At 38.2% G+C, this 57,671-nt stretch carries 45 protein-coding genes and 1 pseudogene (2 of these 46 running past the window's edge); 39 read left to right on the top strand and 7 right to left on the bottom strand.

The features are described from left to right. Positions 1–891: the 3' portion of a methyl-accepting chemotaxis protein gene (locus BN6559_RS06455; RefSeq protein WP_199883799.1), read on the top strand. The gene continues 1,146 nt to the left of window position 1, outside the view; only the last 891 of its 2,037 coding nucleotides appear in the window; its start codon lies off the left edge, out of view; its stop codon occupies positions 889–891. 582 nt (positions 892–1,473) lie between these two features. Here the strand turns inward: BN6559_RS06455 and BN6559_RS06450 are convergent. After that, complete coding sequence (locus BN6559_RS06450) at positions 1,474–2,337, bottom strand: fumarylacetoacetate hydrolase family protein (protein WP_110953953.1); 864 nt, start codon at positions 2,335–2,337, stop codon at positions 1,474–1,476. 241 nt (positions 2,338–2,578) lie between these two features. Between BN6559_RS06450 and BN6559_RS06445 the strand changes: the two genes are divergently transcribed. Beyond that, complete coding sequence (locus tag BN6559_RS06445) at positions 2,579–3,769, top strand: iron-containing alcohol dehydrogenase (protein ID WP_110953952.1); 1,191 nt, start codon at positions 2,579–2,581, stop codon at positions 3,767–3,769. Positions 3,770–4,227: 458 nt separating this feature from the next. Here the strand turns inward: BN6559_RS06445 and BN6559_RS06435 are convergent, their stop codons facing one another. Together BN6559_RS06435 and ilvD are read right to left on the bottom strand one after the other, a co-directional pair. Further along, positions 4,228–5,085 (bottom strand): MurR/RpiR family transcriptional regulator, encoded by an 858-nt coding sequence (locus BN6559_RS06435; RefSeq protein WP_199883798.1) that lies wholly within the window; start codon positions 5,083–5,085, stop codon positions 4,228–4,230. A gap of 141 nt (positions 5,086–5,226) precedes the next feature. Then, complete coding sequence (gene ilvD / locus BN6559_RS06430) at positions 5,227–6,870, bottom strand: dihydroxy-acid dehydratase (protein ID WP_110953949.1); 1,644 nt, start codon at positions 6,868–6,870, stop codon at positions 5,227–5,229. A 353-nt stretch (positions 6,871–7,223) separates the two neighbouring features. Between ilvD and BN6559_RS06425 the strand changes: the two genes are divergently transcribed. The 30 genes from BN6559_RS06425 to BN6559_RS06285 all read left to right on the top strand — a co-directional run bounded on the left by BN6559_RS06425 (position 7,224) and on the right by BN6559_RS06285 (position 46,584). After that, positions 7,224–8,762 carry a gluconokinase gene (locus BN6559_RS06425; protein WP_110953948.1) on the top strand — a complete coding sequence of 513 codons (1,539 nt, stop codon included), beginning with the start codon at positions 7,224–7,226 and terminating at the stop codon, positions 8,760–8,762. Positions 8,763–8,782: 20 nt separating this feature from the next. Then, on the top strand, positions 8,783–9,736 hold the full coding sequence (locus BN6559_RS06420) for a phosphoglycerate dehydrogenase (protein WP_110953947.1): 954 nt from the start codon (positions 8,783–8,785) through the stop codon (positions 9,734–9,736). Positions 9,737–9,766: 30 nt separating this feature from the next. Next, positions 9,767–10,414, top strand: a complete 648-nt coding sequence (locus tag BN6559_RS06415) for a bifunctional 2-keto-4-hydroxyglutarate aldolase/2-keto-3-deoxy-6-phosphogluconate aldolase (RefSeq protein WP_110953946.1) — start codon at positions 9,767–9,769, stop codon at positions 10,412–10,414. A 171-nt stretch (positions 10,415–10,585) separates the two neighbouring features. After that, the gene (locus tag BN6559_RS06410; RefSeq protein WP_110953945.1) at positions 10,586–11,902 is read left to right on the top strand and encodes a gluconate:H+ symporter; all 1,317 of its coding nucleotides are present in this window, start codon (positions 10,586–10,588) and stop codon (positions 11,900–11,902) included. Positions 11,903–12,030: 128 nt separating this feature from the next. Further along, positions 12,031–13,530 carry an FGGY-family carbohydrate kinase gene (locus BN6559_RS06405; RefSeq protein ID WP_110953944.1) on the top strand — a complete coding sequence of 500 codons (1,500 nt, stop codon included), beginning with the start codon at positions 12,031–12,033 and terminating at the stop codon, positions 13,528–13,530. A 13-nt stretch (positions 13,531–13,543) separates the two neighbouring features. Further along, positions 13,544–13,900, top strand: a complete 357-nt coding sequence (locus tag BN6559_RS06400) for a PTS glucitol/sorbitol transporter subunit IIA (protein WP_110953943.1) — start codon at positions 13,544–13,546, stop codon at positions 13,898–13,900. 45 nt (positions 13,901–13,945) lie between these two features. Next, complete coding sequence (locus BN6559_RS06395) at positions 13,946–15,016, top strand: 2-hydroxyacid dehydrogenase (RefSeq protein ID WP_110953942.1); 1,071 nt, start codon at positions 13,946–13,948, stop codon at positions 15,014–15,016. Between the two features lie 41 nt (positions 15,017–15,057). Continuing rightward, positions 15,058–16,152, top strand: coding sequence for a zinc-dependent dehydrogenase (locus BN6559_RS06390; protein ID WP_110953941.1), 1,095 nt, complete (start codon positions 15,058–15,060; stop codon positions 16,150–16,152). Next, positions 16,152–16,949 carry a Cof-type HAD-IIB family hydrolase gene (locus tag BN6559_RS06385; RefSeq protein WP_199883797.1) on the top strand — a complete coding sequence of 266 codons (798 nt, stop codon included), beginning with the start codon at positions 16,152–16,154 and terminating at the stop codon, positions 16,947–16,949. Before BN6559_RS06390 ends, BN6559_RS06385 begins: the two co-directional genes overlap by 1 nt. A gap of 339 nt (positions 16,950–17,288) precedes the next feature. After that, entirely contained in the window at positions 17,289–17,942 is a 654-nt protein-coding gene (gene fsa / locus BN6559_RS06380; RefSeq protein ID WP_110956295.1) for a fructose-6-phosphate aldolase, read from the top strand. Positions 17,943–17,956: 14 nt separating this feature from the next. After that, complete coding sequence (locus tag BN6559_RS06375; RefSeq protein ID WP_110953939.1) at positions 17,957–18,817, top strand: transketolase; 861 nt, start codon at positions 17,957–17,959, stop codon at positions 18,815–18,817. Then, positions 18,810–19,760, top strand: a complete 951-nt coding sequence (locus BN6559_RS06370) for a transketolase family protein (RefSeq protein ID WP_110953938.1) — start codon at positions 18,810–18,812, stop codon at positions 19,758–19,760. Before BN6559_RS06375 ends, BN6559_RS06370 begins: the two co-directional genes overlap by 8 nt. A gap of 274 nt (positions 19,761–20,034) precedes the next feature. Further along, entirely contained in the window at positions 20,035–20,340 is a 306-nt protein-coding gene (locus tag BN6559_RS06365; protein WP_110953937.1) for a PTS sugar transporter subunit IIB, read from the top strand. A gap of 24 nt (positions 20,341–20,364) precedes the next feature. After that, positions 20,365–21,651 carry a PTS transporter subunit IIC gene (locus BN6559_RS06360; protein WP_110953936.1) on the top strand — a complete coding sequence of 429 codons (1,287 nt, stop codon included), beginning with the start codon at positions 20,365–20,367 and terminating at the stop codon, positions 21,649–21,651. Positions 21,652–21,697: 46 nt separating this feature from the next. Further along, entirely contained in the window at positions 21,698–22,585 is an 888-nt protein-coding gene (locus BN6559_RS06355; protein WP_110953935.1) for a dihydrodipicolinate synthase family protein, read from the top strand. Positions 22,586–22,660: 75 nt separating this feature from the next. After that, entirely contained in the window at positions 22,661–23,599 is a 939-nt protein-coding gene (locus BN6559_RS06350) for a phosphoglycerate dehydrogenase (RefSeq protein ID WP_110953934.1), read from the top strand. A 170-nt stretch (positions 23,600–23,769) separates the two neighbouring features. Next, on the top strand, positions 23,770–24,414 hold the full coding sequence (gene rpe / locus BN6559_RS06345; protein ID WP_110953933.1) for a ribulose-phosphate 3-epimerase: 645 nt from the start codon (positions 23,770–23,772) through the stop codon (positions 24,412–24,414). A gap of 103 nt (positions 24,415–24,517) precedes the next feature. Further along, the gene (locus BN6559_RS06340; protein ID WP_199883796.1) at positions 24,518–24,958 is read left to right on the top strand and encodes a PTS sugar transporter subunit IIA; all 441 of its coding nucleotides are present in this window, start codon (positions 24,518–24,520) and stop codon (positions 24,956–24,958) included. A 201-nt stretch (positions 24,959–25,159) separates the two neighbouring features. Further along, positions 25,160–27,214 (top strand): BglG family transcription antiterminator, encoded by a 2,055-nt coding sequence (locus tag BN6559_RS06335; RefSeq protein WP_110953931.1) that lies wholly within the window; start codon positions 25,160–25,162, stop codon positions 27,212–27,214. A gap of 257 nt (positions 27,215–27,471) precedes the next feature. Next, positions 27,472–29,205, top strand: a complete 1,734-nt coding sequence (locus BN6559_RS06330) for a ShlB/FhaC/HecB family hemolysin secretion/activation protein (RefSeq protein ID WP_199883795.1) — start codon at positions 27,472–27,474, stop codon at positions 29,203–29,205. Positions 29,206–29,255: 50 nt separating this feature from the next. Continuing rightward, positions 29,256–39,701, top strand: a complete 10,446-nt coding sequence (locus BN6559_RS06325; RefSeq protein WP_110953930.1) for a hemagglutinin repeat-containing protein — start codon at positions 29,256–29,258, stop codon at positions 39,699–39,701. Beyond that, the gene (locus tag BN6559_RS06320; RefSeq protein ID WP_110953929.1) at positions 39,685–40,149 is read left to right on the top strand and encodes a hypothetical protein; all 465 of its coding nucleotides are present in this window, start codon (positions 39,685–39,687) and stop codon (positions 40,147–40,149) included. The genes BN6559_RS06325 and BN6559_RS06320 overlap by 17 nt, the downstream gene beginning before the upstream one ends. Before the next feature lie 292 nt (positions 40,150–40,441). Continuing rightward, positions 40,442–41,200 (top strand): transposase, encoded by a 759-nt coding sequence (locus BN6559_RS06315; RefSeq protein ID WP_110953928.1) that lies wholly within the window; start codon positions 40,442–40,444, stop codon positions 41,198–41,200. A gap of 74 nt (positions 41,201–41,274) precedes the next feature. Then, on the top strand, positions 41,275–41,652 hold the full coding sequence (locus tag BN6559_RS19795; RefSeq protein ID WP_199884196.1) for a hemagglutinin repeat-containing protein: 378 nt from the start codon (positions 41,275–41,277) through the stop codon (positions 41,650–41,652). Next, on the top strand, positions 41,615–42,673 hold the full coding sequence (locus tag BN6559_RS06310; RefSeq protein WP_199883794.1) for a VENN motif pre-toxin domain-containing protein: 1,059 nt from the start codon (positions 41,615–41,617) through the stop codon (positions 42,671–42,673). The genes BN6559_RS19795 and BN6559_RS06310 overlap by 38 nt, the downstream gene beginning before the upstream one ends. Before the next feature lie 59 nt (positions 42,674–42,732). Further along, positions 42,733–43,859, top strand: a protein-coding gene (locus tag BN6559_RS06305) for an IS3 family transposase (protein ID WP_110952830.1) whose coding sequence is annotated in 2 segments (ribosomal slippage) — positions 42,733–42,988 and positions 42,988–43,859 — 1,128 coding nt in all. Because the reading frame shifts where the segments join, the coding sequence is not laid out codon by codon here. A gap of 18 nt (positions 43,860–43,877) precedes the next feature. Then, the gene (locus tag BN6559_RS19215; RefSeq protein WP_199883793.1) at positions 43,878–44,447 is read left to right on the top strand and encodes a DUF6883 domain-containing protein; all 570 of its coding nucleotides are present in this window, start codon (positions 43,878–43,880) and stop codon (positions 44,445–44,447) included. An 11-nt stretch (positions 44,448–44,458) separates the two neighbouring features. Next, the gene (locus tag BN6559_RS06295) at positions 44,459–44,659 is read left to right on the top strand and encodes a DUF4926 domain-containing protein (protein WP_110953927.1); all 201 of its coding nucleotides are present in this window, start codon (positions 44,459–44,461) and stop codon (positions 44,657–44,659) included. A 372-nt stretch (positions 44,660–45,031) separates the two neighbouring features. After that, a complete protein-coding gene (locus BN6559_RS06290) occupies positions 45,032–45,790 on the top strand; it encodes a transposase (protein ID WP_110953926.1) in 759 nt (252 codons plus the stop codon). Between the two features lie 251 nt (positions 45,791–46,041). Beyond that, positions 46,042–46,584, top strand: coding sequence for an RDD family protein (locus tag BN6559_RS06285; RefSeq protein WP_110953925.1), 543 nt, complete (start codon positions 46,042–46,044; stop codon positions 46,582–46,584). Positions 46,585–46,651: 67 nt separating this feature from the next. On the opposite strand, the gene BN6559_RS06280 is transcribed toward BN6559_RS06285, so the two are convergent. Continuing rightward, a complete protein-coding gene (locus BN6559_RS06280; protein ID WP_110953924.1) occupies positions 46,652–47,308 on the bottom strand; it encodes a hypothetical protein in 657 nt (218 codons plus the stop codon). A gap of 359 nt (positions 47,309–47,667) precedes the next feature. On the opposite strand from BN6559_RS06280, the pseudogene BN6559_RS19855 reads away from it, so the two are divergent. Then, positions 47,668–47,823: pseudogene (locus tag BN6559_RS19855) on the top strand (Imm74 family immunity protein); the annotation flags it as partial. A gap of 296 nt (positions 47,824–48,119) precedes the next feature. Here BN6559_RS19855 and BN6559_RS06270 read toward each other — a convergent pair. After that, a complete protein-coding gene (locus BN6559_RS06270; RefSeq protein WP_110953922.1) occupies positions 48,120–48,407 on the bottom strand; it encodes a putative quinol monooxygenase in 288 nt (95 codons plus the stop codon). A 214-nt stretch (positions 48,408–48,621) separates the two neighbouring features. Here BN6559_RS06270 and BN6559_RS06265 point away from each other — a divergent pair, with 214 nt between their 5' ends. Further along, entirely contained in the window at positions 48,622–48,921 is a 300-nt protein-coding gene (locus BN6559_RS06265; RefSeq protein WP_199883792.1) for a hypothetical protein, read from the top strand. Positions 48,922–49,116: 195 nt separating this feature from the next. Next, on the top strand, positions 49,117–49,665 hold the full coding sequence (locus tag BN6559_RS06260; protein WP_110953920.1) for a flavodoxin family protein: 549 nt from the start codon (positions 49,117–49,119) through the stop codon (positions 49,663–49,665). A gap of 172 nt (positions 49,666–49,837) precedes the next feature. Here the strand turns inward: BN6559_RS06260 and BN6559_RS06255 are convergent, their stop codons facing one another. Beyond that, the gene (locus BN6559_RS06255) at positions 49,838–50,719 is read right to left on the bottom strand and encodes a MurR/RpiR family transcriptional regulator (RefSeq protein WP_110953919.1); all 882 of its coding nucleotides are present in this window, start codon (positions 50,717–50,719) and stop codon (positions 49,838–49,840) included. A 335-nt stretch (positions 50,720–51,054) separates the two neighbouring features. Between BN6559_RS06255 and BN6559_RS06250 the strand changes: the two genes are divergently transcribed. The 3 genes from BN6559_RS06250 to BN6559_RS06240 all read left to right on the top strand — a co-directional run bounded on the left by BN6559_RS06250 (position 51,055) and on the right by BN6559_RS06240 (position 56,014). Further along, entirely contained in the window at positions 51,055–52,920 is a 1,866-nt protein-coding gene (locus tag BN6559_RS06250; RefSeq protein ID WP_110953918.1) for a glucose PTS transporter subunit IIA, read from the top strand. A gap of 68 nt (positions 52,921–52,988) precedes the next feature. Then, a complete protein-coding gene (gene ascB, locus BN6559_RS06245) occupies positions 52,989–54,398 on the top strand; it encodes a 6-phospho-beta-glucosidase (RefSeq protein WP_199883791.1) in 1,410 nt (469 codons plus the stop codon). A gap of 395 nt (positions 54,399–54,793) precedes the next feature. Next, positions 54,794–56,014, top strand: coding sequence for an IS110 family RNA-guided transposase (locus BN6559_RS06240; protein WP_110953917.1), 1,221 nt, complete (start codon positions 54,794–54,796; stop codon positions 56,012–56,014). Between the two features lie 352 nt (positions 56,015–56,366). On the opposite strand, the gene BN6559_RS06235 is transcribed toward BN6559_RS06240, so the two are convergent. Next, positions 56,367–56,993, bottom strand: coding sequence for a carbonic anhydrase (locus BN6559_RS06235; protein WP_110953916.1), 627 nt, complete (start codon positions 56,991–56,993; stop codon positions 56,367–56,369). A gap of 256 nt (positions 56,994–57,249) precedes the next feature. On the opposite strand from BN6559_RS06235, the gene BN6559_RS19715 reads away from it, so the two are divergent. Beyond that, positions 57,250–57,671 carry the 5' portion of a CatB-related O-acetyltransferase gene (locus tag BN6559_RS19715; protein ID WP_110953915.1) on the top strand. The gene runs 190 nt beyond the window's last position, so only the first 422 of its 612 coding nucleotides appear in the window; the start codon lies at positions 57,250–57,252; its stop codon lies off the right edge, out of view.

Here is a 57,671-nt window from a genome sequence, read left to right as displayed (position 1 = left end):
GCGGCTTCAAGTGAAGAATTAACTGCAAATGCTAGTCAATCGGCAGATTCTTCAAATCGGGTTGCGAGTTCTATCGGCGAAATCGCAAGTGGAATTGATACCCAGTCAACTGCGGCTGAGGATGCAAATATTATTGCGGATCAATTGACGAAAACAGCGGTGGAAATTTCCGAGAAAACGAAGACGATTGCCGGTACAGCGAATCAAGCGAGCAATGAAGTTGAAGTTGGTCGTTCCGCAATTGCAAAAGCTGTGGACCAAATGCAGCAAATCGGCGAAGGTTCAGCTGACATACAAAGAGCGGTTACAGAACTGGCAAAAGGCTCACAGGAAATCAGCGATATTGTCCAATTGATTTCCAATATTGCCGGGCAGACGAATTTACTTGCGCTCAATGCAGCGATTGAAGCGGCTCGTGCCGGTGAGCAAGGACGTGGCTTTGCTGTTGTTGCAGATGAAGTAAGAAAACTTGCCGAAGAATCCAATCAGTCTTCACAACAGATTGCTGAGTTAGTGAAACGTAATCAGATCGACATGGAAAAAGCAGTTGCGGCAAGTAAGGCCGGTACCGAAGGCATTTATGTTGGAATTGAAGCGGTTCATTCAGCAGATGAAACTTTCAAAAATATTGTGCAGGTAATTGGTGATCTATCACAAGAGATTTCAGCAATTTCTGAGTCCATCGAGATGATGGCTTTTGGCAGTGGCGCAATGCTGGATTCTATCGGTCAGATTGAAAAGGCTACAAAAACAAATGCGGCCGAAGCACAGACCGTATCAGCTACCACACAAGAACAATCTGCCGCTATGCAGGAAATCGCTTCCGCAAGTCAGGCACTCGCAGTACTTGCCGGAGAATTGCAGACAGCGATTGCAAAATTTAAAGTGTAATGTAAATAAACTATTGGACAGATAGGCCGCGGGTTGGTGATAAGCACTCATCTGCGTTGTTGCAGAAAGGGGCTGCTCGTCGACGTACACGAGTACGACTCCTTCACAACCTCTTTCTGCGCCTAGCAGCTGAGCACTTATCACCAACCTGCAACCTATCTTCGTACTAGTTTATAAGTGAAACGGATTTCGTTATTTTCTAAGTTATCGACATAAACATGTTTATTTGTCCACAGTCTGAAGGGTGACGCATTAAAATTGCGTCACCCTTCGTCTCTTAGTTCCTGGCCTTTTCCGTAGAAATACGTTCCGAAGGATGAAAAAATACCGACTTGCGTTAAAAAATCTGTTTGTTTGAACGAAGCGAGTTTACAGATTTTAGCAAGTCGGTATTTTTTCAAGTATTTTGGAGGTTTGAGGCTAGTACCTTGGTTAGGTTGAAATTTAAGGTTTAACCTAGTCAAGGTACTCAACTTTTCGTTCTTTTGGGCGATGCCAAAAGGACACTTACGCATTTTGTAGTACATTAGGACTTTTGCAAATAAAATTCTTGTAGTGTATCTTAGATTTATTGAATTATTACTATGCAAATATATTGGTCAAAGACCCAATATTTTGTATCGTAACCGTTACCTCATCACCGGCCTTAAGCCAATTTTGTTCAGCTTCTGGATAGCCTAAGATTACACCGCTTGGTGTTCCGGTAAAGATGATATCACCAGGTTTTAATGTAAAATGTTTTGATATATAGCTGATAATGGTTGCGCAGTCAAAAATTAAATCACTTGTATTTGCTGATTGACGAATTTCACCGTTTACGGTACATTGAATATCTAAATGATCAGGTTTCATCTCATCTGCCGTTACAAGGTAAGGGCCAAGCGGAGCGAAATGATCACAGGTTTTGCCTAGCAGCCATTGCGGTGTACGTTTCTGTAAATCGCGTGCACTTAGGTCGTTGCCAATTGTATAACCGAATACATAAGATAAAGCATCTTCTTTACTTATATTTGAAGCTTCTTTTCCCATGACGATTACCAACTCTGCCTCATAATCAAATTTTTCAGCTGACTTTGGTAATGTAATGCTTTGTTTGTGTGCTGCTAATGCATTGTTAAATTTGCTGAATAGAACTGGCGAGGTAGGAATATCCCGATTACATTCTTCAGTATGGCTTTTATAGTTCAGTCCTACGCAGACAATTTTTTCAGGAGCTAGTACGGCTGGTCCATAGACTAAATCTTTTTCTGACTGTGGTTCCCCCGCATTGTTCATTAATGCTGTGAGCTGCAATAAACTTTTCTTTCCTTTTGCAATGACTTGATCGATTGTTAAAGGGACATCAAGACCATAATGCGTAGCGATTCTATTTACATCAAAAAATCCTCGCTCCGTTTTGATCCCTAAATGGACTTCATTTTCGACTTTAAAATGAAACAATTTCATAACAATTTTCCTCCTTGCATTATGTTAAATTTTTTTGTATAGGTAAGTTTTACTTAAGTATAATTATAACAGGCTAGAAGGATATTACCATAATATAGAGTAATTTAATATAAGAGTTGATTTTTACAGTGGTAGGCAAAGAAAGCCTTTGGTGGTAAAATAATGATAATATAAGTAAAATACGACATGCAAATAAGCAAGGCTGCATTTTGATTAAAAAATCTAGAAAGGAAGTAATTAGATGAATCATTTTGAGTTTTATTCTCCAACTAAAATTATCTTTGGTAAAGATACTGAAACCGGTGTTGGACAAGAAATAAAGAGCTGGGGCGGCAGCAAGGTTTTGCTTCATTACGGCGGACAAAGTGCGAAGCGCTCAGGTCTATTGGATCGCATTGAAAATAGTCTTAAAGAAGCTGGGGTCGCGTATGTAAGTCTAGGAGGTGTTGTTCCAAATCCTAGGGTATCGCTTGTGCGTGAAGGAATTGCACTTTGTAAGAAAGAGAATGTTGATTTTCTTTTAGCCGTTGGCGGCGGCAGCGTCATTGATTCGGCTAAGGCAATCGGTATGGCAATTGCCAATCCATCAATTGACGATGTATGGGATATTTACGATAAAAAAGCTGTACCGAAGGCTTGTCTGCCAGTTGGTGCGGTGTTGACAATTGCGGCTTCCGGTAGTGAAAGCAGTGATTCGAGCGTAATCACCAATGAAGACGGTTGGTTTAAAAAAGGCTTTAATCATGATATGACACGTCCTAAATTTGCAGTGATGAATCCAGAACTTATGTATTCTCTGCCACCATATCAAACGGCCTCCGGGGTTGTTGACATTATGATGCATACGATTGAACGTTATTTCAATGCGAAAAAGGGCAATGAAATGAGTGATCGTATTGCGGAGCAAGTATTGCGCAACACCATTAGGTACGGTAAAATTTGCCTGGAAGATCCAACGAACTATAAAGCGCGTTCCGAAATTATGTGGTCCGGTTGTATATCACATAACAATTTAACGGGGTTAGGCGGAGAAAAAGATTTTTCAGGGCATGCAATAGAGCATGAATTAGGCGGTATGTTTGATGTAACACATGGTGCCGGACTTGCTGCTGTATGGTGCTGGTGGGCAAGATACGTGATGAAGGATGATATAAATCGTTTTGTACAATATGCAATTCAAGTATGGGATTGTGTGCTTGATCCTTCTGATCCGGAAGTTACGGCATTAGAAGGTATCAAAAAAACGGAAGAGTTCTTTACCTCCCTTGGGATGCCAATTAATCTTTCTCAATTGGGCATAGGTAAATTAACAGATGCACAGATTGACGAATTGGCGAATAAATGCGTGTATTTCGGCAAACGTGTTGTGGGTTCGCTAAAACCATTGTATGCAGAAGATATTAAGAAAATTTATCATATGGCGAATGTATAATAGACTACCGCGGACTAAGACAAATAGGTTGCGGATCGGCGATAAGCGCTCATCTGCGTCGTTACAGCAAGGTGCTGCTCGTCGACGTACGAAAGTACGACTCCTTTGCAACCCCTTGCTGTGCCTAGCAGCTAAGCACTTCTTGCCAACCGGCAATCTATCTTCGTACTAATTTATAAGTGGAATGAGGATAGCATATTCTGAGTATTGCTATAAATATGTTATTTGTTTACGCTGACTGCCGCACTATAAGTGCGGCAGTTTTTTTGTTCACTGCTGGTCTTTTCCGGAGAAATACATTCCGAAAAAATGAAAAAAGAGCAACTTACGTTAAAAAATCCGTTTGTTTGAGCGAAACGAGTTTAGGATTTTGTAAGTTGGTCTTTTTTCAAGTATTCGGAGGCCTGAGGCCTAGCCTTTTTGATATTTTCGGGGTAATGCCAAAAGTACAAGTCTCTTTATGAGCGATGCTTTGCAATTTCTCGACGCATTTTTGTAACATTTTGTGTATATTGATCGAGATTTTTCGTAATTAATTTTGTATAGACTAAATCGCAGATTGCTAAGTGAACCAATCGAGAAGCCGTGGATTCTGAACGATAATTTACTTCTCTGCCCATACCGCTTAAGACGATATCCGAAATTTTACTTAAAGGTGAGTTTAAATGACTGGTAATTGCAATTACAGTAGCACCAGATTTTTTGGCAAGTTCTACAGATTTCATCAAATCAAGGTTTGAGCCTGTATGAGAAATGGCGATGACGACATCCTGTTCAGTCAACATGACAGCGGAAGTTGCTTGCATCTGCAGATCGTAAAATGCACGGACCGGTTTGGCAAACCTAAGCAAATGATTTTCGATATCATGCGCAACTACGCCGGACATGCCGAAAGCATAAATATCGATCTTGTAGGCTTGATCAATTGCCTCTACCGCTTGTTCTACCGCTTCGTAATTTATAATTTTCAAGGTGTCTTGCAATCCATCGGAAATATTTGTAAATAATTTAACAGCGATTTCTTCACAAGAATCCTCCTGCTGGATATCTTGCATTACCGATTCTAGCGGGGTAAAAATTTCGCTTGCCAGAGAGAGTTTTAAATCTTGTAATCCGCTGAAGCCAGCTTTATTACAGAAACGAGATACTGTGATCTCTGAGGCATCGGTATTTTCGGCAATCTCAGAGATTGTCTGGCGAACTACTTCCTCGGGACTATTTGAAATATATTGGGCAATGCGTTTTTCTGTTTTTGTAAAGTTATTGTAGTAGGGAAGTAAAAAAGATATGATTGGTTTTTCGTTTGTATTGTTCAAAAGATTCATCTCTTTCTAATAATGAAATATTTATGATAAAGTATTATCATTTTAACAAAAATGATAATATTTCACAAACAAAACATTATGATTTAAAATAGCAGCCTCTTAAATCAATTTGATTTTAAGAGGCTGCTTGTCTTATTCAAAGGTTTTTCTCACAGCGCCATTTGCAGCATCTAATGTCATCGTACGGTACATACGAAGAAAATTACTTGATACTTCCGCTTGATGTGGCACAAAGGCTTTTTTACGTGTTTCTGCGATTTCTTCTGCAATGCACCAATCAATCGAGCGTTTTTCAATATCGATTTTGATGAGATCGCCATTTTCAACTAGCCCGATTGGTCCGCCGACATAAGCCTCCGGTGACAAATAACCAACGGAAAGCCCTGCTGAAGCGCCAGAAAATCTACCATCTGTAATGATTGCGATATTGGGTATTTTGGCTAGCAATTCTGTTGCGCGGTGCATCTCACGCATGCCAGGTCCGCCGCATGGGCCTTCATTACGAATAATCACGGCTGTGCCAGACTCGATTTTTTGCTGGTAAAATGCTTCTGTGCAATCTTCTTCACAATCGAAGACCATTGCAGGCCCTTCAAATCTCCATTCCTCCTTGGGAACTGCAGATGATTTTACTACAGCACCTTTCGGTGCAAGACTGCCATATAATACAGCGATTCCGCCTTCTGGTTCAAATGGTTGTTGTACAGAACGAATGATGTCGCCGTCGGCTGGCAGCGCATTCGTTATATTTTCACCCAATGTCTTTCCATTGACAGTCGTTACATCTAAATGCAATAAACTTTTTAATTCATGCATGATGGTTTTGGTTCCACCAACTTTGTATAAATCAGCGGTGGCAAATTCTTTGCTATTTGGGCATACCCTTGTATTTAAAGGGGTTGTACGACTAATACGGTCAAAATCTTGTACCGTTACGGTCAGACCGCATTCTGCTGCGATAGCAGGGATGTGCAGTGTACTATTCAGTGATCCTCCCATAGCTAAGGTCATCGTTATCGCATTTTTAAATGCTTTTTCGGTCATAATATCACGAGGTTTGATATTATGCTGTACTAAATTTAGGATGGTTTTTCCGGTTTCATAAACGAGTTCTTTTTGCTCATTACTTAACGCCGGTGTTACGGAAACGCCGGGGAGTGTCATACCCAATGCTTCGGCAATGACACACATTGTATTTGCAGTACCTAAAAATGGACAGACACCGGCACGTGTATAATATTTTTTACTGACTTCTAATAGTTTTTCTTCTGTGATGTCACCGCGGATAAATTGCTGCCGTGCATCTTTATTTTCTTTTGGTGTGATTTCATGCTGCATAGGACCACCGGTAATCATAATGGTTGGAATATTGATTCGAGCGGCTGCCATTAACATGCCGGGAACAATTTTATCACAAGAGCCAAGCATGACCATGCCGTCAAACATACCATGCCCAAGAATCATTGCTTCTATAGAATCGGCAATGAGTTCGCGACTGGCCAGTACGTATTTCATTCCAGCGTGTCCCTGGGCGATACCATCGCAGATTGCGATCGTATTAAATTCGAGCGGAAAGCCGCCTGCCGCAAGAATGGATTCTTTTACTTGATCAGCGAGCGTACGAAAATGAACATGTCCAGTGACGAGTTCGTTCCAAGAATTTACGATGGCGATGATTGGACGATCTAATTTACTTTGATCTGAACCGCATGAACCTAGATGAACTTTGGCAATTGCACGTTGGTAGATTGGAAAGCTAGAAAGACGATTTTTCATGTGGATATAACAGCTCCTTTTTATCTGATCAGAAAAGAAAGATCAAGTTTATGATTATTTATATATATCATATGATAAATCAGGATCATTTTTCAATATAAAATTGAAATAAAATTATCATTTGAAATAAAAAAAATGATAATTTTATTTCAAAAAAATCTTGTATTTTATACTTTTATAGAGTAAGATAAATATAAATGATGTAACCATATCAAAAAAATATGCTAAAAAGAAATGAAGATATCTTTTTTGACATATTTTAATAATATGTATTGATTTAAGCCTTACCATTCAAAATGACGTAATCATGTATTTTTAAATGATAAAGTAAATAAGCGTATGGAGGGTAAAAAATGACAAATGCAATATGGATTGGTGTTGACGTTGGGACAACAGGCGTTAGAGCAGTTGCCTATCAAGTGGATGGCACAAGCCTTGAAAGTGCTTCAGCACTCTATCCATTAAACACACCGTATCCGGAATGGGCAGAGCAAGATCCTTTTGAAGTCATTGCAGCAACAGAGCAAGTGATTCAAAAGGTAGGTGCATTATTGACGGCTCAGGGGAAAAAAGCAAATGGATTATCTTTTAGCACGGTTTTTCATAGCTTTTTAGCGTATGATGAGAATTTTAAACCAATTACTACGCTCATGACTTGGGGCGACAATCGCAGTTCTAGCATTGTGAATGAGATGAAAAAAACGCAGGACTGTCTGGCAATTTATCAACGTACAGGATGTCCGTTACATCCAATGTATCCAATGACGAAAGTTGCATGGCTGCGTGAAAAGGCTCCGGATATTTATCAGAAAATTCATTATATAGGATCAATTAAAGATTTTGTCTTTAAAACGTTGACTGGTGAATGGGTAGTGGATCGCTCGGTTGCGAGTGGTTCAGGGCTTTATAATTTAGAAACTTTATCTTGGGATAAAGAGTTGTTGGAATATTTAAATATCTCTGAAAAAAATATGCCGCCTGTTGTATCTACGACTTACAGTCAAAAGATAAGCAAAGAAGCTGCTAAGCGACTTGGTTTGGCAGAAGAAACAAAGATTGTGATAGGCGCTGGCGATGGGGTTTTGGTGAATGTCGGATTGGGTGCTGTAAATCCGGGGCAAGTGAGCTGTACGATTGGAACGAGTGGCGCAATTCGGATGTTATCTAAAAAGCCAAAATTAGATCCGAAAGGAAGAACCTGGTGTTATAACCTAACAGATGATGTATGGGTATCCGGAGGAGCGATTAACAATGGCGGGCTTTGTCTGCGCTGGGTTAGAGAAAAGTTTTGTGAGGCAGAAGAACAACAGGCCAAAGAAAATCATCTCGATGTTTATGATCTAATGACGAAAAAGGCTGAAAAGGTTACTGCAGGCTCAGAAGGATTATTGCTATTACCGTTTTTTACAGGTGAACGCGCACCCAATTGGAATGCCGATATCAGAGCGATGTTTTTTGGACTGACTTTAAGTCATAAGAAAGAGCATTTTATACGTGCGACAATGGAAGGCGTTTGCTATCGCATGCATAGTATTTTGAAAGTATTAGAAGAAGTTATGGGCGATGTAAATGATATTAGAGTCAGCGGCAGTTTTACACATTCTAAACTTTGGCTGCAGATTTTAGCCGATATATTGAATAAACCAATTGGCTTATCGAATATTGATGAGGGAGCAGCATTTGGTGCAGCTTTATTAGGTTTTGTTTCTGAAGGCGTCTTAAAAGATATTTCTGATACTTCGCATTTTATTAAGATAAATCAATTATATTATCCGAACGCTGCAAACAGAGATGTATATGACGCTCTTTATGATATTTATGATCGTATTTATTGGAATTTACAAAAAGAGTTTTCAGATATTGCCGCATTTCAGAAAAATACAATGAAGTAAAAGTGGAAGGAGGCCATATTTTGGCTAAAGTATTAATTACTGCACGTTCCGTAATGAAGTGCAAGGAATGTGTAGATTTGTTAAAAAATAATGGATATGAAGTAATCGATGGAACGGGGGATGCACCGCGTACAGAGCAGGAAATGATCCAGCTGATTCAAGGTGTTGATGGTGTAATTGCCGGCTTAGATGAACTTACTGCAAAAGTAATTGAAGCGGGAAAACCAACCTTAAAAGTAATTAGCCGGAATGGAGTTGGTTATAATAAGGTCGATATGAAGGCTGCAAAAGAAAATGATGTGGCTGTGACTTTAAGTATTGGAACCAACAACATTTCCGTTTGCGAATTGGTGTTTGGCTTAATGCTTTCGGTATCACGCAATATCGTTCAGCAAAATCAAGAAGTGATCAAGGGTGGATGGCAGCGTGTCATGGGGATAGAATTGCTTGATAAAACGATTGGTGTTATCGGCACAGGCAATATCGGTGCAGAGGTCATCAAAAGGGCGCATGCATTTGGTATGAAGGTATTGGCCTTTGATTTATATCCTCGGGAGGACTTAAAAGAAACTTATGGAGTTCGGTATACAAGTTTAGATGAGATTTATTGTGCATCAGATTTTATTACGCTTCATGTTCCGGCGACGAAAGATACGATAAAAATGTTGAATGAGGAAACCTTGGGTAAAATGAAGAATTCAGCAATTATAATTAATACAGCACGGGGCGATTTGGTGGATGAAGAAGCATTAGCTTGTGCTTTAAAAAATAAAAAAATTGCCGGTTATGGAGCAGATGCAATGACGCAGGAACCACCTGCCCAAGACAACCCATTGCTCAATATGTCAAACGTCGTAATTACACCGCATTGTGGTGGCTATACGAAAGAAGCTGTAATTCGCTGCAGTGTAGTAGCTGGGGAAGAAGTCAGCAGAGTTCTATCAGGACAAAAACCGAAATTTCCAGTGAAATAAAATCATATCAATGTAAAAGGAGTAACGTACATGCTAAAAAAACACGAAACGATTACGAAAATTCTTGAAGTCGGTGTAGTTGCTGTTGTCAGAGCAGAAAATGAGGATCAGGCGAAAAGGATCGCGGCTGCTTGTATCGAAGGCGGAGTAACTGCCATCGAAATGACGTTCACTGTTCCGAGCGCACACAGCGTTATGGAGAGTTTAGCAGCAGCTTATGGAGAAGATGAATTGATCTTGGGTGCAGGAACTGTACTAGATGCTGAAACTGCACGTATTGCAATCTTAAGTGGGGCTCGTTATGTTGTAACACCATGCTTAAGTTTACCAACGATAAAATTGTGCAATCGTTATCAAACACCAATTATGCCAGGCGTTTCTTGTGCGAAAGATGCAATGGAAGCAATGGAAGCCGGTGCGGATATTTTGAAAGTATTTCCTGGTGAATTATATGGTCCAAAAGTCATCAAAGCATTAAAAGGTCCATTGCCACAAGGTAACTATATGCCAACAGGAGGCGTTAGTGTAGATAATGTTGCCGAATGGATTAAAGCGGGCGCTGTTGCTGTAGGGGCAGGCGGGGCTTTGACTGGACCAGCGAAAGATGGAAACTATGCGGAAATCACTAAAAATGCAAAACAATTTATCGCCAATGTGAAGGCCGCTAGAAATAAATAGTTTAAGGAAAGGAGTAAACTGAGTTTAAGACTGTATTATGTACAAAAATAGGCGAGAGATATTTCGATATGAAACATATCGAAAGAGTGCTACCAGCAGGTTTGGAAATAAAATTTGGTTATTCAATGTGATGAATGGGTACAAAATAATTTTATTTAGGAGTGAATCGTAATGCCGTTAATAATTTTGGCACTAGGAATTGTATTGTTATTTTATATGATCGTAGGTTTGAAACTGAATAGTTTTATTGCTTTGATTATCGCTTCTGGTATCGTAGGTGTAAGTGAAGGATTACCGCTTTTACAAATTTTTGATTCGATTGAAAAAGGTGTTGGCGGAACACTTGGGCATCTTGCGATTGTAATTAGTTTTGGTGCTATGCTTGGTAAACTCATGGCAGATAGTGGCGGAGCGCAAAGAATTGCAACAACATTAATTGATAATTTTGGCCGTAAAAATGTAAAGTGGGCAATCTGTTTGACTGGTTTCATTGTCGGGATTGCATTGTTCTATGAAGTTGGTTTCGTTTTAATGATTCCTCTAGTTTTCACAATTGCTGCATCAGCAAAGATTCCATTACTTGAAGTTGGTATACCAATGACAGCGGCGATTTCTTGTACGCATGGATTTTTACCACCACATCCTGGTGCAACAGCAATTGCTATTATGTATAATGCAGATATTGGTTTGACCCTTATGTACGGTATTTTGGTAGCGATCCCAACGGTAATTTGTGCTGGACCTCTTTTAGTTAATTTTTATAAAGATTTGAAAGTTGAAATTCCAGCAGGCCTTTATAATCCTAAAGTTTTCACAGAAGAAGAAATGCCAAGTTTCTCAGTCAGCCTTTTAACAGCTTTAAGCCCAGTATTTTTAATGGCGTTTGCTTCTGTAACAAAAATGGTAATGGCAAAAGATGATCCAATCAATGTCTTCTTCAATTTTGTTGGTCATCCGGATATGGCACTTTTTATTGCTTTACTTTTAGCTATGTATACGTTTGGTTTCAGTCGTGGAAAAACAATGACAGAAATCATGAAAACTTGTGAAAGCTCCATTGTTTCTATCGCAATGATTATGTTGATTATCGGCGGCGGCGGCGCATTCAAACAAGTTTTACTTGATAGCGGCGTTGGTAATTATATCGCTGATTTAATGTTAGGTCTCAATATGTCACCGCTTGTTTTAACATTTATTATCGCAACTGTAATTCGAATTGCGGTTGGTTCAGCAACTGTAACTGCTTTAACAACCGGCGGTATCGTGGCACCGTTGATTCCGCTTACTGGTGTAAGCCCTGAATTGATGGTTTTGGTTACTGGCGCAGGAAGCTTAATTGTTGGTCCGCCAAACGATGCAGGATTCTGGATGTTTAAAGAATTTTTCGGTTTGACGGTAAAACAATGTATAAAAACATGGTGTGTCATGGAAACCGTAATTGGTTTGGTGGGCTTTGCTTCTGTTATGGTTTTAAGTATGTTTGTCTAAATCTAGCAATCCATGCTACAAGGAGTCGTAAAATTAAGAATTTTCACAATGGCTGCTAAACGTAAAGTGTTATATTCTAAGATACGACTTCAATGAATCTAAAGTAATGAAAAAGAGGTGTTCTTTTCATGTCGTATCTGATCGGTATAGATGTTGGAACTACAAATTGCAAAGCGATTGCCTGTGATCATAATGGAAAGTTTTTAGCAACGCATTCTCGTCCGACGATTAAACATTATCTTGAAAATGGCTGGGCTGAATTTCATGCCAATGAGTTATGGGAAAATGTATTGATCTGCATAGAACATGTTGTCAAAGAAATGAAGAATGAAACTTGTGATGGATTGGCTGTTTCCAGTATGGGCGTAGGTGGGTTAGTGGATGAGAACGGTGATCATGTGCATCCGATTATCGCTTGGTTTGATCCGAGAACGGATGCCATCGCTAAAGAATGGAAACAATATGGTTCCGAGAAAATTTATGAAATTACGGGAATCAATCCAAATGCGGTTGCTACAATTACGAAAATTCAATGGATTAAACAAAATCGCCCTGAATGTTATCAAAAAGCAAAACATTGGTTGCAAATTCAGGATTTAATCAGTTTTAAATTAACTGGTGAAACGAGAGTCAGTTATCCAAGTGCTTGTCGTACAATGGCATTTGATTTGAATCAAATGCAGTGGTCCAAAGAGATTCTGGATATTGCGGGCATTTCGCCAGAGTTGTTGCCTGAGCCTGTACCTTCGGGAACTTTAGTAGGCAAGGTTACACCAGAAGTTGAGAAACTTACGAAATTGAAAGCGGGGACGCCGGTGTTTGCCGGCGGACTCGATTATGCTTGCGGTGCGTTTGCGACTGGTATCATTGATACAGGACAAATGCTCGATTCTACAGGAACCAGCGAACAGGTTTTGGCGATCATGGATAAACCAATCTTAAATGCGAGCTATATGGAGCAAAACTTTACTTCATTAAATCACGTTATACAAGGCAAGTATGTAACAAATGGTATGATTACGACATCCGGCGGTGTTTTTGAATGGTTTAAAAAAGAATTTCAAGGCAATTCGTTTGATGAATTGATCGCAGAGGCGGAAAAAAGCCCGATCGGTGCGAATGGTTGTATGTTGATTCCTTACTTTAGCGGCCGTTACTCGTTAGGCTTTGATGCCAATGCCAGAGGTGCTTTTGTTGGACTGACGACAGCTACAAAACGCGGGGACATGGTCAGAGCCCTCCTTGAAGGATTATGTTATGAAATGGCTGGAATGATAGAAGTCATTCAAAATATGGCGGGCATTAAAGTTTCCTCCATTTATGCAATCGGTGGAGCGGCCAAAAGTGATTTTTGGCTGCAACTGAAAGCGGATGTGTCCGGAATTGTTGTAAAAAGCAAAAATGTTCCAGAGTCTCCTGCACTTGGTGCAGCTATGTTAGCCGGTTTAGGGGCGGGTATTTATAAAAGCCCTGCTGATGCCGTCGCACATGTACAGTATCCAGAAAAAGTCTATACACCAAATCCAGAAAATCATCAAAAGTACAAGAAAATTAATACAGTATTGTACAAAAAATTATATGGTGCATTAAAAGGATTCAACGATGACTTAAGAGAACTTCAAATTTGAGGAGGGATACAAGATGAAATACGAAGTTATGGTTACAAATATTGGGGATTTTGTCCTGCAATATATAAAGGTAAGAGATAGCATTATTATTTTTGACAAAGATGTTCCGTATCATTATGCAGACATGGTGGTGGCGCATACAATTGGAAAATTGAAAGCGGATGTTACCGTTGGTGATAAATTAACGATTGCCGAGCAAGAGTATAATGTAACTGCTGTCGGCGATGAAGCAAATCAAACGCTTAGAGAACATGGTCACTGTACATTGGTATTTAACGGAAGCGATACAGTAGAACAACCAGGACAAATTGCGGTTACAAAAGGTGCCGTGCCAAGACTTATGGTTGGCGATACAATTCGTTTTGATTAAAACCAAACGTACAAATTAATATATGGTTTTGGAGGTATATAAACAATGAAAGCTTTAGTAATTGGCGATCCGTTGCTATCAGCAGAAAATTTGAAAGAAGCAGTGCATACTGTAATAGGAAAAGATGTAGAAGTCTTTTGTGTAGATTGGAAACCTGCAAATGATGAAGAATTTTGGTATCTTCGCAGCATCGTAGAAAAAAATGGTCCTTCCGCAGGTAAACCGCCAAAAGAAATCTTTGATTATGTAGCGGATGTTGACCTGATCGTTACGCAGCATACACCAATCAACGCGGAGATCATTAACGCAGCAAAAAAATGTTCGATCCTTGGCGTATGCAGAGCCGGAGTAGAAAATGTTGATTTAGAAGCAGCAACAAAAAATAATATTGCAGTGTTCAGAACGATGGGCAGAAATGCGCATGCAGTATCAGATTATACAGTAGGCTTGATGCTGAGTGAGATCAGAAACATTGCACGTGGTCATGCTGCACTTAAACAAGGAGAATGGAAAAAATTATATTCAAATGAAGCTTTCGTTGGAGATATGTTCCAAAAAACAATTGGCTTAATTGGGTTTGGGTATATTGGTCACTTAGTTGCAAAAAAATTGCACGGTTTTGAAGTAGATATCCTTGTTTATGATCCATATGCTAGCAAAGAAGATATAGAAAAATCCGGCTGTAAGAAAGTTGAACTTGACGAACTTTGCCGCAAAGCTGATTTTGTCAGCATGCATGCAAGATTGTCTGAGGATACGCAAGGTCTTTTAGGTGAAGCACAACTTGCGGTGATGAAACCAACTGCGTATGTGATTAATACGGCGCGTGCTGGACTTATTGATGAACCAGCATTGATCAAAGCATTGGAAAACAAAAAAATTGGTGGTGCGGCACTGGATGTGTTCCTTGTAGAGCCTCCACCAGAAGGACATCCATTCTTTACGCTGGAAAATGTCACGATTACACCACATTTAGCAGGTGTAACAAAAGATACGTTCAGAAGAACACCATTTCTTTTATTAGAAGAAATCAAAAGAACAGCTTCAGAAGGTAATGCTAGATGGTTGATGAACAAAGAGATTCAGCCTGATTTTGCAAAACTTGGCTTAAAATAAGCAACGATTTGACGAACAAAAAGCAAGGAGGACTACTTTAGATGAAAGCAGCAGTTTATAAAGGAACAGCATCGATTGATGTAGAGAATATAGAAACACCCAAAATTCAAGAAGGCGCTTTATTAGTTAAGGTAAAGGCATGCGCGATTTGTGGCGGGGACGTAAGAACTTTTAGACATGGTCACGCGCATATTAAACCACCAATCGTATTAGGACATGAATTTGCCGGTGAAATCATCGAGGTCGGTGAAGGCGTAAAAGACTATAAAGTGGGAGAACGGGTAATTTGTTGTCCGGGGATCGGCTGCGGTTCTTGCAGCTATTGTTTATCCGGCTGGCAAAACATGTGCTACACCAGAGAAACGATTGCGCATCATTATAACGGCGGGTTTGCTGAATATGTACTCGTGCCGGCAGGTGCAGTGCGCGCTGGAAACGTAAATCGAATTCCAGATGAAGTGGATTATTTATCAGCGTCCTTGGCGGAGCCTTTAGCTTGTGTAGTAAACGGACAAGAAGTGATGAATATTCAATTGGGTGATACAGTAGCTGTTATTGGAGCTGGTCCGATTGGTCTGATGCATGCTGAACTTGCTAGAGCGCGTGGTGCAGGAAAAGTATTTTTAATCAACCGGAGTGCAAAACGCTTGGAAGAAGCAAAACATTTCAACTATGATGCTTATATTGACCTAAGCAGTCAAGATGGCGTCCAAGCGGTAAAAGATTTAACAAATGGTATGGGTGCCAATGTAGTGATTGTAACTGCTGGAAATACAGCAGCAATGACAGCCGGCATTAATATGGCCAGCAAAATGGGAAAAGTTTGTCTGTTCGCTGGTCTGCCAAAAGATAAACCAAATTTAGAAATTGATGCGAATTTCGTTCACTATCGTCAGATTGCATTATATGGTGTATTCTCTTCAGCACCAAGGCATAATGCGCTTGCATTAGAAATGATCCGCAGCGGTAAAATTGACGTAGATAAAATTATGACACATGCAGTATCTTTAGATAAGATCTGTGATGGCATGAAAATTGTAGAAGATCGTGGTGGCTTACGTGTTATCGTAGTTCCGGATCTTGAAGCAGTAGCTGCAGACATTAAAAATCATGCAGGGATTCGTATCGTAAAATAGTGGAAGATATAAAGTTAGTTGCGATAGACTTAGATGGAACACTGCTAAGCGATAATAGAAAGATTTCGGTGCCCACCGTCAAAATGATTAAAAAACTAGCGCAAAAAGATATCAAAATCATTTTGGCATCTGCCCGGACACCGAATTCTATATTGCCGTATTATCAGGAGCTCGATTTAAAGACACCGATGATTTGTTTAAGCGGTGCATATATTGGATTTTCAGAATCTCAAGCGATTGACAAACGCCCCCTAAGTTTGCATAGTTATAAAAAACTCATTGAAATTCTTGAAAACGAAGATTTATATCTGAAAGTATATGGATTGAATCGGCTGTATGTGAAAGAAAAGAGCGAAGCAACTGCGAAATTTTCTAAAAACTTTAATGTTCCATTCGAGGTCATGGAAAGGACTTCTTTAGCTAACGTAGACAGGGAGCCCTTCCGCATCTTTTTACTTCATTTAACTGCTGCTTTACGTGATCGGTATCTGCAATGGATACCCAGCCATTTTGCGGATTTCAATGTAACGCGAGAAGGCGATGACGGAATAGAAATTGTGGATGCTTTCGCATCTAAAGGAATTGCCCTTAAGAAAGTTTGCGAAATGTATGCAATCGACCTGAAAAATGTCATGGCGATTGGCAATGAACGAAATGATTTGTCAATGCTGAAAGAAAGCGGAACTTCCATTGCGATGGGAAATGCTTGCGACGAATTAAAACAAATTGCCGATACAGTAACCAAAGACAACGAAAATGATGGCGTTGCATGGATTTTAAATCAATATTTTAGTTAATTAAGATTTAGGGATTATTGTATCCCGTTTGCATGAAATAATAAAAAGCACGATAGAGTATTGTACTCTATCGTGCTTTTTATTTGGAAATTCTATATTAAAACAATTAATACAAGTGTGTGATACTAAAGGTAATAAGTTATATTTTTGTTTTTTTTGAATATTTCGTATAATTTGTACATGGTTAGATAACAAAAGTATATCAAATTTAGTAGGAGGGATGAAGAATGTTAATAAGATAAATTTCTAGAAAGAGGTAAAATTGAATGTTTAAATTTAAAAGCGCAAGGAGGATATTTGGTTTCATCATATTTATTAAAATTTAAGGAGGCAGCTTTAGTGAAATTTTTTATTGATACAGCAAATGTGGATGAAATTCGTAAGGCAAATGATATGGGCGTTATCTTTGGTGTAACAACAAACCCGTCGTTAATTGCCAAAGAAGGGCGCGAATTTAAAAAAGTAATTTCTGAAATTACAGAAATCATTGATGGCCCTATCAGTGGAGAAGTGAAAGCGACAACAGTTAAGGCGGAGAAAATGATTGTTGAAGGGCGTGAAATTGCTGCAATTCATCCCAATATGGTGGTGAAAATTCCAATGACCATAGAGGGGTTAAAAGCAGTTAAGGTTTTGAGTAAAGAAAATATTAAAACTAACGTAACTTTAATATTTAATGTCAATCAAGCATTGTTAGCTGCGAGAGCAGGTGCTACATACGTTTCTCCTTTTTTAGGCAGATTAGACGATATTTCTACCACCGGGGTTGATTTGATTAAGCAAATTGCAAAAATATTTAAAATCCATCAACTGCAAGCTCAGATTATTTGTGCAAGTGTCCGTACACCTATCCATGTGATGGATTGTGCATATGCCGGAGCCGATATAGCTACTGTACCATATAAAGTGTTTGAGCAGATGGTGAAACATCCATTGACTGATCAAGGAATTGAGAAATTTCGACTAGATTACAAAAAAGTGTTTGGCGAATAAAAGGGAGAAAGAGCATGGAAAAAGAAAAGGAGCTTGAACTTAAACGAGTATCTGCACAAATTCGTTATGGGATTATTGACGGAGTATATTGTGCTAGGTCGGGGCATCCGGGGGGATCATTGTCAATTGTAGAACTATTGACGTATTTATATTTTGTAGAAATGCGTATTGATAGCAAGAATCCGAAGTGGATACAACGGGATCGATTGGTATTATCAAAAGGACATGCGGCTCCAGCTCTTTATGCAGCCTTAGCATATAAAAAATTCTTCTCTTATGAGGAAATAAGATGTTTGCGTCATAATGGAGCAATGCTACAAGGACATCCCGATATGAAAAAAACACCTGGGATTGATATGACTACCGGTTCGTTAGGGCAAGGCATTTCGGCAGCCTGCGGGATCGCTTTAGCTGGCAAATTGCAAAATAGAAATTATAGAGTATACACAATTGTGGGCGATGGAGAAACAGAAGAAGGACAGGTTTGGGAAGCAGCAATGTTCGCTGCACATAAGAAATTGGATAATTTATGTATGTTTGTTGATTGCAATGGTTTGCAAATTGATGGGTTAGTTTCAGAAATTGGCGGTCCGGAACCTTTAGATGAAAAATTTAAAGCTTTTGGTTTTCATGTTATAACAATTGATGCTCATGATTTTGTAGAAATTGAAAGTGCTGTAAGTGAATCGAAGCGCATAAAGGGAGCCCCGACAGCCGTGATCGCTAGATCTTCAAAAGGGAAGGGAATTTCTTTTATGGAAAATCGGAAAGAATGGCATGGAAAAGCTCCTAATCGGGAGGAATATGAGCAGGCTATGCAAGAAATAAAAATTTATATGAGCAAGTTAGAGAAAGAGAGGTGTAAAAGTGAGTAATTTGGTGAAAAAAGCAACACGGCTCAGCTATGGCGAAGCATTACGGGATCTCTTTCCAAAGTATCAAAATATGGTAGTTTTAGATGCGGATCTTGCGGAGGCCACACAGACAAAGATTTTTAGGCAAGCATATCCAGCACGCTTTATTGATTGTGGTATCGCGGAAAGTAATTTAATGGGAATTGCTGCAGGATTGGCGGCTTCAGGAATGATTCCTTTTGCCAGTTCATTTGCAATGTTCGCGGCAGGTCGTGCTTTTGAACAAATACGAAACTCCATAGCTTATCCACATCTTCCAGTAAAAATTGGAGCGACACATGCTGGTATCACGGTTGGAGAAGACGGGGCGACCCATCAATGTAATGAAGATATTGCACTGATGCGGTCTATTCCTGGGATGACAATTATTTGTCCAGCTGATGACGTAGAAGCAAAAGCAGCAGTGGAAGCTGCTATATTGCATGAAGGACCGGTTTATCTACGTTTTAGTCGATTCGCAGCTCCGGTGTTCAATGATTTTAATAAATATCGTTTTCAACTTGGCAAAGGAATTTGTTTGAGAGATGGCAATGGCATGTCAATTGTTGCAACGGGATTGATGGTATATGAAGCACTGCGGGCCGCCGAATTGCTTGCACAAGATGGTATTCATGCGAGGGTGATTAATATTCATACTATAAAACCGCTTGATGAGGAAATCATTATGCAAGCGGCTAAAGATACTCGTCTTTTACTTACTGTAGAGGAACATAGTGTGATTGGTGGATTGGGTGATGCTGTTTGTGGTTTGGTGTGCCAAAACAATCCAGTTCCAGTAGTGAAAATTGGGATTGAGGATGAATTTGGACATTCAGGCACTGCTGAAGAATTATTAAAACAATTCGGATTGTGTATGGAACATATTGCTGCTGTTGCAAAAAAAGCATTGAAGAAAAATCAATGATATAGGACAAGCAATAATGACGATTATGTTTTTTCATTCATAGAAGAGAAGTTTTGCATATAAGTTGCATTAAAATACATAAATTGTTTTTAAATTTACGAATTGTATTATTTCAGATAATTTATGTCTTATGATTAATACAAATGTATGACAGTAGAGGTAGCATTTTATATTTTTCTTTTTTAAAAATATTCTGTAAAATATGTATATGAACAAATAGTAAGAATATTTTGATTTTATTAATTATTAAGAAGAAAAGGGAAGGATGAGTTATATGCTGAAAATTCTAGTTGCTTGTGGAAGCGGTGTTGCAACGTCCACGCTTGCTGCACGTACAGTAGAAGAAGTTTGTGAAGCGCATCATATTTCTGTAAATGTGTCTACGTGTAGTATGGGAGAACTTTCGAGTTGTGTGGAAAATGCGGATTTAGTATTAACTACAGGTAAATATGATAGGACCCTACCAAAGCCCGTTTTAAGTGTAACTTCATTTATCACTGGCATCGGTGTAGAAAAGACCAAAAAAGCAATTGTTGAATTACTGGAAACTATTTTGTCGGAAAAACAAACAGAGAAATAATATTTAGGAGGAAATGATACAACTATGGATACATTTAGCCATATAGTTCAAGCAATTTTGAATGTTGGTGCTGTTGCACTTCTTCCATTAATGATTTTAGCTTTAGGATTAATTTTTAGAGTCAGTTTCATTAAAGCGTTAAAAGCAGGACTTTTAGTGGGAATTGGATTTCAAGGCTTACAGTTGGTTGTAGGGTTTCTTGTTGCTACATTGACACCGGTAATTAAACATTATTCTAGTATAGGAACAGGTTTCAGCATCGTTGATGTTGGCTGGGAGACGCTTTCGGCAGCGGCGTGGGCTACTCAGTTTACGGCGATTATTGTTCCCCTGGGGTTAATTGTAAATTTTCTCTTGATTCGATTTAAACTGATTAAAACATTAAATGTTGATATTTGGAATTACTGGCATCTCTTAAGATCCTCTGCGATATTATCCCTTATTTTAACTTTGATGGGGATTTCGGGAGTAACAAATTATAGTATAAGTATAGCCTTTGGCGTTCTTCTTTCAGTTTTTATCTGTTATGTTGGGGACAAGGTGGCACCGTATTGGCAAGAATATTTTGGCCTTGAAGGAACTACCTGTACCACAATTCTGCAGATATTGACAACTTTGCCGATTGCGTTGGCTGTAAATTATGTGATTGATAAAATTCCGGTTATTAAAAAAATTAATATTTCATTTGAGACGATTGGCAGTAAATTTGGTAGTTTAGCCGATCCAACAATTATCGGCGCGATTTTAGGTGCATTTTTGGGAATTCTTACAGGACAGCCTTTGCCTGGAATCATCAAAATTTCAGTGGGATTAGCTGCCGCAATTACATTGACTCCGCGTATGGTTAGGCTATTCATGGAAGGAATGAGCCCGATCAGTAGAGCTGCTAGAGATTATATGATAAAGAAGCTTGGAGCAGATGCAGAGATTAATATTGGTGTTGACATTGCATTAGGGGTTGGAAATCAAACGGCTATCACGGTAGCAGCAGTTATGATACCAATTTGTATATTACTAGCTTTTGTTCTTCCTTGGAATAAGTTTTTTCCTGCCGCCTTTTTTGGATCTTCATTAACTTATGCGATGGCTACGATTACGATGGTTTGTAAGGGCAATATGTTTAGATCCATGATTACAGGATGTGTCTATATGATATTTACGCTCTTCGCATTTAATTTTACAGCTTCTTTATGTACGCAATTTGTAGCTAATTCTGGTGTTACTTCACTTCCTTCAGGTGTTCTTGTCGCAGCTGGAGGCATGAATAACTTTATTGATTTTATACTTGCAGCAATTAGTAAAGCACTTTAAATATAAACATTGTTCATTTTAAATGCAATTTATTAGGAGGTAAAACATGTTTGAAGGTATTATTACACCAATTGTCACGCCTTTTCATCGCGATGAAAAGCAAACAATTAATTATGAAGCAACTGAGATGTTAGTTGAACACTTAATTGATAAAGGAATTTCGGGAATATTTGTTTTAGGGAGCAATGGAGAATTTTATGCGGTAGATGAAGCTGAAAAGATAGAATTCACCAAGACAGTTGTACAGTTGGTAAATCAAAGAGTGCCGGTATTTGCGGGATCGGGGGCTTGTTCAACTCATGCTGCAATTCGTATGTCAAAAAAAATGGAGTATATTGGAGTTGATGCGCTTTCAGTCATTTCACCATATTTCGTGCCACCGTCAGAAGATGAACTTTATCAATATTATGAGGATATTGCCAAATCTGTAACGGTTCCAGTAGTTTTATACAATATACCGAGGATGACTGGGGTTAATATCAGTGCAAATCTTGTATCAAGATTATCGAAAATTGAAAATATCGTAGGCATAAAAGATAGCAGTCGGAATCTCGAAAATTTAAAAGGTTACGTTAATGCTACTTGTGGAACACAAATGTCCGTGCTTGTAGGATCAGATTCAATTATTCTAGATGGTTATCGTCTTGGTGCTACAGGAGCAATTGCTGGTTTAAGCAATATTATTACGGATATAATTTTAGATCTATTTAAAGCGCTCAAATCAGGTGATGAACAAAAAGCAGAGTTGCTGCAGAAGGAAGTAAAACTTCTTAGTGATTTTAATAAGCAAGGAACGATGCCTTCTGTTATAAAACGTTTTGTTGAACTTTCAGGGATAGCAGCGGTGGGACCTGCGCGACGTCCTGTTTTAGAACTTAGTAGAGAGATGGATAAAAAGATCGTAGATATGATTCAGCATTATGGATTGGTGTAAAACGAGCGTTGTATATAGCATTTAGGGGAATAAAGTTTTGATTCTGTTCTGCAGAGTTAGAAAGTAGGGGATGGAATGCAGGTATTAGTTACATCAAATAGTTTCGGTAAGTATAGCTCGAAGCCAAAAGAAATGCTTGAGAAGGCTGGATTTAAAATCGTTTTCAATCCATATCACCGAATGATGACGGAGTGTGAGTTTAAAGCAGCGATAAAAGATGCTGATGCTGTAATATTAAGCACAGAAGTGCTGAATCAATCTGTGATTGATTCAGCTGCAAAATTAAAAGTTGTTTCGCGATATGGTGTTGGATTGGATAACGTTGATCTAGCATATTGTAAGGAAAAAAGCATAAGAGTAACAACTACTAAAAATGCCAACAGCAATGCTGTTGCAGAATTTGCAATTTCACTGATGTTTGCATCATTAAAGGGAATATGCATTTCAAGTGCATATTCCAAAGAAAATAAATGGATGAAAATAGAGGGGCGTGATCTTACTGGTAAAACAGTAGGAATTATAGGATTAGGCTCTATTGGAAAAGAAGTTGCGAAAAAATTGAAATCTTTTGATGTGTCTTTATTGGCGTATGATGTTTATTATGATGAACCCTTTATGAGTCAGTATAATATCAAAAAGGAGACATTGGAAAATGTATTAATAAATGCCGATATTATAACTTTACATTTGCCAGCATTTGATGAGCGGCCATTGATTTCATATAAGGAATTTTCATGTATGAAGAAGGATGCAGTTTTAATTAATACAGCCAGAGCTTCTTTAATTGATCAGCAGGCTTTGATTAAAAACCTTGAAGAAGGAAATTTATTTGCGGTTGGATTAGATGTTCATCCGGATGAACCAAATTTCGATGAACGATTGTTTAAATTTGAAAATGTTATTTTAACACCGCATAATGCTGCCATCAGTCGTGAAGCAATTGATAAAACATCAGTGGTCGCGGTTGAAAACTTGATTGAGAGTTTTCAAAAGATAAAATTCAATAATCTTTAAGATTCTTTCAAATATTTATAATTAGTTTATCTCTTTATAGAGCTTGTTTTTAAAGGCCTTTAATATGGCTTAAGCTATCAGACTACATATTTTTTAATAAAGGGCGAGCGCACTGGAACAAATTAGTCATTGAATAAAATTTTAAATTACATTCTTAGGAGGAGATTTATATGATTATTGCACCTTCACTTTTAAGTGCAGATTTTGCGCAAATTAAAGAGCAACTTAATCAAATAGAAAACAGTAAGGCAAAATGGGTCCATTTTGATGTCATGGATGGAAATTTTGTAAAAAATTTGACGTTTGGGCCTGATATTTTAAAAGCAGTCAAGCGATTGACATCGCTGTTTCTTGATGTTCATTTGGTAATTACGAATCCAGCATATTTTGTAGATATTTTTATTGATGCTGGTGCAGATAATATAACGTTTCATGTAGATGCGATGAGTAATGTGAATCAGAACCTAGCTTTAATACGACATATAAGATCCGAAAATGTAAAAGTTGGAATTACAATGAGGCCGGAAGTAAATGTAGCAAATTATGAGCCTTATCTTGCAGAAGTAGATGTTGCACTCGTGATGTCAATTGAACCAGGTTTTGGTGGACAGCCATTTCAAACTAATGCACTTGAGCGAATTAAATGGCTCTATAATTTACGTAAAGAAAAAATGTATAATTATATGATTCAAGTGGATGGTGGAATAAATCAAGATACTGGAAAACAGTGTGCAGCTGCGGGAGCAGATATTTTAGTTGCTGGAAGCTATATATTTAAAAATGATATCAAAAAGGCTGTGGATTCATTACTATGAAATTAGGTACGGTCGGCGAATAGACGGGACAACGAAAACTTGGTGTAGATGCTTGGAAGCTGCAGTTGCGTAATTAAATTTACAGAAATAATGGGAGGGCATTGTGGAAATAAAAATTGTTGTTATAGAGGATTGTGCTGCTAATTGGAATGAGGCAATAACGAAAACAGCTCAAGCATTATATAAAAAAGGATATGTTAAGTGTATATTTGGTGAAAAGTGTATAGAACGTGAAAAAATTTTTCCAACCGGTCTTAATACTGAGGTTCCAATTGCCATTCCGCATACGGATTCAGAATTTGTTAATGAGTCATCTATTTGTTTCTTAAGATTAATAAAGCCGGTACCCTTTAGGAATATGGAGGATCCGAGTGAATATATTGAAATTCAATATGTACTTAATTTGGCTATTCGTGATGGTAAGGAACAGCTTCCAATGTTGGCTAAGGTGATTGAAACATTTAAAAATCCAAAGTTTTTAGATGAACTTGCAAAAAAAGATACGGATAGTTTCGAAAAGCTGGTCATTCAAAAGTTTTCATAAATTTAAATGGAAAGCTCTAGACTATTCTTGCTAAGCTGATGAAAACTCAACTTAGCAAGAGAGTCGATAACTTTATGAATTATAGGAGAGTATATTCTTATAGAAAGTTTAAGAAACTGTAAAATAGTAATCGATGACTTAAAGTTGCAAGTATAACGTAGTGAGAATCAAATTGTTGTAGAAAAGACTTGGTGATGAAAGATGAACTATAGAAAAAATATCATAATGACACAATTACAAAGCGGTAGAAGAATAAGTACAAATGAGTTTTTAGAAAAATTTAATATTTCCTATCGTACGTTAAAGAATGATATTTATGAACTTAATGATGAATTAGGACAGCCATTAATTTCGATTGATCACAATATGGTTCAAACATTAGAAAATGATATGTTCATTGAAAAAAGTATCCACATGATGAAAAAAATAAATTTTTATCGTTATAAAATGTCAATAGAGGAACGAATCAATATAGAATCAATAATTTTGCTTTTTTCATCAAGTTATGTTACAGGAAATGATTTATCAAATCAGCTTTTTATTAGCCGAGGCACTGCTATTAATGATATGGAATTACTTAAGAAAAAGATGAAAAATAAGAATTTAGAGCTTATTTCAAAAAGAAATCATGGGTTTATTATTACCGGTGATGAGAGAAATGTACGAGCGTATCTAAATTCAGTAGTAAATGAATTAGATAGTCAATCTAGCTCAACATATAAAATATTATTAGATCAACTTACTGTAGGAGAAATCAATCCAGACTTCGTAAGTAGAGAAATTATAAAGAATTTAGAACAAGAAAGTATTGTTTTAAATGATGAATCTTTTAGAAGAATACTGAATTATATTTTAATTGCTTTTAATCGGATTCTCCAAAGAAAGTATTTAATGTACAATAATATAAATATGGTTGATCAAAAAAATAGAGGATTTCTAGAGCGTTTAGCACAATCTTATTTTGCGAAGGAAAAAATTACGGAGTATGAGCTGGAAGGTTTCAATCGAGAAATAAAATCTATTTTGGACGTAAAACGTTTACCTATCGAATTTGATTCTGAAGCGAATGAACAGATTAAGATTTCAGCTTTTGTTTGGGATGTATGTAATAATTTAGATATTTTAGAAGAGTTCGGATATGAACACTATAAAAATCTTTACAGTCATATTGTATCAACAATTTATCATCTTAAATCAAATTTAAAAATGCAAAAAAATCCATTTTATGAGGAATTAGAGGAACTTTATCCACAGATTTTTGATTGTATTGAGAAACACATTTACATCATTGAGGAAATTATTGATAAGAAAATGGATAGAAACGATATTTCTTATATTGCAATGCATATCGCTTCTGTAACTGAAGCGAGAAATGAAGAGAATGAACCTCTGCACGCAATTATGGTATGTCCAACTGGACGCTGTGTATCTCTGCTTTTAAAGGCGCGAGTAGTAAAATACTTTAATGTCGTGATTGATGATGTTATACCTGCATATATGGTGAATCAAAATTTTGATGGAGATTTTATTATATCAACTGTTCCACTTGAAAATACAAGTTGTCCAGTAATTGTAGTCAACCAGTTATTTCTACAGGCCGATGTCAAGAAAATGCAGGAATTTATTCAAAAAACGTCTAAAATTGCAAAGAAAAAGTTAACCATTAAAAAAATTGAAAAATATGTTAAAGAATATCAGCTCATTTCATCAAATGACGCACTGGTGATAGAACCTAAAATAGAAGCTTTAAATGAATGTTATATAATAAAATCTAAAAATCAAAAAAAACAATATTTTTATAAGATGTTAAAAGATGAGCATATTTTATTAGATTTTGAAGCGAGCGATTGGATTGAAGCTATCAAAGCTTCTGGAGCGCTTCTTTTAAAAACAGAACATTTAAAACAGCAATATATAGACAAAATGATTGAGCTTGTCCATGCAAATGGACCATATATTGTTTTTGCTCCTGGATTTGCTGTTGCGCATGCTGGACCACAAGATGGTGCATGTAGGCTAGGTATCAGTTTAGTTCGTTTAAAGAAAACTGTTCAATTCGAAGTTGATGGAATTAAAGTTAAATTTATTATATGTTTAAGCATTCCTGATAAGGAAAGTCATGTGTTTTTGATGTTTCAAATGTATAAATGCCTAATTAATAGAGAAATATTTGATTTTCTTTTTAAAGCTATATCAATTGAAGAAATTCGCTCTATAATAAAGATATTTGAATTAGATAGAGCGGACAGTAAATGAGGGCAAGATTAGCTGATGAACGTTTTGTTAGTAAATAAGTAAAATTTAAATCAAACTGCCGATAAGGTAACCAAAGACAATGAAAATGATGGCGTTGCATGGATTTTAAATCAATAATTTAGTTAACTAAATTATGAAAGACCATAGAGTATTGTACTCTATGGTCTTTTTGGTTTATTGCGATATTGACAATCATTCTCAAAATAACATATACTTACCACAGGAATTATACAAAATTATCGAAAAGAGGCCGGTACGTGTCATATTTAAAAATTTTTTGTACAAAACGATCTACATCTTTCATCGTAAGCATTTTAATCCTGTTCGTGAATACACAACTGGTACAAGCGGCGCCATCACCACCTGACCCAATTGTACAAAAAGGGAGCAGTCTTCACGACAAAGAACAGCAAAAACAAAAAGCCCGTGAAACAGAACAAGAACGTCTATTCAATCAACAAAAACCCGACGTTTTTTTGCAAAAAGAACATGACAAGCAAACAACCTTGACTTTGCCCGAAGAGACACCAAGTTTTTTAATTCAAAACATCGTACTTGAAGGTCAATCTACAGACCAATTTCCATGGACAAAACATGTACTTGCCCCCTACATCGGGCAAAAAATTGGCTGGCAGGGCATCAATCTCATCGTAAAACAACTCACGGAAAACTTTGTTGACCGTGGTTTTGTCACAACAAGAGTACTCATACCACAGCAAAATTTATCCCAAGGAACCCTAACCCTGACGCTTGTACCCGGAATCATACAAGATATTCGATTTGCCCAAGGCAGTGCACAAACCAACTGGCATAACGCCTTTCCCGCACGCCCCGGACAAATCCTAAATCTGCGTGATTTAGAACAAGGCCTAGAGCAAATGAAACGCGTACCATCCCAAGACGTTGAGATGGAATTAGTACCCGGAGAAAAAGAGGGCGAAAGCATCGTCGTACTATCCCTAAAAAAGACCAAACCCTGGAAAACCATTCTCTCCCTTGACGACTCCGGCAGTCAAGCAACCGGAAGACTGCAAACCTCAGGAACCTTTTCCTACGACAATCTATTCGGCAGCAACGATCTATTTAACCTATCATATAACTTTGACGCTGACAGAGAACAAAACTCACACGGCACCCGAGGCAACAGTATATACTATTCGATCCCACAAGGATACTGGACCTATACATTTTCAGGATCTTCCTATCGATACCACCAGACCGTTCCCCTAGAAAACGATGCGTTTCGTTTTTCCGGCAAAAGCACCAAATTTGAATTCAATGTAGACCGTCTGATCTACCGAGATCAAAACAGCAAAACCACCCTCGGATTAGGTTTGACCAAATCGCATAGCAAATCCTATATTGAAGACACCGAACTCGAAGGACAACGTCGTGACATGACAGCCGCACAAATCTCTCTCACCCAAAAACAATACATCGGACAAAACGTCCTCGACTACACAGTAGGCTACAAACGAGGTGTACCCTGGTTTGGTGCACAAGAATATTTTAAAGAAGCCGATCTGCCAACCTCCCGCTACCAGCTTTGGACCCTAGACGCAAACCTAACTGTACCATTACAATTTGGCAGCAGAAAAGGACAATATACAGGCATCCTGCACGGACAATACACCCAAGACACCCTCTATGCCTCAGAATTTCTTAGCATCGGCAACCGTTACACCGTACGAGGCTTTGATGGAGAAACAACACTATCCGCCGAAAACGGCTGGTATCTGCAAAATGAATTCAGTATTGCACTTGACGATGCCAACCAACTCTATATTGGACTCGACTATGGACAAATCAGCGGCGCCACCGCAAATCAAAATGCAGGCAAAAAACTAGCCGGTGCCGTTTTAGGCTTACGTGGCAAACTCGATGCCTCCAGAACACAATACGACCTATTTGTTGGAACCGCTCTGAAAAAGCCAAAGCACATGGAAGCAAAAGGCGCCGTCATCGGTTTTCAGCTCATCTATCAGATGTAAAATAAAACAATCTAACAACCAAAAAAGAACCAACCCAAGGAGGAAAAGAAATGGCAAGACCAACCGCAAGGAAGCCAAAATGGCAAAAAATCATCAGCTGGATTACGCTCTTAAGCTTCACGCTTCAGCCATCTTTTGCTGCAGCGCAAGTAGTCGCTGACACAAATGCAGCCGCAAAAAACCGTCCCGCAATTGAACAAGCACAAAACGGCACAACCGTCGTACAAATCGCAACACCCTCAGCAGCCGGCATATCAAGAAACCTCTACCAACAATTTGACATAGATAAAAAAGGCCTCATCCTAAACAATGCCTTCGGCATGTCAAAAACAGAACTCGCAGGCTATATCATGGGAAACAACAACCTAAAAAACGGCGCAGCCCGTATCATTCTAAATGAAGTTACCGGCACCAATATCAGTCAGCTCCAAGGCTACTTAGAAATCGCCGGACAAAAAGCAGACGTCATTATCGCCAACCCCAATGGCATCATGGGCAATGGCTTTGGCTTTATCAACACAGGACGCGCCGTACTCACAACCGGCGTACCCATCTTCGGCGGCAGCGGCAGTTTAGAAGCCTTTCGCGTAACAAACGGAACAATTGCCATAGAAGGCAACGGAATAGACGCCACAAGAACTGACAAAGTAGACCTCATCAGCCGTGCCCTCACCGTAAACGCCGGCATCTGGGCCAAAGACCTAAACGTAGTTACCGGAGCAAACCAAGTAAATGCAGCCACCCTAACCGCGAATCCTTTACAAGAAGAACAACAAAAACCCCAAGTTGCAATTGACGTCAGCAACTTAGGCGGCATGTACGCCGGCAAGATCAAATTAGTCGGCACCGAAAAAGGCGTCGGCGTCAACAGCAAAGGCACCCTCTCCGCCAGCAGCGGGAATCTGAGTCTAAACAATGAAGGACAAATCAGTCTCAGTGGAACCGTATCAACAGCCGGCGATCTTCATATTGACACCAAAGACGCTATTGTAAACAAAGCAACAATCTATGCAAAACAAAACGCGAACCTCCAAGCTGCAAACCAAATCGAAAACCAAGCCACAATAGCCGCAGGCAACACACTCGAACTAACAGCAAACCAAATCCATTCAAACGGCACCTTAGCCGCAGGCATCCAACAAGACGGAACCTGGGGACAAAACGGAAACCTCCAACTAAATGCAAAAGACAATATACAAACCAACGGAAAAGTCCTAGCAAAAACAAATCTACAAATCACCGCCAACCAACTTAACCTACAAGATACTACACTATATGCCGACCAAGCCATTCACCTAAAAGCACTAGACGGTGATATTAACAGCCAAAACAGCCAAATCGGCAGTGAAGGAAACGTACAACTTACCGCAACAGGTGCCATCAACAATCAAAACGGAAAAATAAGTGCCGACAATACACTCACCCTACAAGCACAATCCATAGAAAATCAAGCTGGAACTTTAAAAAGCAACGGCAGCTTAGAACTTTCAGCAAAAGATACACTACAAAATCAAACCGGACAAATCGAAGCAAATCAAACCAAGATCACTGCCAAAAGGCTAGACAATCAACAAGGACGCATTGCCAATCTAGCTGAAACAGAACTTACGTTAGAAATAGCCGACGAACTAGATAACACAAATGGCAACATTGGCAGCAATGGAACAATTGATCTCAAAACCAGAAACCTACAAAATAACAATGGACAACTCATTGCAAAAGATACGATCACAATGATGGTAGAAGATACAATTGACAATACAAAAGGCAAAATCATCAGCAACAGCGATCTAAACCTAACTGCAGAAAAGATAAACAATCAAAATCAAGGAAACATCGTAGCCAAACAAAATACAACGCTAAATATCAGAGAAGAACTGCAAAATAATACTGGAATTATTCTAGCAGAACAAGACTTAAATATGATACAAGAAACTGGCACAATAGCCAACAATCAAGGAATTGTACAAGCCGGTAACAACTTAACCTTACAAGCAGAGAATGCCGATATAGCTGGCGGAGAATTCTCTGCCAACGGAGATGTAACAGTAAAAGCAAACAATCTTATTGCAGACAAACTAATCGCCGGGAAAGATCTAATGATGAAAGCAGAGCAAGATCTTACAATCAACCAATTAGCCCAAGCGACAAAGAATATGACTGCAAATGCTAAAGGTAAAATAACCAACGCAGGGAATATGATTGCGTTAGAAGGCATGCAACTACATAGCAAAAGCTTAGAAAATACAGAAAAAGCCGCAATAAAAAGTGGCAAAAAACTAGAGCTCGAGCAAAAAGATATCAGTAACCAAGGCACCCTGTTTGGAGAAGAAGAAACAAAAATCACTGCGGAAGGTAATATTGACAATACCAAAGGTAAAATTATTAGTAACGGTGCTCTAAACTTAACCGCAGAAAAACTTACCAATCAAAACGGTGGTAACATTGTTGCCAAGCAAAATGCAACGCTATATGTCGTAGAAGAGCTGAAAAATGACAATGGGATCATCCTTGCAGATAAAGATTTAAGCATTAACCAGACAACAGGAACAATAACGAACAATCAAGGTGTTATACAAGCTGGCAATGACTTAACTGTACAAGTAGAAGCCTCCGATGTAATCGGTGGAGAATTCTCAGCCAACGGAGCTGTAGTAGTAGAAGCAAACAACCTTACTGCAGATAAACTAATCGCAGGGAAAGACCTAACACTTACAGCACAGCAAGATATTAAAATTAATCAGTTGGCGCAGGCAACGAAAAATCTAACTGCAAAGGCGAAAGGTAAAATAAGCAACGCAGGGAATATGACTGCGTTAGAAGGACTGCAATTAGATAGTGATCGTCTAGAAAATGCAGCTGATGCAGCGATAAAGAGCGGTGGGAAATTAGAGCTAGAGCAAAAAGATATTCATAACCAAGGTATCCTATTTGGAGACGAATCAGCAAAAATCACTGCAGAAGGTAATATTGACAATAGCAAAGGGAAGATCATCAGTAACGGAGATCTAAACTTAACAGCAAAACAACTTACGAATCAAGACGGTAACCTTGTTGCTAAGCAGAATGCAACGCTACATGTTGGAGAAGAACTAAAAAATGACAGTGGGATCATTATAGCAGAGCAAAATTTAAACATTAGCCAACAAGCAGGCACAATCACGAATCAGCAAGGAATTATGCAAGCCGGCAACGATTTAACTATGCAAACAGAAAACACAGATGTAACCGGCGGAGAATTTTCAGCTAATGGAAATGTAACAGTAAAAGCAAATAATCTTACCGCAGATAAATTGATCGCAGGGAAAGATTTGTCTCTAAAAGCAGAGCAAGATATAAAGATCAACCAATTGGCACAAGCAACGAAAAATCTAACTGCAAATGCTAAAGGTAAAATAACCAACGCAGGGAATATAATTGCGCTGGAAGGAATGCAATTAGATAGTGATAGTTTAGAAAATGCAGCTGATGCTGCAATAAAGAGCGGCGAAAAACTAGAACTTCAGCAAAAAGAGATAAACAATCAAGGTACCATCTTTAGTAAAGATGATTTAACCCTTGAAGCACAGGAACAATTGCTATCGACTGGCACAATCGCTGGGGAAAAAGACGTTGACCTTACAGGAAGAAATATTACCTCCACAGGAACTTTGATCGCAGGTCTTAAAACAGACGGTAATCTAGGAGACTCTGGAAATATAACCATTGCAGCAGAAAAAACACTAACGGCAACTGGAAAAAACATAGCAGGAAAACATCTTACGTTGCAGGGCGATACAGTTATCTTGACTGGCGCAGAGTCTTATGCCGGGCAAAATGCAGAAATAATTGCCCGCACAGGTAATATTGACAATAGTAAAGGGAACTTAAGTGCAGGAGATACCATTACCCTTAATGCAAAAAATACCCTCATCAACGATCAAGGGGTAACAAAGGCAAATAAACTGCAGCTTAACGCAAACAATATTCAAAATCAAAGTGGGACTTTACTGCAATATGGGCAAAGTGACCTTGCAATATATACAGAAACTTTAGATAATACCAATGGACAAATTGCCACCAACAGTGAAAACCTGTCCATCGAAGTAAAGAAACTAGATAATAGTCAAGGACAAATCCAACATGCCGGCAATGGTATATTTACGCTTGCGGCAGACAAAACATTAAACAATACCAAAGGAAAAATCATTGGCAACCAAGTACTAAAGCTAAAGAGTCAAACAATAGAAAATACCCAAGGTACAATCTCAGCCAAAGATCAGCTAAATGTGCAGGCAGACAAACTAAGCAACAAATCAGGCACTATCGTTAGCAATGAAACTGTCGATCTGAGAGCAAAAACACTAGATAATACCAGTGGAAAGCTATTTAGTCAAAAAGACCTTCAAATTACATCCGAAAGCACCCTCAATAATACCAGTGGAGAAATGGCAGCCGGACAGAATTTAACGCTAGAACTGAAAACAGCTGATTTTATCAATAACAAAGGAACAGCTGAAGCCGGACAAAATTTTGAAATGCAGGCTAAATCTCTGCAAGGAACCCAAGGAAAAATAGCAGCACAAGAAAATGTAGTAATAGATGCTAACAAAGTAACCGATGCAGGCAGCATCAGCACCGGTAAAAACCTAACCCTAAAAGTGGCTGGAAATTTCACCAATGGCAAAGATGGCAGCTGGAAAATTGCAAAAGATTTTACCCTAAATGCTGGCGGTACTTTGACCAATGCTGGAACGATAGAAGCTAGCGGTAACTTAAATCTGCATGGACAAAACGTAGAAAATGCAGCCGGAGGAACGCTGACAGCCAATGAAACCTTGACAATTACGGCAAATAATGAAGTTAAAAACAGCGGCAGCCTCTTTGGGAAAGATATAACAATAGACGCAGATAAAATTGCCAATGAAAGTGAAACCGCTGCAATCGCCGCGACAAACAGCGTAAATCTCTATGTTAAGGATGCTATCACCAACAGCGATGGTGCACTGATCTATAGTATGGGAGATATTAATATTGCTGGTAGTGAAGAAAAGAATGCAGATGGTAACTACAAAACAAGAGCGAAAACACTGACGAATCAGTCGGCGAACATTGAAGCGGATCAAGATATTGTGATTTATGCTGATTATATGGTAAATAAAAAGAGCATGTTTGAAGTTGAAGAGAAGGTGATTTCCAGTGAAGATAAAGTGGTATCTGATCGAGGAGTCGATATGGATTATTTTGATGGTATACATATTTGGTGGGAGGAGGAATCTGTATATAATCAGACAGTTTTAGAAACAACAATTATTCAAAATTCTTCAGAAGCAAAAATTATTGCACAGAAAAATGTTTTCATACAGGCAGATGTAGCAAAAAATGAGTATAGTAGTATTTTGGCCGGAAAAAAGCTTAATACACAGATAAATATATTAAATAATATTGGTTTAGATGGCAATCGTATCACTACACGAAGTGGAGTGGAAAAATTTCGTACGAGTGTTATTCACAAGAATAATTATTCGGATTGGGATGTAAGTCCCATTTACGAACAAACAATAGAAGATCTATTTACAATGCCAGCCATTTTTGGCGGTGGAAAAGAAGTCAACATCCAAGGGACACAAGTCAATAATACGGTCGGCAGTACATATCATGGTGCTGATATAAAGAAAAAAATGAATGAAGTGGATCAAAATCCAAAGAGTGTCATACGAAACGAAGAAGAAACTTCGCTCAATCCTAATCTAAATGGAACTTCTGGCTTTGATATAAAGAAAAAAGCGGATTTAGTAGGAACGCAGCCAAAGATTATCGTAGAAAATGAAGCGGAGACTATACCTCATGAAGATAGTCACTTTAAAGAAAGTGTAAATAAATTAGATGATAGTGCAGACTATAGTGACAGGAATAATATAACATTGCTATTACCCTCTTCTGGGCATGTAGATACGGTTACAATGCCGCAGACGAATAACGGAGGGGGAATCATTCTACCGAAAAATGGGCTGTATAACATAAAACCAGACCCGACAGCAAAATATCTTGTAGAAACAAACGCCAAATTTACAAATTTAAAAACCTTTATTTCCAGTGATTATCTACTAGACAAAATTGGGCATGATCCAGCGAAGACGATGAAACGTCTGGGAGACGGATTTTATGAACAAAAGCTGGTACGGGACCAAATTACGGAATTAACTGGCAGGTCTTATCTAGATGGCAATGATAGTGTTGAAAGCCAGTATCAAACTTTATTGCAAAATGCAGCAAATAATGCCGATGACCTTAACCTGAATGTTGGTATAGCATTAACTGCCGAGCAACAGGCTGCCTTAACCCAAGACATTGTATGGTTAGTCGAACAGGAAGTCTCTGGACAGAAAGTCCTTGTTCCTGTCGTCTATCTCTCCGCTTTACACGCGGGTGATCTAAAACCAGATGGGGCGATTATCACTGCAGATCGTGTGAATATCAATGTTTCGGGTGATGTGCATAATACCAGTACCATCCAAGCAGATGAGGCTATTAGTATACATGCTGATAATGTTCGAAACATTGGTGGTACATTGGACAGCGGAAACCTTATGCAAATTACCGCAGAGCAAGATATTTTAAATTTAAGTGGGAATATAAGTGGTACAGATATTACCTTACGGGCTGGTAACAATATTACGAGTGAGACTTATCAACAAAATTATGAACACCAAGTGACGGGGGGAATGCATCAGGTCTCTAATATCGGTAAAAGTGCTGATATTAGTGCAGAGCATGGACTCACAGCGATTGCCGGACAAGATATGAATTTGATAAAAAGCAATTTGAATGCGGGAACCGATATGCAATTAGATGCTAAAAACATAAATCTGGGTGTTGTTGCAAAGATAGACAGTGCAAAATTTGATAACAATCAGCAAATTCAGGAGAGTATATTATATGGCTCTATGCTTAAAGCTGGAGAGCGCCTCAATGTAACCGCGAAAAACGATCTAAATATGCAGGCTGCTGAATTAAAGTCAGGCAAGGATATGAGCATACAAGCGGGGCATGATTTGAGACTTGACGTTGCAGAAGATACGCAAACGTATTTTTATACAGCTAAACATTTCTTTGATAAGCGGATCAATCAGATAAGTAGTTTAGAGTCTGGTGGTAGTATCAACTTAACAGCTGGGACTGATATGGATATGCAGGCGGCGGAAATAAAAGCGGACAAAGATATTAGTTTGCAGGCAGGCGGTAATTTGCAACTTACTGCTGTAGCCAATACAATGGATGCTGTAGACGATTATGACTCCTATAATTTCCAGAAAAAAAATAGAGTAAAAAACCAGAGAACTCAAATCAATGCAAAAAATAATCTATCCATAATTTCAAATGGGGATATGAATTTAACTGGTGTGCAAGCTACGGGAGATCGTATAACTGCTACAAGCGGTGGAAATATGTCACTAGGTCATGTCAAAGATGTGGATGCCTCTGATATCGGCAAAGGATATAGCAGTAACTACAATCGAAATATGCACTATGATGAAACGAATGTAGGTACAGATATATCTGCAAGTAAAGAGATTTCGATGCAAGCTGATGGGGATATCACCTTTACCGGAAGTTCAGCTGTTAGCCAACAAGGAAAAGTAGAACTAAGCGCAGGGAAAGACATTACCCTAGATAGTGTTACAGAAAAACATGAATCTCTGAAAGAATCAAAGACAAGTAAATCAGGCTTTTTATCTAAGAAAACCACATTCAAACGAGACTATTCCCTCACCAACGAAGTTGTTGGTAGTATGATCTCCGGTGACTCTGTACAAATGAACGCCGGAAACGACATAACACTCAAGGCCAGCAGTGTAGTTGGCACAAATGATGTCACCTTAAAAGCCGGCAGCGATATCAACCTCGAAACTGTCGACGAAACCGGTGCATCCGAGCACTACTCCTACACCAAAAAATCCGGTCTTTTCAGCGGTGGCGGTTTTGGTTTCACCATCGGCAGTAAAAGTGAAAAATCCACACTCAAAGAACAAATTCTAGCGCGTATTGGCAGCACCATCGGTTCCATTGACGGCAACGTAACTCTAGAAGCCGGCAATGCAATCAATGGACAAGGTGCAACCCTCATCGGTGGCAAAGACATTTCCCTTAAAGGGAAAGAAATCAACCTCGACAACTCTCTAGACCTCTACGATAGCCAGTACAAATATGAATTCAAACAAAGCGGTCTAAGCGTATCCCTAGGCGGAGTTGTTCTGGATACCGCCTTTAAAACGGCGGATGAAGTCAAACGCTCCGGTGAAGTACAAGACGACCGATTAAAAACACTCTACGCCTACAAAGCGGTTGAAGACCTGCAAAAGGTCAAAGATGAACTCGCTAAAAATGGCGGCAAACCATCCATCGGCGTAAACATCAGCATAGGCAGCACGAAAACAAGCGTAGAACAAATCACCCATATAGAAACCGTAAACCCTTCCAATGTAACAGCAGGCGGAAATGTTAATATCCAAGCGACAGAAAAAGATATCAACCTAAAAGGAACTAACATCACAGCCGGAGAAGATATTACCCTCAAAGCAAAACAAGACATTAACATCGATGCAGCACAAAACAAACAACAAATCGACACAAAAACAAGCTCCTCTTCCTGGTCAGTCGGAGGAACCATAGGATCAGGCGCCTTTGCAAACTTCAGTAAAGGAAGCGGTAAAGAAAATCAAAACGCCGTAACCCACACAGGAAGTACAATAGATGCAAAAGACACCCTAAACCTAGAATCCGGCAATGACACCAATATAACCGGTTCCAAAGTCGAAGGAGACAAAGTCGAAGTTAAAACCGAAGGTGACCTAAATATCGCCAGCCTGCAAGACACAGACGACTACAATTTCAGCAATAAAAACATAGGCGGCGGTTTCGGCACTGGAAAAGCAAGCGGCACGCATGGATCAATCGGTAAAGGAAAAACCGATTCCACCTACCAAAGTGTAACCGATCAAGCAGGAATCTACGCAGGACAAGAAGGCTTCGATATCGAAGTAGGCAAAAACACCGACCTAAAAGGTGCGGTTATCTCCAGTGAAGCAGAAGCAGTAAAAAATGCGCTCACCACAGGAACATTAACCTTCACCAACCTTGAAAACAGAGCAGAATATACAGCAAAAAGTAGTGGTGTAAATTACAATGCAGGCAGAGATGCAAACGGCAATGAAATTGCACAAAAAGATAAAGGCTTCACTCCAGCCCCAAGTGTTACAGCAAATGGCGATGCATCAAGCACAACAAAATCGGCAATAGCACCAGGTACGATTGAAATACGAAACAATCCAAATCAAGATTTAAGTGGACTAAGCCGAAACACAGAACAAGCCTTAAACGCACTAGGTAAGATATTTGACAAGAAAAAAATAGAAGAACAACAAGAATTAGCCGGATTGTTTGGCGAATTAGCATTTAAAGCAATCGGCGACTTAGGATTAAAAGAAGGCAGTCCAGAAAAAATTGCATTAGATAGCTTTGCCGGAGGAATAATGGCGAAACTTGGTGGTGGAGACTTTGCATCAGGAGCCGCCGGAGCAGGAATCAATCAGCTCGTCATGAATGAACTGAAAAACATAAAAGACCCAGCAGTTATGCAATGGGCAAGTGCACTTGTTGGATCCATCGCAGCAAAAATTGTAGGTGGAGATAGTAATACTGGAGCAAGCACGGCAGTTAGTGAGACAAAAAATAATTGGTTAGGACATGAACAATATGACTTTGCAGAAGAATTAGCAGCTGCATTAGAAAGTAAAGATGAAGGCTATATGAAGGCCGTTCTCGCAAAATATTATGCTATGAGTAATTATAATAGTCAGAATCAGTTAACTGGTGAAGGTGACGATGAAAGAATCACTGAAAGTTTGTATCCTTTGCTAGATTGTTTAATTAGTAAGGAGAATAAAGACTGGTTAAAAGGTGGTTTAAACTACGCGTTAGGTAAAATAATCAATACCGATCCAGAAATGGTTGATAGGGCGAATTACTATAGAAATCAATTAGAACAAAGCCAATCATCTGGAAGTCAAGATACCGTTGACTATCAAAAAGTGGCAGAAGGTGTTTTTGATTTTGGGACTGGAACTGCAACAGCGGTTGCTGGTGCAACAACTGTTCTGTCAACTAGTGAACTTGCTGCTATTGGAGGGACATATTTGTTTTTAGATGGAACGAATACGGTTAATAGTGGTATACGGAGTATTATGACAGGAATTAGTGGTGATGATTATGATGCTAATTTTGAAAGAGAGTTCTTTGAAAAGGTTTATAAAAATGGGGGTGGAATGATATATGATTTATCGCAATATGGAATGGGCGGGAAAGCACTTGTAAAAGATGGCGTAGCTTATATTATGAAAAAAGGATCTCACGTTATTACGGTAATCGATAGCATTAGCTTTACTAAAGCTTTAAAAGATCTGGTGAATAATGAAGCTCATATAAAGGAGCCTGAAAAAAATGAGGCAAATAATTGAGATAATACTAAATTATAAATTTACTGTAAAGAAATGGTCTAGTGAAATGGTCGCATATCTTTTGGATTCTAGATGGCGTAGCATGATGTTTTTTTCACTAATGTCATACTTAATGAATATAGATGGTGCATTATATTCATTTTCTAAGCAAGGGATATATGCATGGCAGCCGCTTAAGATAGTTCCTTTAATAATAGCATATTATGGAAGTAAAATTTTTTATGAAGGAAGGAAAGCAAGGCGTGAAAAATCTATATCAATAATAGAGATGAAAAAATATATATTCAAATATTTCATAGTAGGGATAGTTGGAAGTACGGTAGCAATTTTAGTTATACAGTTTTATTTATATAGACATTGGGGAATAGATATAGACTGGATTACAGGAATGACAAAAGCAGGAGGAAAACATCATTATTTGCTAGACTTGCTGGACTCTATTTTTTAAAGAGGACAAGGGTCAGAAGGGATAAGGTGACGTGTTGCGGTGTTTCAAAAATTCGAACACTGTTTCTATAAAGAAAAATAGGTAAATGAAAACGAGGTCAACGGACGTAAAAAATCCGTTGACCTCGCTTTCATCTCAGGTGTTCTCTAGAGACAGCTAAATTATAGGTAATAAATTCCTGTTAAAGTAGACATGGTGACGGCAGACTGTGTGAAAAGTCGAAAAGGGACGAGGGGACAGGTTTAGTGTCCCCAAAATAAAAAAGATGATATACTAATATCGAGGTGATATTATGCCGAGAAAAGCGCGAGCAAAAAGTGAAACAGGAATCTATCATCTGATGTGTAGGGGAATTAATAAACAAAATATGTTTGAAGATGAAGAAGACAAACAAAGATTTTTAGAAACACTTGCACATTATAAAAATTTGAGCGGTTATACGCTATATGGATATTGTTTAATGGACAACCATGTTCATTTACTGATAAAAGAGAATAAAGAAACAATAGACCAAGTGATAAAACGAATCAGTAGTAGCTATGTATATTGGTATAATCAAAAATATCAAAGATGTGGGCATTTGTTTCAAGAAAGATATAAGAGTGAAGTAGTCGAGACAGATGAATATTTTCTTATGGTTTTAAGATATATTCATCAGAATCCTGTAAAAGCAGGAATTAGCAAAAATATAGGTAGATATCTTTGGAGTAGTTATAATAATTATGTCGCTATGAAGGGGATTGCAGATATAGAGTATGCGTTGAAATATTTTTCAAATAACAAAACAGAAGCGATAAAACTATTTATAGAGTATACAAATGAAAACAATGAGGATGAATGTTTGGATTGTAGAGAAAAAGTGATTGTAACCGATCAAGAAGTAAAGAAATATTTAAGTGAAATGGGAATAAGGACGATTAGTCAATTACAACAGTTAAAAAAAGAACAACGAGATAGTGTAATCCTAAATATGAAAGAAAAAGAGGGAATAACAATCAGACAATTAGCAAGGATAACTGGAATTTCTAAAAGTGTAATCGCTAGATTGTAGAGGGACAGTAAACCTGTCCCCTCGTCCCCGATGCAAAAGACACCCTAAACCTAGAATCCGGCAATGACACCAATATTACCGGCTCCAAAGTCAAAGGAGACAAAGTCGAAGTTAAAACCGAAGGTGATCTAAATATCGCCAGCCTGCAAGACACAGACGATTACAATTCCAGCAATAAAAATATAGGCGGAGGATTCGGCACCGGAAAAGCAAGTGGTACGCATGGATCAACCGGTAAAGGAAAAACTGATTCCACCTACCAAAGTGTAACCGATCAAGCAGGTATCTACGCAGGACAAGAAGGCTTCAATATCGAAGTAGGCAAAAACACCGACCTAAAAGGTGCGGTTATCTCCAGTGAAGCAGAAGCAGTAAAAAATGCGCTCACCACAGGAACATTAACCTTCACCAACCTTGAAAACAGAGCAGAATATACAGCAAGCAAAAAATAGTGGTGTAAATTATAGCAATGGTAGAGGCGTAGAAGAAAAAAATCAAGGATGGACGCCAAATCCTAGCGTAACAGCATCTGACAGCACCGATAGTACAACAAAATCCGCGATTGCAGACGGTACGATCGAAGTGCGGGATAACCCCAACCAAGATTTAAGCGAATTAAGTCGTAATACAGAGCAAGCCCTAAATGCATTAGGAAAAATATTTGATAAGAAGAAAGTCCAAGAACAGCAGGAATTAGCTGGACTGTTTGGTGAAGTAGTATTTAAAGCAATTGGTGATTTAGGATTAAAAGAAGGTAGTCCAGAAAAAATCGCATTAGATACCTTTGCCGGGGGATTAATGGCGAAACTTGGTGGTGGAGACTTTGCATCAGGAGCCGCCGGAGCAGGTTTCAATCAGCTCGTCATGAATGAACTGAAAAATATAAAAGACCCAGGACTAATGAAAATAGCCAGTGCATTAATAGGAGGCGTTGCAGCAAAAATTGTAGGTGGCGATAGTAATACTGGAGCAAGTGTAGCTGTTAGTGAGACGAAAAATAATTTCTTGTATCACGAACAATATGCTAAGTATCAAAAAGAATTAGAAGAACTCAAAGCAAAGCTGGAAAACAAAAGTATCACCTTGAAAGAATATAATGAAGCGGTACAACAGGTAGAAGATTATTGGTTGGATAAAGATAGAGAAAATGAAAAAAAATTAAATGCAAATGTAATCAATAATTTAAAAGAAGTTACCCAATTTGGAGTAACGCTGAAGGGAGAACCAAACTTTGCAGTACCAGAATCAATAAAAGGAGATTTAAATAAGACATCGGATAATGATTATAGTAACTTATTTGACAAAATGAAGGAAAGATTTCAAAGTACAGGAATATACGCATTTTACAAACAAGAACTTGCGCCAATTGCTCAAGGTTTAGGATCTTCGGCTATAGAAAACATGTCTTGGAGTGCAGTACAAATTAACATGGCAGATGGTTCAAATCCTAGAATGTGGATAGGCTACAATTAATTGGACAGTTATTATAAGGGCATGTAAAATAAAATAATAAAACAAAAGGAGCTAGGCCCATGACTGTTGAAAAACGCCCTCGTCGTAGCTATACGGACGAATTCAAAAAACAAGTTGTACAATTATATAATAACGGAAAACGTAAGTGTGACATTATTCGTGAATATGATATCGCATCGTCCTTGCTTGACAAATGGATTCAGCAAGCTAACAATAGTGGCTCTTTCAAGGAGAAAGATAATCTTACAACTGAACAGATAGAACTGATTGAGCTTCGCAAACGGAACAAATATCTTGAAATGGAGAATGATATTTTAAAGCAAGCAGCGCTGATCTTAGGACGAAAGTAAATGTGATTAAAGCCAATATCCACAAATACTCTGTATCAGCAATGTGTAAAGTCCTACAAATTCCAAGAAGCACCTATTATTATGAGGCAAAAGCAAATCCAGATGAATCTAAGCTGGTGGCAAATATTGTTGATATATTTAAAGCAAGCCGAAATAATTATGGAACCCGAAAAATAAAATCAGATTTAAAAGATAGAAATATCATTGCTTCACGCCGCCGCATCGGCAGAATCATGAGGCAGGAAGGACTGATTTCAAGTTATACGACTGCCCAGTTCCGTCCTCAAAAGGATACTTGTAATGAATCAAAAACCAAAAATGTTGTTGACCGCCAGTTCAGTGAACAACCATATAGAAATGCTATTGTAAGCGATTTAACATATGTCAGAGTCGGCATGAGCTGGAACTACATTTGTGTGCTTATTGACCTCTTTAATAGAGAAATAATTGGTTACAGTGCCGGACGTAATAAAACAGCAGACCTTGTAAAACAGGCATTTCAGACTGTAAGGGGAAATCTGAAAGATATCCAGATATTTCACACGGACCGTGGCAACGAATTTAAAAATCGGACCATTGAAGAAATCTTGGAAGCATTTGAAATTCAGCGTTCTCTCAGTCATAAAGGGTGTCCTTATGATAATGCAGTGGCAGAAGCAACATTTAAAATAATCAAAACAGAATTTATCAGGAACCAGACTTTTCACAGCTTAAACCATCTGCAGATTGAGTTAGCTGATTATGTAAATTGGTTCAACAATCATAGGATTCATTCTTCACTAGGATATCTAACACCGGTGAAGTATAGAATAAATACCCTTAAAAAAGTTGTCTAAAAAACTGTTGACAGTCCAATGTATTATGTAGGTAAAACATTAGGAGATGTAGCATTTGTCGTAGGTGGTACTTTAGTAACCATAACTGGAGCAGGAGGAACCATTATTATATCGCCTACAGGAGTAGGTGCAATAGCAGGAGCTACCGTGACCGCTTATGCTGCAGGTGCCACTGCAAATGGTGCATATAACTTCTCAAAGGATTTTAGTAAAATTTTCTCTAGTAATGGGGCGAGTAAAGCTGTAGCAAAGAATCCATTGCCAAACATGGAGAGTGCAAAAATTGACCCAAGGAAGTTGACGGATTATGCACTTAATCCAGAACATCCTGTAGGTGGTAATAAGGCAAAAGTATTTGAGAGTGCTTTGGGATATAACAAATCTAATGCTGATGCGCTGATGAAACAAGTGCAAGAAAAATTGCCTCAGAGTGAAGCGATTCTCGGAAAAGCTGACCAATATGGTCAAAGGTACACTGTTGATATGCAGATAACTGGACCAAATGGAAATACAGCAACAGTGAGAACTGGATGGATATTTAAGCCAGGATCAACTACTCCCGAAATGACTACAATATATGTAAAGTAAGGTGATGCAGGATGAAATTTGCAGAGTATGACACGGTCGTACTATTGAGAGATTATGAGAATGAAGGAGTAAAAAGAGGAGACATTGGGGCTATCGTAATGGTGTATACAGAGCCAAATGAAGCTTACGAAGTTGAATTTGTCGATGAAAACGGTAACACGAAAGCACAGATAGTGCTTCCTCCAGATGAAATTGCAAAATTCAGTAAGTGATTTCATAAGTCACTGCAAAAAGCTGACCTAACTCACTGCAGAAATGTGTGGATTTATGATTCTGAAGTCAACATCATAAATCACATAAGTGCTTTCGAAAAAAGTAATACCAAAATTGACTGCATAATAATAATTCTGCAGTCAGTCACCCAAAATGTTCCTAAAGTAGCGGCAGTACCGTCGTAGCATCAATGATGCAACTGTCCCTGATGAAGCTTTGCGAGGGAGAAACTGAATAGCACCAATGAGGCCAACAGATGTAAAAGTCTGTTGGCCTTTTTGCATTGTCCAGAAATTTCGAAAGAGGGACAAGGTGGACAGGTTTGCTGTCCCAAAAATAAAAAGATGATATACTAATATCGAGGTGATATTATGCCGAGAAAAGCGCGAGCAAAAAGTGAAACAGGAATCTATCATCTGATGTGTAGGGGAATTAATAAACAAAATATGTTTGAAGATGAAGAAGACAAACAAAGATTTTTAGAAACACTTGCACATTATAAAAATTTGAGCGGTTATACGCTATATGGATATTGTTTAATGGACAACCATGTTCATTTACTGATAAAAGAGAATAAAGAAACAATAGACCAAGTGATAAAACGAATCAGTAGTAGCTATGTATATTGGTATAATCAAAAATATCAAAGATGTGGACATTTGTTTCAAGAAAGATATAAGAGTGAAGTAGTCGAGACAGATGAATATTTTCTTATGGTTTTAAGATATATTCATCAGAATCCGGTAAAAGCAGGAATTAGCAAAAATATAGGTAAATATCTGTGGAGTAGTTATAATAATTATGTCGGTATGAAAGGGATTGCAGATATAGAGTATGCGTTGAAATATTTTTCAAATAACAAAACAGAAGCGATAAAATTATTTATAGAGTATACAAATGAAAGCAATGCGGATGAATGTTTGGATTGTAGAGAAAGAGTGATTGTAACCGATCAAGAAGTAAAGAAATATTTAAGTGAAATGGGAATAAGGACGATTAGTCAATTACAACAGTTAAGAAAAGAACAACGAGATAGTGTAATCCTGAATGTCAAAGAAAAAGAGGGAATAACAATCAGACAATTAGCAAGGATAACTGGAATTTCTAAAAGTGTAATCGCTAGATTGTAGAGAGACAGCAAACCTGTCCCCTTGTCCCGCATATTCAAGATGATGGTTTTGCATGGATATTAAATCAATATTTCACTTAACTAGATTATGAAAGCCCATAGAGTATTGCTCTCTATGGGCTTTTTGTTCTTTTTGTCGCGATGTTGACAATCATTCTCAAGACGACATATACTTACTACGGGAATAATAATAATTTATCGAAAAAAGGCCGGCAAGTATTCAAGTAAAAATGTTTGTAGGGAGAGGATTAGATGGATAAAGATATGCAGCAATTAAAACCATGGGTACGATTTTGGGTTCGCAACTTTGATTTCATTATATTTTTTTTATTTATTCGCATGATCTTATGGAATGGTCTTATGTGTATTGAAAATTATCCTTTCATTAGATTATTGATAATTGGAGTATGCATAATTCTTGTTGAGTCTATGTTTATTTCCTTTTTCGGGAAAACACCTGGAAAATGGATTGGTAACATAAAGGTGAAAAATTGCAAAGGAGACAATCCTACCTTTAATCAAGCTCTCAGACGTACTTTATTGGTGTGGATAAAAGGCGTGTTTTTATACATTCCTTTTGTCTCTTTTATTGCAATGTGGGTATCTAAAAATAGTTTGATAAAAACAGGAAATACCTATTGGGATGAAGTCTGCCGAACAAATGTTGAATATAGTGTTTTACCGATTTGGCGTTACACGATCATGATCATGATTGTAATCGTTTTTAACTTGATGATTTATATTGCGGCTATAGATTACTTAGTATCATTAGTAATGAAATCCATTCTATGGTGAAGTAAATCAAAAGAATATTGAAGAAATTGTGCGGTAGTTTTTTTATATTTAGGCTCAATGCTGAAAATTATTTAGCTTTATTCAAAATAATTTCGTTTTCCTGTATGCCTTGTATTTTAGGAGTACCGTTCATTGAAATATCCATAGTGGTCTCATAATATTTCCACTCGAACTGTGACCAGTTGACACCCTCTTTAGGCCTGTCATCACTCATCGTATCTTCGTTTTTCTTCAACCCTAATAATAAAAGCAAATTCTCATCGAAATCAAAGGCATGTTTCAATGATTCACTCTGTTGTTTGGCGACTGCCATTTCGTGTTGCATGATATATTTGTTATATGCGGTCTCTCGCTTAGCTTGTGCCTGTTTATCTACTGCGGTTAGTTCCTTTTTCACATCATCAGTTAAATGTATGTCCGTACCATTTACCGTAATATATCCTCTTGATATAGCCCTACTTACCATAGCGCCATCATAAAGATGAACTACGTATGAATCATCACCAGTCCCCTTTGTTATTCCGAGCGTATCTTTACCAGAAGTTGCACTCATCTTTTTAGAATTTTCCTGCATTTCATAGGCTTCTGATGAAATTTCCAGAGAATCAGTTTTAGCTGTAGCAGTAGAAGAATTCGAAGCAGCATATTTTTTTATTAAACTATTACTCGTAGTTCTAGAACTTTGGTTGTTATATTCACTGCTTACAATAGAAGTTATGCTCATTTCAACACCTCCTTAGTTAGTTTTTACTAGTTTTATTGTCCTTTGGATATTCAATAAACAATACATCAACACCATACTAAATGTCTGTCTTGCTGTTTGGCTATAATTCCGTCTATACATACTATATCGATATTTATCTATAAAAACTAAAGTAATGTGAATTTTGATTCACATGATAAGGGGATGGAGAAATATCGATTTTCGTATTATGATTTAATAATAGATGCCTTAAATAAAGAGATAGAAGTAAACAAGGACATAGCCTTCCTCGGGTAATTCAGTCATAAAGTAATTAAAATAACCATAGTTTATTCGAAAACTGGACTTGAAACTTTGAGATTTGAAAGGAAGTAGTCAATATGAAGATAACAGGGACAAGCTCCTATATAAAAGTCGAAATTGGAGGTAAAATCGTTAAAATCAAGGGAGAATTACTTATCGGTGGCTTCGTTGCTTATAAAGACTCAATAAAAAAGTGGGAACCTCCATATGAATCTGAAAGAATTGATGATTTGGAAAAACAGAAAATAGTTAATATGGTTATTGATGAAACAAAAAACTCTCATTTAGTAATAACNCGACAGATTTTGGTTGATATTTTGCAATAATTTCTTGGGCAAGCTGTTCTTGTTCAGAGTTTTTTCTAGCCATTTTTTCGTCCTTTTCGTGTTTAATATTTTTTATTATCCAATATTAAAATAATCTGTGCAAGTTTTATACTTACACAGATTATTTTACACTCCCTAACATTTGAATAATTTGTTCTTCAGTGTGTTTAGATTAACTGTGCTCGTCTTGTATATGTGGAGAGTTAAAATAGCTTTTTATAAATTAGAACAGGTAACTCTTCTTCATACAATGCTAGTTTTTTAACTAAATCTATAAAGTGAGGGGTTTGTGTGTGGCGGTGTAGGGCCGTTTGATCTTCCCATTCTTCAATTAAGGTGAGTCTGTTTGGATTGCCGACTTCTTGAAATAACTCATAGGAAATACAGCCCTGCTCTTTTACTGTTTCTTTCACCAACAATTGATAAAGATGTAGCGCATCAGATAAATGATTTTCTTTTATAACGCTTGAGGCAATTACTTTTATCATCATAAATCTCCTTTAAATTTAATTATTTTTCATTTTAGCATTGAAAAATATGATCTACAAGAATTAAAAATTTAATTACATTGATGAATTTATAGAAGTCATAGACAAGGAGAGGTAATGTTAGTCGCTATCATCAATTGAGACGAATGAAATAAAACAAAATTTTCGACTTTCCTATATAATTAAAAATAACAAGTTTTAATGAAAGGAGATGATTATGATGGTTATTGATAAAAAAATAGTAAATAAATTCTCAGGGAAACTAAGAGAAATTTTGCATTTGGAATTAAAAGCTGGCAATAAGATAGTCGAAGCCTATGAGGGAGACTGGCCTTATCCGAATTCGATTATGATATTTTTAAAGAAACCGTTTAAGACCCCGATACAGCGAGATCTGAAGGGGATTGAATTCAGAAATGTGAATGATCCACATTATTGGAAAGCAGAATATGCGGATGAAAAAAACAAAATGTGGTTATGTTGCAATTTTGATGGACCGAATTTTGATTTATTATAGGATATTGGCTTTACATAGGTTATTTGATCAGGAGGTTCTGATAACGGTTCGTAGATATGTTCTGTAGCTGTTTACATAAATCTTTTTACACTAGCCTATAGGTTAGTATATTACATCAATGTGCGTGCTTGATTATTTTCTCTTATGAGTGATAGAGTTATATTGAATTCAATATAGAGTTAAAGGGGAGCGCGTATGAGTAAGCACATTGTGGTGTTAAACGGTAGTCCACGCAAAAATGGTAATACTTCCGTCTTAGTGGAGGCATTTACGAAAGGGGCAGAAGCATCGGGGAATATTGTCACAACTTTCTTTTTGGATAAAATGAACATTCATGGCTGTAAAGGGTGTTTTGGGGGCGGAAAAAATCCTGCGAGTCCATGTGTCCAGAAAGATGATATGGACAAAATTTACCCTGCCTTTATGGAGGCTGATGTCGTAGTTTTGGCTTCTCCGTTATATTATTGGAATCTAAGTGGGCAGCTCCGCACAGCGTTCGATCGTCTGTTCGCTGCCGCTGAATGTAATCCCAATTATGAGAATCCTCGCAAAGATAGTGTATTGCTTATGGCAGCAGAGGAGTATAGTTTTGATGAAGTAATAAATTATTACAATGGACTCATCAAACATATCCGTTGGAACAGTTTGGGACAGGTGCTTGTAGGCGGGGTGAGGAAACCAGGCGATATTGAGGGGAATCCGGGATTGAAGGAAGCTGAAAAATTAGGGTTATCTATAAAGTAACTACTTCGGCATTACCAGTGTAATGCCAGTAAAAGTTTTTTATGCATTACGAAAATGATAATAAAGACATAGAAATAAAAAAGTTTAAGATAGCTGTATAGCCATCTTAAACTTTTCTATTTTATCTAAGAGATTTAGTTGTCATTCATGCATGTCATAAAAGTTGATGCTGTTAATCCGCGGCTCTTCCTTTGTAATAATATTTACGTTCTTCTTTACGGCGTGAATACGCGCTTAGTTTGTTTAGATTTTTTTCATAGTCTAAAGCAAAAAGCTGACCATATATACAATCCAATAAGTAAAGCATTGCCGTTCTGGACGCGAACGAACCTATTTTTTGACGGCTTTCTGAGCAGGGGATACGCAGCGTGATTTTGGCAAGTTTATCATAGGGCCATGCATCTTCAGCGCTTGTAAGCAAAATGAACGGAATATTGCAATTCACCAGTTCATCGATTATATAATGGAGCTGTCGGCTATTGCAATATTGTGAGATAACAAGTGCTACCGTATTTGTTTTTTTATTTGTATCTCCGCTCGTAACCTCTTGAAAGCCGTTTAGTGTTTCGAGATTTGAATTAATTCCTAGGCGAAGTAATTTATAATGGAAATCTTCAGCAACAATAAGGGATTCGCCGCGACCATAAAGTCTTATAATATCGGCTTTGGCAAGCAATGCAGCCGCTGTTTCTACATCTTTTGCATTGAGCGTATTGAAGGTGGATTCCAAGGCTCGATACGAAAGGTTATAAAATACTTTCATAATTTCTTCGCAGTGATCATTGGGGGAAATCGGAATGTCCGCTAGAATAGGTTGAGATGCTAACGCAAATGTGCTTAGTTCGGAGGCAAGCTTAATTTTAAAATCTGCGAATCCTTTTGTGCCAAGTTTTTTACATAGACGAATGATAGATGCCTGCGAAATAAAGCATTCTCTGCTTAGTTCCTCCAAAGATAAATTAATGACAATACGTGGGTAGTCCTGTATAAATTTAAAAATTTTATTTTCGGTCTTTGTTAAGTTGTTTTTACAGTTTGCCTGCTCAAGAATCATAAAATTTACTCTTTCCTATCAGTTTTATATATGGACGGACAAATGTATCTATCATATAGCATATTTTTCATTATAACATATGGATGAAAAGAAACGAATGGCACATAGAAAAACACTATAAAATATAAATTGTAAGAATTATAGAAATATTTTTGCAATATAGATTGCAAAATATGATAAGTTTTATTAAGAAGTATGAAGAAATAATACAATCGTCGCCGGATTTATTGAATAAAGGGTTTGCTTCCTATACTATGAAACTATAACTGCGCAGTAAAGCTACTTTGGTGGAAAGATAAATCACAACAAGGTAAAGGAAAGGCGGCAAAATTCTTATGGATTATGCAAAAATTGCACAACAAATTATTGTATATTGCGGGAACAAAGAAAATATTTCTAGTATAACGCATTGTACGACACGTTTAAGAATTTTTATAAAAGAAAAATCCATTGTAAAACAAGAATCAATAAAAGCAATGAAAGAAGTTATTGGCGTTATCTATGTCAATGATGAACTGCAAATCGTTTTAGGTAAAAATCTTTTGCCCATTTATAATGAAACTATGAATTTATATGATGAACATAATGATCATACAAATGTAAATGATGCTTCTAGCCCGAAGGTAAGCTCTGTAAAGGAAGCTTTTGGCAAGATCATTAGCTTCGTTTCAGCTGCTGTAACGCCAATGATTCCCGGACTGGTTGCCGGTGGTATGCTTAAGGTATTTCTGCTGCTTATTACTTTGGCGTGGAAACCTTTCGGCAGTTCGCAAACCTATACTTTATTAGGTATTCTTGCAGATGTTCCTTTTTATTTTATGCCGGTATTTATAGCGTTTGGTGCGGCAAAAAAACTGGGGGCAACTCCGATCTATGCTATGGTGGCAACTGCCGGGCTAGTATATCCGGGTTTCGTTAAATTATTTAGTGCCGGTAGTGAGGCGGTAGCCGTTTTTGGTATGCCGATCATGGCCGTAAAATACAGCAGCACATTGTTGCCGGCTTTATTGATTAGTATTTGTGCTTGGTATTGCGAAAAGATGTTAGTAAAGATTATTCCAGGCATCATTCGCCCTGTTCTTGTCGGAATGGGAACTATTGTGATCTCATATACATTAGGCATAACAATATTAGGCCCGCTTGGTGATTTCGCTGGCGGCTATTTGGTCAATATTTTTCTTTGGCCATCTGCTCATTTTGGTGGCGTTGCCGTTGGTTTTTTAGCCGCTTGTATGCCGTGGCTGGTTATGACGGGCATGCACCATGCAGTAACACCATTTATGGTACAAGCGATTGCCAATCCCGGCTATGATGTGCTTTTTCGTCCGGCGTATCTTTTGCATAATATGGCAGAAGGCGGTGCGTGTATCGGTGTCGGTTTAAAAACAAAAAGAAAGAAATTAAAAGCGGAATGTTTTAGTCTTGCGTTTGGTTGTATTATTGCTGGCGTTTCAGAACCAGCGATCTATGGCATCAATCTTCGGTTGAAACGCCCGATGTATGGCGTTATGGCCGGTGGAGCTGCGGGTGGTATTGTCGCAGGATTCTTGGGAGCGACCGCTTATGTATACGGATATTCGACCTTATTGGCTATTCCGATTTTTCAGCAAACCATACTGGCTATTATAGCAGGGATTATTGTCACGATTGTGGTGGCCACTATCGTGACGATGTCTCTGGGATTTGATGAAAATGATATCAGTGATCATTTTTCGGAAGAGTCCAGTGTTGTTGAACCATCGAAGGAAGCAAAAGCTATCATGTCACCAACAGCTGGACAGATCGTAAAGCTGGAGGATATTCAAGATCCCATGTTTTCACAAGGGATTCTAGGCCAGGGATGTGGCATTCAATCAGAAGATGGAAAGATCTATGCACCAATAAACGGTAAAATTACAATGGTGGCCGCTAGCAAGCATGCCATTGGAATTACCAGTGACGATGGTATGGAATTGCTTATTCATGTTGGAATCGATACAGTAAAATTAAACGGGCAAGGATTTTCTCTGCATGTAAACGAAGGCGATCAAATTCAACAGGGACAGTTGCTTATGACAGCCGATCTTGAGAATATCAAAGCGGAAGGTTATGATTCTGTGGTTATTTTACTTCTTACAAATAGTGCCGATTATACGCAGGTAAAACTGTGTCAAACCGGTAACATGGAAAAGAACCTAAAGTTGCTGGAAGTTGTAGAATAATAGGTTTGTTATAAATCTATCGGCTAAAAAAATTTTAATATCTATAAAAATGATGGAGAGAATGGATTATGAAAAAAATGAGAACTGAATTTCCCCAAGAGTTTTTATGGGGGGGCGCTATTGCCGCAAATCAAGCGGAAGGTGCTTATCTTGAAGATGGCAAAGGCTTGGATATCTCGGCTGGTTTTGCGCACGGAATTAAGCATCAGCATGACGTTGTCATCGATCCGGATAAATTTTATCCTACACATGAAGCGATTGATTTTTACCATAGATACAAAGAAGATCTGGCTTTAATGCAAGAAATGAATTTTAAAGTATTTCGAACTTCGATCAATTGGTCGCGTATTTATCCAAATGGGGATGACGAGCAGCCAAATGAAGCCGGTCTGCAATTTTATGATGATCTTTTTGATGAGATGGAGCGTTGTGGAATACAACCGATTATCACACTGAGCCATTATGAAATGCCGTTGCATTTAGTAGAGAAATACGGAAGCTGGCGAAACCGGAAACTGATTGCGTTCTTTTTACGGTATTGTGAAACCGTCTTTCGGCGTTATGAGAAAAAAGTAAAATACTGGCTTACTTTCAATGAGATTAATAATATGCGCCGTATGCCAGGTGCAGCAGGTGGTATTTTCTTTAAAGAAGGAGAAAATGAGCAACAGGTAGTTTACCAGGCAAGCCATCATATGTTTGTTGCCAATAGTTTGGCGATTAAACTTTGTCACGAACTTTGCCCAGATGCTAAAATTGGCTGTATGCTTTCTCTTAGCAACGTCTATCCGCATACTTGTAATCCCCAAGATGTATTTGAAACAATGGAGTTGCGCAGGCAGTCTTTACTATTTGGCGATGTGATGATTCGTGGAGCTTACCCAAATTACATGGCAAGAATTTGGGCTGAAGCTGGCGTAGAAATTGAAACACAACCAGACGATGCGGCGATTTTGAAAGCGTATACTGCCGACTATTTAGGTTTTAGTTATTACCGTACTTCCACACATGAATACGGCCAACCATTTTATGGTGATACGGGAGGAGACCAGGGCACGCCAAATCCTTACTTGGAAACAACACCGTGGGGATGGCAGATTGACCCATTGGGACTGCGCTTTACCTTAAATGAATTATATGATCGTTACCAGATTCCTTTATTTGTTGTGGAAAACGGACTGGGGCAGATTGATATTCCAGATAAAGATGGCCTTATCCATGATACGTATAGAATTGATTACGTGAAACGGCATGTTCAGGCAATTAAAGAAGCGATCAAAGATGGGGTCGATGTTATGGGATATACTTATTGGGGTCCTATTGATATCGTGAGTGCCGGAACTGCTGAAATGCAAAAACGTTATGGCTTTATTTATGTTGATCGCGATAATGAAGGAAAGGGAACATTGAAACGAAGCAAAAAAGATTCTTTTGATTGGTATGCGCAAGTAATTGCGTCTAATGGGAAGGATATGTAATAGCAGAGGGAGACGTATTGCAAATCAATTGCAATACGAAAATGTTTCTATAACTGTGCTTGTAGGAAAGACTTTTACGCAGTTAAAAAAGGCTGTCACACTAAAATGTTATTTGTAAAAATATTAATGTATCCCTAAACCCCATGCTTTTCTTTTGGCATTGCCCCAAAATAAGATGCAACGCAAGCGGTAGCATCACCATGAACGAAAACAATGATGTATAATTAAAGTATGGCATAAGGTCGATTCTTTTTGAGTCAAGAACTCGACCCCAAAATTGATATGATTTCCTGCTTGCACCACATATTGTCCAGCCCCTTCGGGCGAAAGGACGTGTAGTAAAGTAATAACTTACAGGAAGTCACGCCATATTTTATCTACAAGGGGATGGTATTGTGGACATAACTTATGAGCGTTGTTGTGGGATTGATGTACACAAAAAGATGATAGTTGCCTGTCTAATCTGTGGTGGAAAGCAGCAACTTCGTCAGTTTGGTACAACGACAAAAGAACTGAGAGATTTATCAGCTTGGTTAGTTGACGCCGGTTGTCAAATGATTGCCATGGAAAGTACCGCTTCCTACTGGAAACCATTGTACAATATCTTTGAGCTTTCCGATCTCAATGCCATGGTAGTAAATGCCCAGCACATGAAAGCTTTGCCTGGTCGTAAGACCGACGTCAAAGATGCAGAATGGATTGCCGATCTTCTTCGACATGGGTTACTAAAAGCAAGCTATATTCCAGACCGTGAACAACGGGAACTACGGGAAATCTCTCGCTATCGCAAGAGCTTGATTGATGAGCGAAGCCGAGAGCTGAACCGATTGCAGAAAATGCTAGAAGGAGCCAATGTGAAACTATCCAGTGTAGTAAGTGCCATCAACGGCAAGAGTTCCAGGCGACTTTTGGAAAGCATTGTCCAAGATAAAAAGCTTGATGAAGACGAGATTTTAAGGCTGCTTCATCCTAGTATGCACGCTAAACTCAATGAAATCATGGCTTGCGTTGATGGAATTATTTCGCCCTTGCAACGCAGATTGCTTCGTAATGTCTTGGATCATATTGACGATATGACAAAACGTATCGAAGATATGGACAAACTAATCAAAGACTACTTGAACAAATATGAAGAAGCCATCGCAGCCATAGATGAAATACCGGGTGTTGGGAGAATCAGTGCAGAAACAATCTTAGCGGAAATCGGATTAAATATGAATCGGTTTCCAACCGAAAGACATATTAGTTCTTGGGCTGGTGTGGCGCCAGGTAACCATGAGAGTGCAGGGAAACGAAAGAGTGGAAAAACTACGCATGGAAATACAACATTAAAAGCTATGTTAGTACAATGTGCTAAGGCTGCGCAAAAGACGAAGGGAAGCTTTTTTTCAGCTCAATATCAACGGATTGCAGCGCGAAGAGGAAAAAGCAGAGCCGCCGTAGCTGTGGCTCATTCCATACTAATCGCTATTTACTACATACTAAAAGCAAAAGTTCCTTATCGAGAGTTAGGTTCGGAATATTACAATCAATTTAACCGAGAGAAGAAAATACAATCCTATTTGAAGAAATTAGCGGCTTTGGGTTGGGAGCGCCCCACCACAGCTACAACCTGATTGTCTATATACGATATTTTTTGTCCTGAATTATAGGGCTTGTCTTTGTGCGTCCTTTTTCTAGGATATAGAAGAGGTTTTCATAGTAAAGAAACAAAAACTCTAGGCTACAAACCTTCAAAAAACTTGAAAAAAGATCGACTTACTAAAATCCTGAACTCACTTCGTTCAAACAAACGGATTTCTTTACGTAAGTCGATCTTTTTTCATCCTTCGGAACGTGTTTTTCCGGAAAAGGCCAAGTACGAAAATGGAGTGCCGCATCTTAGTGCGATGCTCCATTTTATTATGTCAAGGAAATACTGGAATGTATGAAAAATTTCATATATGCAACGGATGCGTAAGTATTATCTCACGGATTCGCTAGGATAAATTCTCCTGTGGTTCTATCGTGAATAAAAACTTCACCTGTTTCGATAATGTAGTGCCAGCCGCTGATCATCAATTTTCCTTGTAACACTTTATCATAGATATATTGATAGGTCATAAGATGTTTCAATTGCTCGACTACATTTGCCTGCTCCATCATCCATTGCCGGACTTCTGGATTGTTTTCGGGGACTTCTGCGAGGATGCGATCTCGAACTGGATGCGTTAATTCCAGCCATTTTTCAGTATGTGGCATTTGTGTTAATTTACTAGATGGATTTAGACAGGCGGCACATCCACCGCAATTGGAGTGTCCACAAACGATGATGTTTTCTACCCCGAGAGAAATGACAGCATATTCAATCGCAGATGTAGTCGCTAGATATTCTGCAGTTTCTCTTTCTGGCGGTACCAAGTTTGCAATATTGCGGATGATAAATAATTCTCCCGGCAAAGTTCCGGTAATCATATTTGGATCCACTCTGGAATCAGAGCAGGTGATAAACAAAGTGTGTGGTTTCTGCTGTGTTTTTAAATTTTTAAAAAGGTCACGATGCGCTTCAAAGTCACCGCGTTTAAATTTTACAATTCCCTCCAGAAGTTTTTGCACAACAACTGCCTCCTCTAATAAATAAAATAAAGAGTTTGGTATAATAAATAAAATTTTATCATGTATTTTATCTGTTGTCTTTATTTTATAACGATTATTTTATTTTTATTATTAAATTTATTTAAAATATTAAGTTGCCCAAAAACCTTGATTTTTGCATTTTTACTGGATTGCAGCATAATCTGAGAATAAGAGTTTTGCGTTGGTGGTATCTGCATCAAAGCGATGTTTTAAATGCTTGGAGGGGGATCTTGTTATGTTTTTTTCTAGAACGGTTCGTAAACATAAAGTGGTATTTACAGAGTCGCAATTTCAAAATCCACAAATTACAGTGGGCAGATATACATATGGATTGCCTAGAATTTATTCCGTGAATTGGCCTTGTGCGGTTAAAATCGGCAGTTTTTGCAGTATTGCAGATCACGTGCAGATTTTTATGGATGTAAATCATCGTCTGGATTGGGTGACTACATTTCCTTTTCCCGCGTTGAGCGAGTTCTCTGAGGCAGATCATATTTATGGGCACCCTTGGGCCAGAGGGGATGTTCAGATTGGCAATGATGTATGGATTGGTAACGATGTCTCTATCCTGTCAGGTGTAACGATCGGTGATGGTGCGGTTATTGGCACTGGTGCGATGGTTACGAAGGACATACCGTCATATGCAGTAGCTGTTGG

Origin of the sequence: Massilibacillus massiliensis, from assembly GCF_900086705.1 — a bacterium.
GTDB classification, from domain to species: domain Bacteria; phylum Bacillota; class Negativicutes; order FLKF01; family FLKF01; genus Massilibacillus; species Massilibacillus massiliensis.
Note: the sequence above shows the minus strand (reverse complement) of the source record. Positions and strands in the feature narration are given on the sequence as shown.

Coding starts and splice junctions, on each gene's coding strand:
- ilvD (WP_110953949.1), bottom strand. CDS start 6,870: ATGAAAAATCGTCTTTCTAGCTTTCCAATCTACCAACGTGCAATTGCC.
- BN6559_RS06400 (WP_110953943.1), top strand. CDS start 13,544: ATGAAATACGAAGTTATGGTTACAAATATTGGGGATTTTGTCCTGCAA.
- BN6559_RS06335 (WP_110953931.1), top strand. CDS start 25,160: ATGAACTATAGAAAAAATATCATAATGACACAATTACAAAGCGGTAGA.
- BN6559_RS06290 (WP_110953926.1), top strand. CDS start 45,032: ATGCCGAGAAAAGCGCGAGCAAAAAGTGAAACAGGAATCTATCATCTG.
- BN6559_RS06365 (WP_110953937.1), top strand. CDS start 20,035: ATGCTGAAAATTCTAGTTGCTTGTGGAAGCGGTGTTGCAACGTCCACG.
- BN6559_RS06360 (WP_110953936.1), top strand. CDS start 20,365: ATGGATACATTTAGCCATATAGTTCAAGCAATTTTGAATGTTGGTGCT.
- ascB (WP_199883791.1), top strand. CDS start 52,989: ATGAAAAAAATGAGAACTGAATTTCCCCAAGAGTTTTTATGGGGGGGC.
- BN6559_RS06445 (WP_110953952.1), top strand. CDS start 2,579: ATGAATCATTTTGAGTTTTATTCTCCAACTAAAATTATCTTTGGTAAA.
- BN6559_RS06320 (WP_110953929.1), top strand. CDS start 39,685: ATGAGGCAAATAATTGAGATAATACTAAATTATAAATTTACTGTAAAG.
- BN6559_RS06315 (WP_110953928.1), top strand. CDS start 40,442: ATGCCGAGAAAAGCGCGAGCAAAAAGTGAAACAGGAATCTATCATCTG.
- BN6559_RS06250 (WP_110953918.1), top strand. CDS start 51,055: ATGGATTATGCAAAAATTGCACAACAAATTATTGTATATTGCGGGAAC.
- BN6559_RS06265 (WP_199883792.1), top strand. CDS start 48,622: ATGATGGTTATTGATAAAAAAATAGTAAATAAATTCTCAGGGAAACTA.
- BN6559_RS06270 (WP_110953922.1), bottom strand. CDS start 48,407: ATGATGATAAAAGTAATTGCCTCAAGCGTTATAAAAGAAAATCATTTA.
- BN6559_RS06375 (WP_110953939.1), top strand. CDS start 17,957: ATGGAAAAAGAAAAGGAGCTTGAACTTAAACGAGTATCTGCACAAATT.
- rpe (WP_110953933.1), top strand. CDS start 23,770: ATGATTATTGCACCTTCACTTTTAAGTGCAGATTTTGCGCAAATTAAA.
- BN6559_RS06325 (WP_110953930.1), top strand. CDS start 29,256: ATGGCAAGACCAACCGCAAGGAAGCCAAAATGGCAAAAAATCATCAGC.
- BN6559_RS19215 (WP_199883793.1), top strand. CDS start 43,878: ATGTATTATGTAGGTAAAACATTAGGAGATGTAGCATTTGTCGTAGGT.
- BN6559_RS06415 (WP_110953946.1), top strand. CDS start 9,767: ATGCTAAAAAAACACGAAACGATTACGAAAATTCTTGAAGTCGGTGTA.
- BN6559_RS06260 (WP_110953920.1), top strand. CDS start 49,117: ATGAGTAAGCACATTGTGGTGTTAAACGGTAGTCCACGCAAAAATGGT.
- BN6559_RS06390 (WP_110953941.1), top strand. CDS start 15,058: ATGAAAGCAGCAGTTTATAAAGGAACAGCATCGATTGATGTAGAGAAT.
- BN6559_RS06405 (WP_110953944.1), top strand. CDS start 12,031: ATGTCGTATCTGATCGGTATAGATGTTGGAACTACAAATTGCAAAGCG.
- BN6559_RS06280 (WP_110953924.1), bottom strand. CDS start 47,308: ATGAGCATAACTTCTATTGTAAGCAGTGAATATAACAACCAAAGTTCT.
- BN6559_RS06395 (WP_110953942.1), top strand. CDS start 13,946: ATGAAAGCTTTAGTAATTGGCGATCCGTTGCTATCAGCAGAAAATTTG.
- BN6559_RS06425 (WP_110953948.1), top strand. CDS start 7,224: ATGACAAATGCAATATGGATTGGTGTTGACGTTGGGACAACAGGCGTT.
- BN6559_RS06255 (WP_110953919.1), bottom strand. CDS start 50,719: ATGATTCTTGAGCAGGCAAACTGTAAAAACAACTTAACAAAGACCGAA.
- BN6559_RS06410 (WP_110953945.1), top strand. CDS start 10,586: ATGCCGTTAATAATTTTGGCACTAGGAATTGTATTGTTATTTTATATG.
- BN6559_RS06450 (WP_110953953.1), bottom strand. CDS start 2,337: ATGAAATTGTTTCATTTTAAAGTCGAAAATGAAGTCCATTTAGGGATC.
- BN6559_RS06285 (WP_110953925.1), top strand. CDS start 46,042: ATGGATAAAGATATGCAGCAATTAAAACCATGGGTACGATTTTGGGTT.
- BN6559_RS06355 (WP_110953935.1), top strand. CDS start 21,698: ATGTTTGAAGGTATTATTACACCAATTGTCACGCCTTTTCATCGCGAT.
- BN6559_RS06350 (WP_110953934.1), top strand. CDS start 22,661: ATGCAGGTATTAGTTACATCAAATAGTTTCGGTAAGTATAGCTCGAAG.
- BN6559_RS06295 (WP_110953927.1), top strand. CDS start 44,459: ATGAAATTTGCAGAGTATGACACGGTCGTACTATTGAGAGATTATGAG.